The sequence below is a fragment of the Pseudomonas sp. KBS0707 genome, from assembly GCF_005937945.2.
In the GTDB taxonomy this organism is placed as follows: Bacteria; Pseudomonadota; Gammaproteobacteria; order Pseudomonadales; family Pseudomonadaceae; genus Aquipseudomonas; species Aquipseudomonas amygdali.
This window is the reverse complement of the sequence record NZ_CP041754.1, coordinates 5,867,058-5,923,061: the sequence shown is the minus strand read 5'-3', so window position 1 is coordinate 5,923,061 and position 56,004 is coordinate 5,867,058. Positions and strand designations below refer to the sequence as shown.

Genomic DNA, 56,004 nt, shown 5'->3' with positions numbered 1-56,004 from the left:
CGCCGCACACTCAAGAGCGGACGCAGAGCGTTCAGAACGGCATGCGACGCGGAGCGTCGCACGATAGTTGAATGGTCGTTCCTCAGGCTAAAGGAATGCCTTGGTTGTATTCAGCGCCCGGCCAGCAGTTCCTGACCGCGGACCACGGCGGCGCGGACCTGTTCGGGTGCGGTGCCGCCGATGTGGTTACGGGCGTTGACCGAGCCTTCCAGGGTCAGCACGGCAAACACGTCCTGCTCAATCTGGTTACTGAACTGACGCAGTTCTTCCAGACTCATTTCTGCCAGGTCCTTGCCGGTTTCCACGCCATATTTCACGGCATGACCGACGATCTCGTGGCAGTCACGGAACGGCAGACCACGGCGCACCAGATAGTCGGCCAGATCGGTCGCGGTCGAGAACCCGCGCAGCGCGGCTTCACGCATGATCGCGTGCCTGGGTTTGATTGCCGGGATCATGTCGGCAAACGCACGCAGCGAATCACGCAGAGTGTCGGCAGCGTCAAACAGCGGTTCCTTGTCTTCCTGATTGTCCTTGTTGTAGGCCAGAGGCTGGCCTTTCATCAGGGTCAGCAGGCCCATCAGGGCACCGAACACACGGCCGCTCTTGCCACGTACCAGTTCAGGCACATCAGGGTTTTTCTTCTGCGGCATGATCGAGCTGCCAGTACAGAAGCGATCCGGCAGATCAATGAACTGGAACTGCGCACTGGTCCAGAGCACCAGCTCTTCGGAGAAGCGCGACAAGTGCATCATCGCGATGGACGCGGCCGAGCAGAATTCGATGGCGAAGTCGCGATCCGATACGCCGTCCAGCGAATTACCGCCCACGACATCGAAACCCAGCAGTTTGCAGGTCAGTTCGCGGTCGATCGGGTAGGTGGTGCCTGCCAGCGCAGCGCTGCCCAGAGGCATGCGGTTGAGACGCTTGCGGCAGTCGACCAGACGCTCGTAGTCGCGGCTGAGCATTTCGAACCAGGCCAGCATATGATGACCGAATGTAACGGGCTGGGCAGTCTGCAAATGGGTGAAACCGGGCATGATGGTTTCAGCTTCGCGCTCGGCCTGGCCCAGCAGGCCTTGCTGCAGACGCGTGATTTCGCTCAGGATCAGGTCGATTTCGTCGCGCAGCCACAGACGGATATCGGTCGCGACCTGATCGTTGCGGCTGCGACCGGTGTGCAGCTTCTTGCCGGTGATACCAATGCGATCGGTCAGGCGTGCTTCAATGTTCATGTGCACATCTTCCAGATCGACGCGCCACTCGAAATTGCCGGCCTCGATCTCGGCCTGGATGGTGTTCAGGCCGTCAACGATGGTGTCACGCTCGGCGTCCGTCAGAACGCCCACCTTGGCCAGCATCGTGGCGTGGGCGATGGAGCCCATGATGTCGTGGCGATACAGACGTTGATCGAAGGTGACGGAGGCAGTGAAACGCGCGACAAACGCGTCGACGGGTTCACTGAAGCGGCCGCCCCAGGACTGATTGGTCTTGTCGGTGCTCATGGATTCGCTCGTTGCTAACAGAAAGTGGCGTGCCCGTTACCTGGCACAAGGGCGATTGCGATGATAACAGGGTTGATGCATTTTTATCCCCGGACAGCTTGCCGCTGACGAGGCCAGGGCAGAGACTGGAGGCATGCGAATCGAACCTGTGAAACACGAAGCCCGGCCTGTGCCCGGCAAAGACTTTTTCCTCCCCGAACCGTGCCTGCCGCAGGCATTGCTGGTGCTTGTCGTTCTGGCGGAGCTGCTGGTGCTGGTTCTGGTGCTGGTAGAACCGATGCGTACCGGCTTCGACTGGGTACGTCTGGCGCTGATGTCGCTGTTCGTGCAATGGATCGTGCTGCTGTCCGCAGCGCTGCTGTGTGGTTTGCGACCCTGGCTGGCGCGCCTGACGCCGGGGCTGGCTGGCATGCTCAGTTGCCTGCTGGTGGTCGGCCTGACGTTGCTGTGCACAGCCGTCACCGATGTCTGTCAGCTCACCGGACGGATTTCAATCGGCGGGATGGTCGAGCGCTACCTGCGCTACTCGACAATTGCGTTGATCATGTCCGCACTGATGCTGCGCTATTTCTATTTGCAGAGTCAGTGGCGCAAGCAGCAACAAGGCGAGCTGCGCGCGAGGATCGAATCGCTGCAGGCGCGAATCCGTCCGCACTTTCTGTTCAATACCCTCAACAGCATTGCCAGCCTGGTTGCCAGCAACCCGGTCAAGGCAGAGCAGGCGGTACTCGACCTTTCAGACCTGTTTCGCGCCAGTCTGGCCAAGCCCGGCAGCCTGGTAACGTGGGGCGAAGAGCTGGCATTGGCAAAACGATATTTATCGATTGAGCAATATCGTCTTGGCGAGCGTCTACAGTTGGACTGGAGGGTGAGTGCAATTCCCGATGACTTGCCGATTCCCCAGCTAACCTTGCAGCCATTACTTGAAAACGCTTTGATTTATGGCATTGCTCCGCGAGTCGAGGGGGGCGTTGTAACGGTCGAAGCGAACTATGAAGGGGGAGAGTTCATATTGAGCGTCAATAATCCCTATGAAGAAGTTGCCAATCGGCAGACTTCCAACGGTACTCAGCAGGCTCTGACGAATATAGGCGCACGTATTGCGGCACTTTTTGGCCCGCACGCCAGTCTGAGCGTGGAGCGCCGTGACGGTCGTCACTACACCTGTCTACGCTATCCTTGTGCGAGACTCACGCAGGAAGCCAGAGCTATATGAATGTCCTGATCGTTGATGACGAACCCCTGGCCCGCGAGCGATTGAGCCGCATGGTCAATGAGATTGAAGGTTATCGAGTACTGGAACCCAGCGCCTCCAATGGTGAAGAAGCCTTGGCGCTGATTGAAACTCACAAACCAGACGTGGTGCTGCTCGATATCCGCATGCCGGGTCTCGATGGCCTGCAGGTTGCAGCGCGACTGTGCGAGCGGGAAGCGCCGCCTGCGGTGGTGTTTTGCACTGCCCACGATGAATTCGCCCTGGAAGCTTTCCAGGTCAGTGCAGTGGGCTATCTGGTCAAGCCTGTGCGTTCCGAGCACCTCGTCGAAGCATTGAGGAAAGCCGAGCGGCCAAACCGCGTGCAACTGGCGGCGTTGACCCGTCCGGCTGCCGAAAGCGGATCGGGCCCACGCAGCCATATCAGCGCGCGGACTCGCAAGGGTATCGAACTGATTCCACTCGATCAGGTGATCTACTTCATCGCCGATCATAAATACGTGACCTTGCGTCATGAGGGTGGCGAAGTGCTGCTGGACGAGCCGCTCAAGGCGCTGGAAGACGAATTCGGCGACCGTTTCGTGCGTATTCACCGCAATGCACTGGTGGCCCGCGAGCGAATAGAACGGTTGCAGCGCACGCCGCTGGGGCATTTCCAGCTGTTTCTCAGAGGGCTTAATGGCGATGCGTTGATCGTCAGTCGCCGCCATGTAGCCGGTGTACGCAAGATGATGCAGCAGCTCTAGCGCCTCGCCGCTTTGGAGCCTCTGGGCCCAGACCGAGTCATGGAACGGGAGAGAATTCCGGCTACATGTGCTTTTCGGCTGGCCTGCGCGCAGCCTTTCCCATGCGCCCCTCAGCCACTGCCGATTGATTGATCGGCTCAGTGTCTGACGCAAGTTTCAATCAGCGCCGAAGCCGCCCTGACCGGGATTGAGCTGTTATTATCCGTCGCATTCACTCAGTACGGATTGTTCAATGTCCTCTCGCGAAATCCGCATCGCCACGCGCAAAAGTGCGCTGGCACTCTGGCAGGCAGAATACGTAAAGGCCCGTCTCGAACAGGCTCATCCCGGCCTGCTCGTGACGCTGGTGCCCATGGTCAGTCGTGGTGACAAGCTGCTCGACTCCCCACTGTCGAAAATCGGCGGCAAAGGCTTGTTCGTCAAGGAGCTGGAAACAGCGCTTCTGGAAGACAACGCCGATATCGCCGTGCATTCGATGAAAGACGTGCCGATGGACTTTCCACAAGGCCTGGGCCTGTTCTGCATCTGCGAGCGCGAAGACCCACGCGATGCGTTCGTGTCCAACACCTTTGCCAGCCTGGACGAACTGCCAGCTGGCAGCATCGTCGGCACCTCCAGCTTGCGCCGTCAGGCGCAATTGCTGGCGCGCCGCCCCGATCTGCAGATCCGCTTCCTGCGTGGCAACGTCAATACGCGCCTGGCCAAGCTCGATGCCGGCGAGTACGACGCCATCATTCTTGCCGCTGCGGGCCTGATCCGCCTGGGCTTTGAAAATCGTATCACCTCGGCAATCAGCGTCGACGACAGCCTGCCTGCGGGCGGGCAGGGCGCGGTGGGTATCGAATGCCGCAGCGTCGATGCAGAAATTCATGCCTTGCTTGCACCTCTGCATCACGAAGACACCGCCGTGCGCGTGATTGCCGAACGCTCGCTGAACAAGCACCTCAACGGTGGCTGCCAGGTGCCTATCGCCTGTTACGCCGTGCTGGAAGGCGATGACGTCTGGTTGCGCGGGCTGGTGGGCGACCCGGCCGGGAGTGTATTGCTGCACGCCGAAGCCCGCGCGCCACAGACATCCGCCCAGGCGCTGGGTGTGCAGGTGGCCGAAGCACTGCTGGCGCAGGGTGCCGCCGACATTCTGAAAGCGGTGTATGGCGAGGCCAACAACGAATGAGCACCTGGCGCCTGTTGCTGACCCGCCCGGCCGAAGAATCGGCAGCGCTGGCAAAAGTGCTGGCCGAGGCCGGTATCTTCAGCAGCAGCCTGCCTTTGCTCGAGACCGAGCCATTGCCCTTGACGCCTGCACAGCGTTCGATCATTTTCGAGCTGCTCAATTATTGTGCAGTGATCGTGGTCAGCAAACCTGCGGCGCGGCTGGCTATCGAGCTGATCGACGAAGTGTGGCCACAGCCACCCATGCAACCCTGGTTCAGTGTGGGTTCAGCAACCGGGCAGATACTGCTTGATTACGGGCTCGATGCGAGCTGGCCGGAGCAGGGCGATGACAGCGAAGCCTTGCTCGAGTTGCCGCGCTTGAAACAGGCGATTGCCGTACCGGGAAGCCGTGTGCTGATCATGCGCGGCGACGAAGGACGCGAACTGTTGGCCGAGCAATTGCGCGCGTTGGGGGTGGGAGTTGACTACCTGCCGTTGTATCGTCGCTACCTGCCGGAGCATGCCCCCGACGCCGTGCCGCAACGTGTTGCGGTGGAACGCTTGAACGGGCTGGTGGTCAGCAGTGGGCAGGGTTTTGAACATTTGCTTCAGCTGGCGGGTGATTCTTGGCCAGACCTGGCCGATTTGCCACTGTTCGTACCAAGCCCCCGGGTGGCCAGCATTGCGCAGGCAGCTGGAGCCCGGACCGTTATTGATTGTCGTGGCGCCAGCGCCACGGCATTGCTGGCAGCGTTGCGGGATCAACCTCAGCCTGCCGTCAAGGCGTAATGATCGACACTTGTCGTTTACGCTATTACGCCAAAATGCAAAGGATGGGATACGTGAGCGAAACAGCCTTGCCTAAAGACGAAGAATCGGTGTTGAAAACGCCTGCACCCAAGCCTGACCCAGTACGTGCCGAGCGCACCGGCAGCCGCAGCAGTGGCTTGGTATTCCTGGCCTTGCTGCTCGGTATCGCTGGTGTCGCGGTCGCAGGCTGGGGAGTCTGGCAACTGCGCATGCTGCAAGCCGGCCACCAACAGCAGCGCGGCCAGGTTGAAGACATCGCCGAGCAGACGCTGGTACTGGCTCAGAATGATCAGCAGCTGAGCGCACGCCTTGCGCAATTCCCGCCTGCCGATCAGTTGGCAGACAGCAGACGGCTGGTCGCGCAATTGCAGGGCGATCAGCAGCGTCTCAGCCAGCGACTCGAAACCGTGCTGGGCGCGAGCCGCAAGGACTGGCGCCTGGCCGAGGCCGAGCATTTGCTGCGTCTGGCCAGCCTGCGTCTTTCAGCGCTGCAGGACATCAACAGTGCTCAGGCGCTGGTTCAGGGTGCCGACGAAATTCTACGTGAGCAGGACGATCCCGGCTCCTTTGCCGCCCGCGAGCAACTGGCCAAGAGCCTTGCCGCCTTGCGCAGCGTTGAGCAGCCAGACCGCACCGGACTGTTCCTGCAACTGGCCGCCCTACGCGAACAGGCTGAGCAGCTCAATAAGCTGGCACCTGAATACGAAGACAAGGGCGAGTCTCTTCTGGGCCTGACCGCCGACAAGACTGAACAAAGCCGGTGGACGCAGTGGTGGGACGAAATTTCCCACTACTTCCGTATCGATTTCAACGCCGACAAGGATATACGCCCGGTATTGGCAGGCCAGAGCCTTTCCCAAGTGCGCCTTGCCCTGAGCCTGGCGCTGGAGCAAGCGCAATGGGCGGCGCTCAACGGCGAGCCGCAGGTCTATACCAAGGCCATCACCGAAGCACAGAGCGTTTTGAAGGCCAACTTCGATCAGGACGACCCACAGAGCAAAGTGCTCGCCCAAGGGCTTGAGGCGCTGGCCAATCAGCCTGTGTCGGTCAAGACCCCTGATCTTGCGCAGAGCCTGAGCTCGGTGCAGGCCTACCTTGAACGCCGTCATGCCGCGGGCCAGCCAGCCGAGGCGCAACAGGGGACCAGCCGATGAAGCGCTTTTATGTGCTGTTATTCATCGCTATCGCCGCTGCGGCGCTGATTGGTGTCGCCATCGCCGAGCATTCCGGCTACGTGCTGATCGCCTATCAGAACTTCCGCTATGAATCGAGTCTATGGGCAACGCTGGCATTGCTGGTCGCAGTTCTGCTGGTAATCGCCCTTCTCAGGCTGGTCATCACGCTGCTGACGACGTCAGGCCGCGTGGTCAACCCATGGTCGCGTCGTAACCGCCGTCGCCGTGTGCAACTGGCTATCGAGCATGGCCAGATGGACCTTGCCGAAGGACGCTGGGCCAGTGCACAACGTCATCTGCAACGGGCGGCCGAAGCCGATGCCCATCCATTGCTTTACTACATTGGCGCCGCCCGCGCGGCTAATGAGCAGGGGCGTTACGAAGACTGCGATGCCTTGCTGGAGCGTGCGCTGGAGCGTCAGCCGCAAGCCGAGCTGGCAATTGCCCTGAATCACGCTCAACTGCAACAGGATCGTGGCGACACCGAAGGTGCGCTCACCACGCTGCTGGCAATGAAAGAGCGTCATCCACATAACCCTCAGGTGCTTCGCCAGTTGCAGCGGCTCTATCAGCAACGTGGCGACTGGTCCGATGTTGTCCGTCTGATGCCGGAACTGCGCAAGGACAAAGTCCTGCCAGCCAAGGAGCTTGCCGAGCTGGAGCGCCGCGCCTGGGGCGAGAACCTGACCCTGGCGGCCTACCGCGATGGTATCGAGGGCTCACCCACCGGGTTGCCTTCGCTGGAAAGCGCCTGGCAAGGACTCGGCTCCGCACAGCGTCAGGAGCCGCAACTGGTGCTGGCGTATGCCGATCAATTGCGTCGTCTGGGCGCCGAAGCTCAGGCTGAAGAGGTGCTGCGTAGCGCCCTCAAGCGCGAATACAACAGCCATCTGGCGCGTCTGTATGGCCTGGTGCGCGGCAGCGATCCGCTGAAGCAACTGCAAACGGCAGAAGGCTGGCTCAAGCATCATCCTGCCGATCCAAGCCTGTTGCTGAGCCTGGGGCGTATCTGCCTGCAAGGCCGATTGTGGGGCAAGGCGCGGGATTATCTGGAGAGCAGCCTGCGTCTGGAACGCAATCCCGAGACCTGCGCAGAGCTGGCTCGTCTGCTGGCCCAGCTGGGTGAGACGGATCGCAGCAATACGCTGTTTCAGGAAGGCCTGGGCCTGCTCGACGAACGCTTCCTGTCGCGCCCTGTGCCTGTGCTGACCAAAGCATAAAGCTGCCGGAGAGCCCCGTGCGAGGGCTCTCCATGCTGTCTCGAAGACCATCAGAAAATAGTGCGTGAGAATCTTCCTACGCCGATGTGTAAAAGAACCACGCAGTAGTGTGTTTGTTTTCCCAGGTAAACAGCGACGTATCCGCACGCCGCCACCTTGAATGCGCCGTACCCTTTCCTCTACCGTAATCGCCTCGTCCTTTGTTACGGATTTGCCATGTATCTGGCTCGCACACGCTTCCTGTTTTTCCTGGCATCGCTGGCCTGTGCATCAATCATTGGCACCGCCTTTTATCTGCAGCAAACCTTCGGCCTCGACCCTTGCTTCCTTTGCCTGATACAACGCGCGGCAATCATCGCCTGCGGTGTGTTGGCATTGTGCGCTGCCTGCCACGCTCCCGGCCCGACAGGCATGCGGCGCTACAGCCTGGGCTTTCTGCTGATCGCGCTGACAGGGCTTGTTACGGCAGGCGCTCAGGTATGGCTGCAAACCGCCTCGGCAGATCAATTGATACCTTTCATTACCAAACTGGAGCATCTGTTAAGCCTGCTCTCACTGGACATGTGCATTGACCGGCTGCGAAGCGATGCAATGTTTTGCGCAGAAATCACCTGGACCCTGTTCGGTATAAGCCTGCCGGAGTGGAGTCTGCTGGCATTTACCGGCCTTGCGCTGTTACCCCTGTATCCTCTTTTCAGCGAATTCAGCCACTGGCTGGCGACCAAAGATCGGGCCAGGTATTAAACGCTTGTATGAACTTTATCTCCTGCGTACCTTGAAGGCCTTGTCGAGCGGGCATAATCTGGCCCGCACGCGTCACTGGAAATATGCTGTCCTGGCGCATCTATCAGGCCAGGTACAGGCTAACCGCCAGGACCGGCCCAGGACTGCATGCCCCTGAAGGGAAGAGAGAAGACCATGCTGGAAAGTTGTCAGAATGCTCAGGAACGCTGGGGCGGAGTCAATAAGCTGATTGATCGCTGGCTTCAAAGCCGCCTCGAACTGGTCGAAGCCTACGATGCGCTGGGCGACACGCCCCAGGCTCTGGCAGCCGACCGTGAAGGCTTGCAGAACTTCTGTGGAGTTCTTGTCGATTACGTCTCGGCCGGCCACTTTGAGGTCTATGAACAGCTGGGTGATGAAGCCCGCGCGTTCAACGACGAGCGTGGGCTCGAGCTGGCTGACACGATCTACCCGCGCCTGGACGTCATTACCAAGTTTGCGTTGACGTTCAATGATCGTTGCGACAAGGGCGACTGCTCGGACGCTACGGTGGTGGCCAAGGAATTCAACCAGCTGGGGCAACTGCTGCACGAGCGCTTCGAGCTGGAAGACTGCCTGATTGAAGTGCTGCACAACTCCCACAAGGAAGAGATCGCCGCGCAGGTGTGACCGCTCGCGTGCAGAGGCTACAAACCGCCAAGGGTGCTTTTGCACCCTTTCGCGTTTCTGGATTCCGGATTTACATCCGCTTACTGTGAAACGGCAATCAGCTCGATTTCAAATACCAGCGGAGTGAACGGATCGATCAGGTCGCCAGCACCCTCAGCGCCGTAGGCTTGATCCGAAGGAATCACCAGTCGCCATTTCGCGCCGGTCGGCATCGTCTGCAATGCGCTGGTCCAGCCGCTGATCACGCTGTCGAGCCGGAACCATTGCGGCTGGGTGCTCTGATCGAAGATCGTGCCGTCCGGCAAACGACCCACATAGCGCACTTCAACCCTGCCATTGGCATCAGGTTTGGGGCCCGTGCCAGGTGTCAGCTCGGTCATGAGAATCCCGTCCGCCAATACCTTCACACCCGGCTTGGCCTTCTCGCTGTCCATGAACGTGCGCTCTGCCTTCAGGGCTGCTTCGGTAGGCGCGTCTGTGCCTGCGGTCTCGGCCTGCGCGATTGCGGCGTCATGCTCACGCAGGACCTGGTCGATACGCTCCTGCTTGAGTGCCAGCGGCTTGCCCTGATAAGCCTGTTTCAGACCGTCGACAAGTGCCTTGAGATCAAGGTCAGGGACTTCCTGATGCAAGCGTTCACCCAGGCTTGCACCCAGGCTGTAGGCGAGATCATGACCATCATCGGCCGCCGCAGGTGGTGCTTCGGCAGCTTGAGCCAGGGGTAGCAAGAGGAACAACGACGTTAACAGGTAGCGCGACATTAATGCTCTCCGGCCTGGGAAGGCAGCGATTATGCCAGCGCCAGCGCGTGTAGTGACGAGTCTTGCCAAGTGAATTTCACAATGCCTGTGCATCGTGTCAGGCAATCATTTTTTGCAGTATGCAACAGCGCCCCCTGGATGCTGTCAAGATGCGCTAGCGGCGATGCGCGCAGAAGCCTAGTATGAGCCGCAATTTCGTCACCCAGGAGGTAAGTCATGTCGGCCAAAAAGAAGCCAGTAAATACTCCGTTGCATTTGCTTCAACAATTATCGGGCAGCTTGCTTGAACATCTGGAAGACGCCTGTTCCCAAGCCTTGGCTGATGCCGAGAAACTGCTCGCCAAGCTTGAGAAACAACGCGGCAAGGCGCAGGAAAAACTGCACAACTCCCGCATCAAACTGCAGGACGCTGCCACCGCCGGAAAATCCAAGGCACAGGCCAAGGCCAAAGACGCCGTTTCCGAGCTGGAAGAGTTGCTCGATGCTCTCAAGGATCGCCAGACCGAAACCCGCACCTACATTCTGCACCTCAAGCGCGATGCCCAAGAGAGCCTGAAGCTGGCCCAGGGTATCGGTCGCGTGAAAGAGGCGGTCGGCAAGATCCTCACCACTCGCAATGCCAAGCCTGCTGCCCCTAAAGCCGCCGCCAAAGCAGGGACTGCCGCTACAGCAAAAGCACCTGCAAAAACCGCAGTGAAAGCGGCCGCTGCCAAGCCAGTCGCCAAAACTGCTGCCAAGCCTTCGTCGGTCGCCAAGCCTGCAGCCAAACCTGCGGCAACCAAGGCCCCGGTCAAAGCTGCCGCCAAACCTGCCACCCGGGCAGCGGCAGCAGCCAAGCCTGCCGCGGCAAAAACAGCCGCCGCCAAGCCAGTTACGGCTAAACCTGCCGCCACCCGGCCGGCTGCCAAAGCGGCTGCGGCCAAGGCACCTGTCGCCAAAACGACGGCAAGCAGCGCTGCCAAACCAGCAGCAGCAAAAACCCCGGTAGCTAAACCAGCGGCCAAAGCCCCGGTAAAAGCGCCCGCGAAGGCCGCGACCAAAGCACCAGTCAAGGCACCTGTGAAAGCAGCAGCCAAGCCTGTCGCAAAACCTGCGGCCAAGCCAGCAGCGAAGCCGACCGCCGCCAAACCGGCTACGCCAGCGCCTGCTGCCGCTGCCAAGCCGACGACGCCTGCACCTGCCGCGCCATCTGCTGCACCGGCAACACCTGCCAACGGCGCAACGCCAACCAGCGCTTCCTAAGTCTGGTCGACGGCAAGATCAACCGCGATGCGCAGCACCTGCAGCGCATCGCGGTTTTTTTCTGCCTCTCCGTCAGCGAGCTCGATCAGCCATTCCTCTGCACTTCTCGCCTCACCCGCTGGCCAGTCTCCAGCCAGTGCCTCAAGCTTCAGCATCAGACTCTGTTCGGCCTCCAGCTCCAGCGCCTTGACCTTCATTCGCAACGTCATCAGCACCGCGTCCTCAAGCGCTGCATTGCGCCATTGGTTACGCAAATCCCGCAGCGGACGCACCACTTCATCGTGCCAGGGTGTCGCCAATTGCCTTATTTGCGTTAATCGCTGCGCATTGCACTCCACTTCGCGCGTGCCGAGCCAGACCCCGCAAAGCACCATGCACACGTTGGCCCCGTTGGCTTGCAGCGTCAGACAAGCCTGCTCTACACCCGGACGGGCGTAGAAATCGAGGGTGAAACTCCAGAGCGCTGAAGGCATAGTGATCCACCTGTTCAGGACGAAGCTGGTAGACTCCGCCGCCATTATGATTCGACTTCAAAGCCTTACCTTACAGCGTGGTCCGCAACGTCTGCTAGAAGACGCCGAGCTGACCCTGCACGCCGGCCATAAAGCCGGCCTGATCGGTGCCAATGGCGCCGGTAAATCCAGCCTGTTCGCCTTGCTGCGTGGCGAGCTGACGCCCGATGCGGGTGACTGCCTGCTGCCCGCCGACTGGCGTATCGCGCATATGCGTCAGGAGGTCGACACCCTTGAGCGCCTGGGCGTGGACTACGTACTCGACGGCGACGAGCGCCTGCGCGAGGTTCAGCGTCTGCTGGCCGAGGCGGAAGCCGCGCAGGACGGCGCTGCTCAGGCGCGTCTGCATTCGGAGCTCGACAGCGCCGACGGTTACACCGCAGATGCGCGGGCACGCAAGCTGCTGGCAGGGTTGGGCTTCACCAACGAACAGATGGAACGTCAGGTCGGCAGTTTCTCCGGCGGCTGGCGTATGCGCCTGAACCTCGCGCAAGCGCTGATGTGCCCATCGGACCTGTTGCTGCTCGACGAACCGACCAACCACTTGGACCTGGACGCCATTCTTTGGCTTGAAGACTGGCTCAAAAGCTACCCTGGCACCTTGCTGCTGATTTCCCACGACCGGGATTTTCTGGACGCTGTGGTCGATCACATCGCCCATGTCGAGCAACGCAAGATCACGCTTTACCGTGGCGGCTACAGCGCTTTCGAGCGCGCTCGTGCCGAACGTCTGGCCCAGCAGCAACAGGCCTACGAGAAGCAGCAGGCGCAACGCGCGCACATGGAAAAATACATCGCGCGCTTCAAGGCCCAGGCCACCAAGGCCCGTCAGGCCCAGAGCCGGATCAAGGCACTGGAGCGCATGGAAGAGCTGTCCGCCGCGCACGTCGATTCGCCGTTCAACTTCGTTTTCCGTGAGTCCGACAAGATCTCCAGCCCGTTGCTGGATCTGTCAGACGCGCGTCTGGGTTACGGCGACAAGACCATCCTGGAGAAGGTCAAGCTGCAACTCACGCCGGGCGCGCGCATCGGCCTGCTGGGCCCCAACGGCGCGGGCAAGTCGACGTTGATCAAAAATCTGGCTGGCGAGCTTGAGCCGCAGAGCGGTCGACTGGTTCGAGGCGAAAACCTCACCGTGGGCTACTTTGCCCAGCATCAGCTTGACTCACTGGACGCCAAGGCGACCCCGTTGCTGCACTTGCAGCGTCTGGCACCGACTGAGCGTGAACAGACGCTGCGCGACTTCCTCGGCGGCTTCGATTTCCGTGGCGCACGTCTGGATGAGCCCGTGCTGAATTTCTCCGGTGGCGAGAAAGCCCGCTTGGCGCTGGCACTGATCGCCTGGGAAAAGCCCAACCTGTTGCTGCTCGATGAACCGACCAACCACCTCGACCTGGAGATGCGCCTGGCGCTGACCATGGCCTTGCAGGAGTTCGGTGGTGCGGTACTGGTGGTGTCTCACGATCGGCACTTGCTCAAGAGCACCACCGATGACTTCCTGCTGGTGGCTGACGGCCGCGTACAGGAGTTCGACGGCGATCTGGATGACTACACGCGCTGGCTGGCCGATTACCGCCTGCGCAACGCGCCGGTCAGCGCCACGCCAGTCAACGCCGACAAGACTGACAAGAAAGCCCAACGTCAGCAGGCAGCGGCCTTGCGTCAGCAACTGGCGCCACACAAGCGTGAAGCCGACAAGCTGGAGCGTGACCTTGGGCTGGTGAATGAAAAACTCGCCAAGGTCGAGGAAGCGCTGGCGGACAGCACCAACTACGAGGCGGCCAACAAGGACAAACTGCGCGACCTGCTGGCCGAGCAGGCCAAGCTGAAAGTGCGTGAGTCCGAGCTGGAAGACGCCTGGATGCAGGCGCTGGAACTGCTGGAGTCCATGCAGGCCGAACTGGAAGCATTGTCGTGAGCGAGGCAGGGAAGTGATGGACATGTTGGGCCTGCCGGTATCCGCGTACTGGCTTGAACCGCTGCTGGTGGGTGCGCAGATTCTGCTGATCCTGTTGGCCGGTTACGTATTGCAACGCATCGTGGGCGGTTTTCTGACCGGTCTGGGCGAGCGCTATCCATTGCCGCCAGAGCTGCTGGTGCCGGTGCGTGGCGGCTTACGCTGGTTGATCATGGGCAGCGCGTTTGTTCTCGTCCTCGGCCGCCTCGGAGTTTCGGCCACGGTGCTGTGGACGGCACTGTCCGGCTTTGTAGCCGTCGCGGCGGTGGCGTTCTTCGCCATGTGGAGCGTGCTGTCGAACCTGCTCTGCGCCATTTTGATCTTCACCATCGGCCCGTTCCGCATCGGTGACATGGTCGAGCTGGTCGATACGCTGGACAAGCCCGGGGTAAAAGGTCGCGTGGTCGCTATCAATCTGATGTTCACCACCCTGATCGAGACCCCGGAAGCCGGTGGCGCGTTGGTTCAGGTGCCCAACAGCCAGTTCTTCCAGAAGTCGGTCCGGCGCTGGCGCGGCAGTGATCTGTTTCCACAGATGGTGGTTGCGAAGCAGCCTGACGAGCAGGATTAAAAATAGTTAGCCTTCCAAAGCGTTAACCACTAATTTATCGGGCATTCGACTTTGCTTGAGGTGTGTGATGGCGCTTGAAACGTGGCTGGGCTTCTTTGCAGCCTGCTGGATTATCAGCCTTTCCCCTGGCGCAGGCGCTATCGCCTCCATGTCCTGCGGCCTGCAATACGGTTTCCTGCGCGGCTACTGGAATGCCCTGGGGCTGCAAATTGCGTTGGTGGCGCAGATCGCGATTGTTGCTGCCGGGCTCGGCGCGGTATTGGCAGCTTCCGAGATGGCCTTCACGTTGATCAAGTGGTTCGGCGTGGCGTACCTGGTCTATCTGTGCATCAAGCAATGGCGCGCATTGCCTGCTGACCTTGGCGACGAGTCTGCCGTGCGCCCTGTCGGCAAACCGATGACGCTGGTGATCCGCGGTTTTCTGGTCAATATCAGCAACCCCAAGGCCCTGATCTTCATGCTGGCGATTTTGCCGCAATTCATCGAACCGGCTGCTCCGCTGCTCATCCAGTACGTCATTATCGCGGCGACCATGGTCGTGGTCGATCTGATCGTGATGGCCGGCTACACCGGGCTGGCGTCGAAGGTGCTGCGCATGTTGAAGACACCTCGCCAGCAGCGTCGCCTGAATCGTACGTTTGCCAGTCTGTTCGTAGGGGCCGCGGGGTTTCTGGCCACGCTGCATCGCGGTACGGCGTAAATCTGCCAACCTCTTCAAGCCTTTGAACGGGCAAACGTCCTGTTCAAAGGTTATCTGAAAGCCGAATGTAAGATTCAGTAACAAAAATAGACCTCGACTCTTGAGTAGTGCTCTTGCGGCGTTAACAATGCACCGCATCGCATTCCTGTCGAGATTCTGCAATGCCCCTCCGTTTTCGTTTCCTTGCCTGGCTGCTGATACCGCTACTGGCGCTGTGCAGCGGCGTCACGCTGGCCGATCCTGTCGAGGGCGCAGCCCAGGCGTTGCATCTGCTGGATTATCTGGGTGCCGACTATCCGGCCACTGTGGCGGATGGCAAGGTCGTGAATAGCGCCGAGTATCAACAGCAGGTCGACAACCTGGCCGCGCTGCAAAGCCTCGTCGTGGCCCTGCCGCAACGCGCAGAGCGTGCTGACCTGGAACGGGCCGTGACGCAGCTGAAAAGCGCCGTAGCGGGTCGACAGGACGGTGCGCAGGTCGCTCGTCAGGCGCGGCAGTTGAGTGCGAAGCTCGCACTTGCCTATGAAGTCAGCCAGGCCCCTGCCATTACTCCGGACCCGGCCCGTGGTGCGCCCCTTTACGCTCAGCATTGCTCGGTCTGTCATGGCGATAGCGGCGCAGGTGATGGCCCGGCAGGCATCGGCCTGGAACCGCCTCCCTCAAACCTGCGTGACACGGCACGGCTGGATCGCCTGAGTCTTTATGATCTCTACAACGCGACCGGGCTGGGCATCGCCGGTACCGATATGCCCGCATTTGCCGACCAGCTGGACGACCGCCAGCGCTGGGACATCGCGACCTATATCGCCAGCTTCAGTGCGCAACCGGTTGCCAACCCTGCCAAGACCTTCAACATCGCCGACCTGGCTCGTCAGACACCTGCCGAAGTTCAGGCAGCCGAGGGTGCGGATGCCAGCGCAATCTTCCGTGTCCAGCGCGCGCAGCCGCCACAGGTGCAGCGCGGCCCGGCGCAACTGCTGGATTACACCAGTGTAACGCTGGACAAGAGCCTGGCAGCCTACAAGGCCGGTGATCGCGAGCAGGCCTATGATTTGTCGGTCGCGGCGTATCTGGAGGGTTTCGAACTGGTCGAAAGCTCGCTGGATAACGTAGACGCCAATGTGCGCAAGGACACTGAAAAGAGCCTGATGGCTTACCGGCAGTCCTTGCAGGACAGCATGCCGCTACCTCAGGTCGCGCAGAAGCTGGAAGCAGCCAAAGGAAAGCTCAAGGAGTCGGCGGACCTGTTGGGCAGCGATGGTCTGAGCCTGTCGCTGAGCTACGTTTCGGGCCTGTTGATTCTGCTGCGTGAAGGACTGGAAGCGATTCTGGTGCTGGCGGCGATTCTGGCGTTTCTGCGCAATACCGGCCAGCAGTCTGCGGTGCGCAGCGTCAACATCGGCTGGGGTCTGGCGCTGCTGGCAGGGCTGGGTACCTGGGCGCTGGCGGCCTACGTCATCGACGTCAGCGGCGCACAGCGTGAATTGCTGGAAGGTGCCACCGCGCTGTTTGCCAGCGTGATGGTGCTCTGGCTTGGTGTGTGGATGCACGACCGTCGTCATGCCGCCGCATGGCAGGACTATGTCAAAAGCAGTCTGGTCGGCGGTGGTGGTCGTTTCGGTTTCGCTGTGCTGGCGTTCTTCTCGGTGTATCGCGAGCTGTTCGAAGTCATCCTGTTCTATGAAACCCTGTGGTTGCAGGCAGGACCCGCCGGGCACGATGCCGTGCTGGCGGGTGGTGCCACGGCGCTGGTGCTGCTCGTGGGCCTGGCATGGGTCATCCTGCGCGGTTCGGCGAAGCTGCCGCTGTCGCTGTTCTTCGGTATCAACGCTGCGCTGCTGTGCGCGCTGTCAGTGGTGTTTGCCGGTCACGGCGTCAAGGCGCTACAGGAAGCGGGCATATTCGGTACCAGGCCCGTGCCGTTCTTCGAGTTCGACTGGCTGGGTATCCACGCCGACCTGTACTCGCTGAGCGCACAGGCCATTGCCCTGATCGCCATTGCGGTGCTGTACGGCAGAAGCCGTCTGGCAGAGAAACGCAGGCTTCAGGCAGCAGGCTGAGACATCGCCTTCTTCATGGGCAAGCGGTGCGCGCCGCTTGCCTGCATGAACGAGTCGATACCGTTCCAGCCTGTTACTCGCGTGTTTTAACTTCCTGTACAAACAACCACCTGCCATTTCTGTCAGTAGACGCATTTTTAGTCGCGCACTACTGTAGGGAAACGCCAACTCGGCTGCCGGGTAATGGCGCATTTACCTGAGAACGAGGTGGGTGATGGCAAAGTATGAGATACGGTTGTGGGCTGAAGATATCGAGCAACATAACCATCCTGTAATAGCCATCCAGTTTTATGAGGACGACGACCTGCAAGAACAAGCCTGGGTCAGGCTGCACCCACACGGAAATCACAAGATTTTCGGCGAGCTGGGCAGGGATGAGGAAGTGCTGACGGTTCTGGCGCTAGCTTTCAGGAAGAAGGTGGCTGAATTGGCCGATTGGTAATTTCTGTCGCTGATAACCTGAGGCGGCGAGCTATAAAAAAGGTTCGTTCAGACGAACGAACCTTTCATTTTGACCCGACCGATCACGTCACTCAGGATCCACCGGCTTCTTCAACTTCGGATTCGGAAAAAACTGCACACCCTGCACCTTCGGGTCTGCCGGTTTGACCACCACCTTGTTGACCCGCGTACCCAGCTCCTTCGGTATCGAAATACCTTGTTCGTTGAGCGTATCGCTGTAGCAGCAACCCACGCATTCGCGATGTGGCACGTCGTTTTCGCTCCACATCATGAGCTTGTCAGGCTCGCTGCACGCCGGGCAAACAGCCCCGGCGATGAAGCGTTTCTTGGTAATGATTACCGGTGTATCGGTCATGCTGCCGCATCCTCACTCAAGCCACTGTGACGCAAGAGTGCGTCAATCGACGGCTCGCGTCCGCGGAAGTCGACGAACAGCACCATCGGTGCCTGTGAACCGCCACGGGCCAGAATGGCTTCGCGGAAGGCGCGACCGGTTTCGGCGTTGAGCACACCGTCTTCCTCGAATTTCGAGAACGCATCGGCAGACAGCACTTCGGCCCACTTGTAGCTGTAATAACCGGCGGCATAACCACCTGCGAAGATGTGCGCGAAGCTGTTCGGGAAACGGTTGTAAGCAGGCGGACGCATCACCGACACCTCGTCACGAATGCCTTCCAACACCTCCAGCACGCTGCGGCCGTCGCCGTGGGTGGCGTGCAATTCAAAGTCGAACAGCGAGAACTCCAGCTGACGCACCATCATCAGGCCGGACTGGAAGTTCTTGGCGGCGAGCATTTTCTCCAGCAGGTCCTGCGGCAATGGCTCGCCGGTTTCGTAATGACCGGAGATCAGCGCCAGGCCTTCGGGCTCCCAGCACCAGTTTTCCATGAACTGGCTCGGCAACTCGACTGCGTCCCAGGCCACGCCGTTGATACCGGATACGCCGGCATGATCGATGCGGGTCAGCAGATGATGCAGGCCATGACCGAATTCGTGGAACAACGTGGTGACTTCATCGTGGGTCAGCAGCGCAGGCTTGCCCGCGACCGCAGGCGTGAAGTTGCACACCAGATTGGCCACCGGGCTTTGCAGTGTGCCTTCAGCCGTGCGACGGCGATCACGGGCGCCGTCCATCCAGGCACCGCCACGCTTGTTGGCGCGTGCATACAGATCGAAGAAGAAACGCCCGACGTGCTGGCCGTTTTCCTTGATCTCGAACAGACGAACATCCGGGTGCCAGGTGTCGAAGCCTTTTTGCTCGGCAATCTCGATGCCGTACAGACGCTGGACGATAGCGAACAGACCGCCGAGCACTTTATCGATGGGGAAGTAGGCGCGCAGGATTTCCTGGGAAACGCTATAGCGCTGTTCGCGCAGCTTCTCGCCGTAGAAACCGCTGTCCCAGCTTTGCAGATCCGGGCAACCCTGTTCGGCGGCGTAGGCCTTGAGCTGCTCCAGGTCCTGGGCCGCGAACGGCTTGCTGCGCTTGGCCAGGTCACGCAGGAAGCTCAGCACCTGATCGCTGGACTCGGCCATCTTGGTTGCCAGGCTCAGCTCGGCAAAGTTCGCGTAGCCAAGCAGTTGCGCCAGTTCCTGACGCAGGTCGAGGATCTGCTCCATGACAGGGGTATTGTCGTTCTTGCCCGCATTCGGGCCTTGATCCGACGCGCGAGTGCAGTATGCCGCATAGACTTCTTCACGCAGTGCGCGGTCTTCGGCGTAGGTCATCACCGCGTAGTAGCTCGGGAATTCCAGCGTGATCAGGTAGCCTTCCAGATCCTTGGCCTTGGCGGCGGCAGCCATCTGCTGTTTGGCAGAATCGGTCAGGCCGGCGAGGGCGGACTCATCGGCAACCAGCTTGGTCCAGGCCTGAGTGGCATCGAGCAACTGGTTGGAAAACTGGCTGCCCAGCTCCGACAGTTTGCTCTGCACTTCAGCGTAACGCTTCTGCTGTTCAGGCGGCAGATCGATGCCGGACAGGCGGAAATCGCGCAGCGATTGCTCCAGAATGGTCTTCTGACCGACGTCGAAGGTGGCGGCTTCAGGACCGTTGGCCAGCGCTTCATAGGCCTGAAACAGTGCGCGATTCTGGCCCATCTCGGTGGAGTAGGCGCTCAACGCCGGCAGGCAGGACTCATACGCTTCGCGCAGCTCGGCGCTGTTGCACACGGCGTTCAGGTGGCTGACCGGGCTCCAGGCAGCGCCCAGGCGGTCATTCAATTCGTCCATCGTCAGGACCAGCCCGGCCCAGGTCGGTGTCGACCCCTGTTTAGCGAGGATGTCGGCAATCGCGGCACGGTTGTCCGCCAGGATTTTTTCAACAGCAGGTTTGACATGTTCGGCACGAATCGCCGAAAAGGGTGGCAGGTCGTACGATTGCAGAAGAGGGTTGTTCGCGCTCACGGTTTTGCACCTTGGCTGGAAGAAACACCCAACCATCTTAATTACAATCGACGCCGACCGCAGCAACCAAACCCGCTCTGCACGCCTATCACTGCCAAAGAAGGAGCCTATCGTGGCCATTCGCAAGTTTCAGGACCACACCCCAGCCCTCGGCGAACGGGCCTTTGTCGACCATTCAGCGGTGGTTATCGGCGATGTTGAAATCGGAGCCGACAGCTCCGTCTGGCCGCTGACGGTGGTGCGCGGCGACATGCACCGCATCCGCATCGGTGCCCGCACCAGTGTGCAGGACGGCAGCGTGCTGCACATCACCAACGCAGGCCCCTTCAACCCGGACGGTTTCCCGCTGCTGATCGGCGACGAAGTGACCATCGGCCACAAGGCCATGCTGCATGGCTGCACAATCGGCAACCGCATCCTGGTCGGCATGGGCACCACCATCATGGACGGCGCGGTTGTCGAAGACGAGGTCATCATCGGCGCAGGCAGCCTGGTGCCACCGGGCAAAGTGCTGGAAAGCGGGTTTCTGTACGTTGGTCGTCCGGTCAAACAGGTACGTGCATTAACCGACAAGGAAATCGCCTTTTTTCCGTACAGCGCCACTAACTACGTGAAGCTCAAGGATCAGCATCTGGCGGAGGGGTTTGATAAGGCCTGACTATCGTTCCTGCGCTCCAGCGTAGGAGACTGTCAGAAATTTTGTGTTCGGGCATAACATGTAGCTAGAGGTGCATGTATGCCGACCAAAAAGAAGTCCGCCAATGCAACAGCGAGGGAGTTGCCCTCGATTCCCCAAGAGCTGATCGAGCAGTTTGTTAAAGGCCCGATGAGCGCCGAAGCCATTCAAGACGCGTCCATGGCGTTCAAGAAGGCTCTGATCGAGCGTGCGCTAGGCGCCGAGCTGGGTCACCACCTTGGTTATCCTCAGGGCGCGGAGCGCCCTAAGGAGTCGACCAATCAGCGCAATGGCAAAAGCAGCAAGACGGTTCTGACCGACGACGGGCCGCTTCGCCTGGATATCCCCAGAGACCGCGATGGTAGCTTCGCCCCGATCCTGATTCCCAAGCACGAACGACGTTTTACAGGCTTCGACGACAAGATAATTGCCATGTACGCCCGGGGCATGACGGTGCGTGAGATCCGCGCTTTTCTATCTGAGCAGTATGGAACTGACGTGTCCCATGACTTCATCAGCTCAGTCACCGATGCGGTCATGGAAGAGGTGGGCGCTTGGCAGCAACGACCCTTGGAACCGATGTATCCGGTGATCTTCTTCGATGCGTTACGGGTCAAAATCCGGGACGAGGGGTTAGTGTGCAACAAGGCTATTTATCTGGCGCTGGGGGTATTACCTGATGGCACGCGCGACATTCTGGGTATATGGATCGAGAGCACCGAGGGTGCCAAGTTTTGGATGAAGGTGTTCAACGACCTCAAGACTCGTGGCGTTGAAGATGTTCTGATCGCCGTCACGGATGGCCTCAAAGGAATACCGGAGGCGTTGGGGGCGGTTTTTCCTGCCACGACGCTGCAAACCTGCATCGTGCATCTGATCCGCAACAGCTTGGACTATGCCGCTTGGGATAAACGTCGGGCACTGGCCAAAGCACTCAAGCCGATCTACCAGGCGATCAATGCCGATGTGGCTGAGCAAGAGCTTAACGCCTTTGAAGCGGGCCCCTGGGGCAAGCAGTATCCGACTGTAGTTGCTGCATGGCGTCGCGCCTGGGATCGGGTTATACCGTTTTTTGTTTTTCCGGCGGGCATTCGCAAAGTGGTTTACACGACCAATGCCATCGAGAGCATCAATGCCCAGTTACGCAAGATCATCAAGACTCGAGGGCACTTCCCGACCGATGAGGCTGCGACGAAACTGATATGGCTTGGGTTGCGCAACATCACCGCCAACTGGGGTCATGCGGCACACGACTGGAAAGTGGCAATGAATCAATTTGCGATCCTGTACGGAGACCGATTTACCAGACCGAGCTGGTAAAACAAGGGCCTGCCTGACGGCAGGCCCTAACCAGCCCGAACACAAAAAAACTGATACTCCCCAGCGTAGGAATGCATCCCGTGACGCTCTGCGTCACAAATCTGCACAGCGCCGCTCACTCGAGGCCGGACGCAGAGCGTCCAGAAAGGCATTACCACGCGCAGCGTAGTAACAATAATCGTACTCAGGGCATCAACCGCTGCAACGCCGCCTTGCGCGCCTCGACCGGCAGCCCTCCCAGCTTTTCCACGGCATTGAAAAACGCCACCCAATCGCCATTCACCTGCCTGAACAACGCTGCAAACGCTGGCACCCACTGATCATAAAGACCAAATGGCAGCAGCTTGGCGTTGTTCATCGGGCTGTTGATCCAGGCATCAAAACGCTTGTCGCCTGCCCATTGTTCATCGCGTAACGTGCGGTAGTCACTGCGCAACCGCTCGAACTCTTCAGCCTTGCGCGCGCGCATCACCTCAGCCGACAACGGCTGACGATACAACGCCTTGAGCCGCTCCCGAGTGTCGAGCACCAACCGGATAAACTGGTCACGCCGTGCGGACTGCGAAACACTCTCCGGCGGCAAACCCCGCGCCGCACGCCACTGCCGTGTACCTTCCTGTTCGACGAAGCTGGCGTAGGACTCGTTGAACTCGGTGTCGTCTTTCACATAAAACCGCTGATGCGCCAACTCATGAAAAATCAGCGTCGCCAAACGCTCATCTCCCCAGCCCATCATCGAACTGAGAATCGGGTCATTGAACCAGCCCAGTGTCGAATAGGCTTCCACACCGCTCAAATACACATCCTTGCCCGCCTGACGCTGCAACGCCGCCTCACCACGCGCCCCGCCAGGGCTGTAATAACCGCGATACGCCACACACCCAGCGATTGGAAAACAGTGCGTGACCGGCTCCAGCGAGAACTCATCCGTCGCGAACACATTCCACACCACATAAGGCCGCCCCAGATCCGCATACAGGCGGTAACTCTTGTTATCCGGCAGATGCAAATGCTCACTGGCAAACGTCCGCGCCAACTGCGACCGGGCCAGATGCTGGCGCAAACCTGCATCCCGAGTCGGGTCAGCCACGATCTTCTCCACCGGCTCACGTGCCTGCAGCAACTGCCACTGCCCCTGAGCCAACTGCCCGTAGTAAGAAACGCTGGAGCAGCCGGCAAGCAGCGTGACGACCGTCAGCGCTGGCAGGTGTCGAAGGCGTGGCAGGGAGAATGTGGCCATGAAGGAAGTGCTTTGGTGGCTTGGGTACGGTGATGTTATGCAGGAGGGGAGTGGGGATGTGCAACTGTTATGAGGATTGAAGGTTACAGAGACTCAAACCACGGACGAGCTGGAACGCACCAAGCTGTGCGCCCGTGTAAAAAGCTATTTTCATTAGACACAAACAGAAAACCCACCGTGCAGGTGGGCTTTGGGTATTGCTATATCATCTGTCCGTGGGGGGAGGCATAAGCCAGCTAGGCCCTCGGCAAGTGGGCAGACTATAGGGAGATTTGCAGTTGTCGTCAATGTCAGCTTTAGAGGTCGCAAAGGCAATCAGATTGTCCATTTCCTCTGCCCGGATTTCGACGTATGAGAACGCAGCGCGCGCTGTGGGCCGGGGTCTTGATGAGGCCATCACTTTGTATGCCTGGAACGCCCTCGTCTCTGCAGCGTTCCTTACACCGCTACACCTGTGCGAGGTGATTGTTCGTAACGGTGTTGCAGACGCAATCGCTTCGGTTTACGGCCCCGAGTGGCCTTGGAGTCCCGGCTTCGAGCAAAGCTTGCCCAATGTTACAGGTCCGGTTTTCAAGCCAAAACAAGAGCTTGCAAGAGCCAGACAGAAATGTGGAACAACCGGGGCCGTTATTGCGGAGTTGAAATTCGTTTTTTGGGGGAGTATCAGTTTTTTTGTGTTCGGGCTGGTTAGGGCCTGCCGTCAGGCAGGCCCTTGTTTTACCAGCTCGGTCTGGTAAATCGGTCTCCGTACAGGATCGCAAATTGATTCATTGCCACTTTCCAGTCGTGTGCCGCATGACCCCAGTTGGCGGTGATGTTGCGCAACCCAAGCCATATCAGTTTCGTCGCAGCCTCATCGGTCGGGAAGTGCCCTCGAGTCTTGATGATCTTGCGTAACTGGGCATTGATGCTCTCGATGGCATTGGTCGTGTAAACCACTTTGCGAATGCCCGCCGGAAAAACAAAAAACGGTATAACCCGATCCCAGGCGCGACGCCATGCAGCAACTACAGTCGGATACTGCTTGCCCCAGGGGCCCGCTTCAAAGGCGTTAAGCTCTTGCTCAGCCACATCGGCATTGATCGCCTGGTAGATCGGCTTGAGTGCTTTGGCCAGTGCCCGACGTTTATCCCAAGCGGCATAGTCCAAGCTGTTGCGGATCAGATGCACGATGCAGGTTTGCAGCGTCGTGGCAGGAAAAACCGCCCCCAACGCCTCCGGTATTCCTTTGAGGCCATCCGTGACGGCGATCAGAACATCTTCAACGCCACGAGTCTTGAGGTCGTTGAACACCTTCATCCAAAACTTGGCACCCTCGGTGCTCTCGATCCATATACCCAGAATGTCGCGCGTGCCATCAGGTAATACCCCCAGCGCCAGATAAATAGCCTTGTTGCACACTAACCCCTCGTCCCGGATTTTGACCCGTAACGCATCGAAGAAGATCACCGGATACATCGGTTCCAAGGGTCGTTGCTGCCAAGCGCCCACCTCTTCCATGACCGCATCGGTGACTGAGCTGATGAAGTCATGGGACACGTCAGTTCCATACTGCTCAGACAGAAAAGCGCGGATCTCACGCACCGTCATGCCCCGGGCGTACATGGCAATTATCTTGTCGTCGAAGCCTGTAAAACGTCGTTCGTGCTTGGGAATCAGGATCGGGGCGAAGCTACCATCGCGGTCTCTGGGGATATCCAGGCGAAGCGGCCCGTCGTCGGTCAGAACCGTCTTGCTGCTTTTGCCATTGCGCTGATTGGTCGACTCCTTAGGGCGCTCCGCGCCCTGAGGATAACCAAGGTGGTGACCCAGCTCGGCGCCTAGCGCACGCTCGATCAGAGCCTTCTTGAACGCCATGGACGCGTCTTGAATGGCTTCGGCGCTCATCGGGCCTTTAACAAACTGCTCGATCCGCTCTTGGGGAATCGAGGGCAACTCCCTCGCTGTTGCATTGGCGGACTTCTTTTTGGTCGGCATACATGCACCTCTAGCTACATGTTATGTCCGAACACAAAATTTCTGACAGTCTCTCTTTTGGGAAAAAATGTTCACAAAACGGTTTGAAGGCCGTATCTGGACTCCTTATCTATACCGCTTTTTTCCAAACCTCGAAAAGTGCTTCACTGTATCTGCCCACCGAGCAAAGATCGCGGCTGATCTCGAACAAATCCGATTGCTTCGAAATCGAATTGCTCATCATGAACCAATCTTTTCACGAAACCTGAGAAGCGATTTTGCCGTTATCCAACGCTTGACCGAAACACGCTGCGCAGTTTCTGCAGACTGGATGAATGGCCAACAGCAGGTCATGTCAACGGTTGCCACTAAACCTTTTTAAACAGAGGTACACCTCGGTGCCAAACCGTCTTCTGATACTGATAACCGCACTCACTCTAGCCACCCTCGCCGGATGCGCCGGCCCCTTGCCCACCGTCAATCCGGACATGGCGTGGGTCGAGATGCGCACCGTCACCGGCCAGTTGATCATGGGCGACAAGCTGGATGGCGAGAACACCTACGACGGGCGCTATTTTCAGGTGACGCCGGGCAGCCATGAGTTACAGGTGCGTTATGACTATGAGTACCGGTCGGGCGGCATGGGGATGATCGGCGACGAGTACACCGAGATCACGTGTTACGTCAGTGTTCGTTACGACCACTTCGCTGCCGGGCAGCGTTATGTGCTGGAGGTACGCTCACTGGCGAACAGTGTCGACGCCTGGCTTTACGATGCAGAGCGCAAGATGGTGGCGGAGGAGGAAGAAGAGGGCGGGGTGCACTGCATCTGATCAGCGACCGTTGAGCTGGTAGATGATTTTTTTCGTACCGTTGTCGCAGCTGCCGACGATCATGCTGGGATCGGAAGCCTCTTCGTTGCTAACAATTTCCAGCGTGTAGGACGTGACGTTGTTGGCCTGGATCTTGGCTTCGATTTCATCCTTGAGTTCTTCACAGGATTTCGGTGCCGCCAGGGCGCTGGTTGCCAGCAGGGTGCAGGTTACTGCCAGAATAAAACGTTTCATGCTCGACTCCTGATCAAAATCAAACCATGCGCCAATGAACGCATGACCGATGAAGCAAGCCAGCTTTATACAGAAGATGAAGGAGCGCACAAGGCGCTCCCGCAAAGCTCGCTGTGGATCAGCTCAACAACGTAGCATCCAGAGTGATCTTGGCGTTCAGCACCTTGGAAACCGGGCAGCCTTCTTTGGCTTGCTTGGTCAGTTCGTCGAACTTCTCCTGCGTTGCGCCTGGCACTTTGGCCTTTAGGGTCAAATGCACAGCGCTGATTTCAAAACCGCCTTCAATCTGGTTAAGCGTCACGTCAGCCTGAGTGTCGATGCTCTCAGCAGTCAGGCCTGCACCGCCCAGAATCATGGACAATGCCATCGAGAAGCAGCCTGCGTGGGCCGCGCCGATCAATTCTTCAGGGTTGGTGCCTTTACCGCCTTCAAAACGAGCCTTGAAGCCGTAAGGCGCTTCTTTCAACACGCCGGTTTCCGTGGAAATGCTGCCGATACCGTTTTTCAGATCACCTTCCCAGTGGGCGGATGCTTTCTTGACGATGCTCATGGTGGCTCCTTCTTGAGATGAATTTGGATCAATGCTGTTACAAGGTTCTGAGGATAGACGGCTCTGGAAAGTTCAACCGTCGGAAAGACCAAGCGTTTAAGTAGGTTTTTATCCGCCTGCCATTGAAAAGCCAGACTTGCGCCCGCACTGCTGTTTCATCGTGGGCAGCTCTAGCAGCCAGCCAATCACAATTCGAGGAGCTACCCCGGCCTATGAAACGTCTGGCAGATGTAAAAATTTCCACCCTTGATCTGGTGCCGGTGCGCCACGACAAAGGGCCCGCCGATTCCCTGCGCAACTCGCTCAACCTTGCCCAGCATGTTGAAAAGCTGGGTTACAACCGCTTCTGGGTGGCCGAGCACCACAACATGGACGGCATCGCCAGTTCAGCGACCTCGGTGCTGCTCGCCTACCTGGCAGGCGGCACGTCGACCATTCGTGTCGGGGCTGGCGGAATCATGCTGCCCAACCATGCACCACTGGTGGTTGCCGAGCAGTTCGGCACGCTGGCCAGCCTGTATCCCGGTCGGATTGATCTGGGGCTGGGTCGCGCGCCGGGTTCCGATCAGATGACCGCTCGCGCCTTGCGCCGCGAACGCTCCGGCAGCGCCGAAGATTTTCCGGATGACGTCACCGAGCTGATGGAATATCTGGGGCCGCGTACGCCTGATCAAAAAGTGATCGCTGTTCCTGGCTCAGACACCAACGTGCCGATCTGGCTACTGGGCTCGAGCCTGTTCAGTGCTCAACTGGCAGGCATGCGCGGTTTGCCGTATGCCTTCGCGTCGCATTTTGCGCCGCGTTATATGCATGAGGCGATTCGCGTGTACCGCAATCACTTCCAGCCATCGGCCGTGCTCGACAAACCCTACGTGATGCTCGGCGTTCCGCTATCCGCAGCAGACACCGACGAGCACGCCGAATACCTCGCGACATCTGTTTACCAGCGCATCCTGGCGCTGATGCGCGGGCACAGTCTGATGCAGCGCCCACCGGTCGAATCCATGGACGGCCTGTGGCTGCCGCATGAACGTGAAGCGGTGGCGAGCTTCCTGGGGCTGGCGATGGTTGGCGGCCCGGACAAGATCCGCGCCAAACTGGATGTGCTGCTTGAACAGACCGATGCCGATGAACTGATCTTCACGTGCGACATGTATGAGCACGAGGACAGGCTGCGTTCCTACGAGATTCTGGCGCAGGTCGCACAAGGCTGATAGCAACCTTTCGGGTCACAACGCGGGCTTCAAAAACAGCATCGCCCCGGACTGGATGACAGTCCGGGGCGATGCTGTTCGTGAAACCTGCAAACGGGATTAGCCGGCGAACCGACCTGAGTCAGGCCCGGCTGGCAATCAACCGCGCTGGTAAACGACTTCCTTGGTGCCGCCTTCGCAGGTGCCGACGACTTGCTTGTCGGACGCGCTGCCTTTCTCGACCACTTCCAGCGTGTAGGACGTTACGCCCTTCGCCTGGAGTCTGGCGTCGATTTCACTTTTCAACTCTTCACATGGCTTGCCTGCCGCGAGGGCAGTACCTGCAATGCTCAGCAAGCCTACAGCCAACAAAAACTTCTTCATGGGTAATCCCTCTCGTCCGGCCAAATGAAGACGCCATCGGAACAGGCGCCCATTGAAAACCCCCACGCCCACACATCAACCGTGTGGTCATATCAGTGTGTGTAGCGCAGGTTATGGCAATCGGCCAGCCGAAAGGTTCAGCAGGGCATCAGCTATTGGTAATGCGGAAGCCGACTTTCAAGGTGACCTGGAAATGCGCGACTTTGCCGTTTTCGATATGGCCGCGGGTTTCGGTCACCTCAAACCATTCCATCAGGTCGAGGCTTTTGCTGGCTTCGGCCAGGGCGTTGTTGATGGCGTCTTCGATAGTGGTAGTGGAAGAGCCTACGATTTCAACTTTTTTGTACGTGTGATGATCGGTCATGGCAGTTCTCCTGAAGGTCTGGAAAAGACGCGATATAGACCGCGCTCCCTGCTTCTGTCAGGAGAACGCGCGCAAAAGTTCAGCGCTTTGCAAAAATCCCATCGCACTTTCCAAAAAGCCCGGAGTCGGAAACAACACGCCCACTCATCATTGCAGGAGAAACACCATGGCTACTACGTCACTTCGCAAAGCCTCGTTGCAGAGTATGGAAGCTGAGATCGAGAGCCTCCTGAAGTCCCTCGAGGGCCTGAAAGCCGACGCTACCGACGAGTCGCGCAAGACACTGAAAAATCTGAAAGCCAACGCTGAAAGCGCACTGAGCCATTCGCGCAGCCTGCTCAGCGATGTCTACGAAGACGTTAAAGAGAAAACCCGCGAAAACGCACTGGCAACCCGCGACTACGCTCAGGAACACCCTTGGACCACCGCCGGCGTTGCAGTAGGTGCCATCGGCCTGATCGCTGCCTACATGCTGTTCAAGCGCGGTAACTGATCAGTTTTTGATCGGTTCCCCGGACCGCTTCAGCTCATTTTTTAACCACTGAGCAAGCTGCTGCGCCCGTCCATCGGCCGCACGTCTGGGTACCCAAAGCGCCAGCTGCGCCGGGGTTTCACTGAACCCCCAAGGCGCAGCCAGGCGACCGGCCTTCAGGTCATCGATGACCAGAGGCTCGGGCGCAATTGCAATGCCAAGGCCCGCCACGGCCGCCTCCAGCAAATAATACAAATGCTCGAAACCCTGCCCGTAACGCAATGACTGCGGATCGATGCCGTTCTGCTGCGCCCAGCTCGGCCACGCCTGCGGACGCGATGTGGTTTGCAGCAACGATTCTTCCAGCAACGTCTCGGCAGGTGCATCGCACAGACGCTCGAATCGCGCGAAACGTGGGCTCAACACCGGTCCGATCCGCTCGCTTGCCAGTTCGAATACCTGCATGTCTGCCGGCCACGGCGGCTCGGCAAATATCAGCAGGGCATCAAGACCTGGCCGACGCGGGTCAAGATCACCTTCACCTGCCGACAGGTGCAGACGCAGGTCTGGCAACTCGGCATTAAGACGGCTCAAACGCGGTATGAACCAGCGCGCCAGCAGGCTGCCGGAACATCCCAACACGAATGGCGCGTCTGCGCTGCCCTTGCTCAGTTCGACACACACGCCGCGCAATCGATCGAATGCTTCGCCACTCACATCGCGTAACCGAATGCCTGCATCTGTGAGTTTCAAGCCTCGTCCATCCTTGCTGAACAGGCTTACACCCAAGTGTTCTTCAAGCACTTTCAATTGGCGACTGACAGCACCGTGTGTCACGTTCAGCTGTTCGGCGGCCTGACTGACGCTGCCAAGTCGGGCGGTGCTTTCGAAGGCACGCAGGGCGTTGAGGGGAGGAAGGTCGCGGCTCATGATCTGTGAGTTTTCCTGACAGGTTGCAGCGATCTTATCGGTTTTCATCCAGCCGTGCGCTGGTTAAAGTGGACCCATTGCCGATCCGGCTCAATTCATTCGCCCAATACTGCAACTGGAGCACTTCATGACCCAGACCAACTTCCGCAGCGGCCCCGACGTCAACGGCCTGTTCGGCTCATTCGGCGGCCGCTACGTGGCTGAAACTCTGATGCCGCTGGTGCTAGACCTCAACCGCGAGTACGAAGCCGCCAAGGCCGACCCGGAGTTCGCCAAGGAAATGGCCTACTTCCAGCGCGATTACGTGGGCCGTCCAAACCCGCTGTACTTCGCCGAGCGCCTGACCGAATTCTGTGACGGCGCGAAGATCTACTTCAAGCGCGAAGAGCTGAACCACACCGGCGCGCACAAGATCAACAACTGCATCGGCCAGGTATTGCTGGCCAAGCGCATGGGCAAAAAACGCCTGATTGCGGAAACCGGCGCGGGCATGCACGGCGTTGCTACCGCTACCGTCGCGGCGCGCTTTGGCTTGCCTTGCGTGATCTACATGGGCGCGACCGACATCGAACGTCAGCAGGCCAACGTGTTCCGCATGAAGCTGCTGGGCGCCGAAATCGTGCCGGTCACTTCCGGCACCGGCACCCTGAAAGATGCGATGAACGAAGCCCTGCGTGACTGGGTGACCAACGTCGACGACACCTTTTACCTGATCGGCACTGTGGCAGGTCCGCATCCGTATCCGGCGATGGTGCGTGATTTCCAGGCCATCATCGGCAAGGAAACCAAAGAGCAGATGCAGGAGAAGGAAGGTCGTCTGCCGGACAGCCTGATCGCCTGCGTGGGCGGCGGCTCCAACGCCATGGGCCTGTTCCATCCGTTCCTCGATGACGCCAGCGTAGAAATCATCGGCGTTGAAGCGGGCGGTCACGGCGTGGATACCGACAAGCACGCGGCCAGCCTCAATGGCGGCGTACCGGGCGTGCTGCACGGCAACCGTACCTACCTGCTCCAGGATGGCGACGGGCAGATCACAGACGCGCACTCGATCTCTGCTGGCCTGGACTATCCGGGTATCGGCCCGGAGCACGCCTTCCTGCACGAAGTGAAACGCGTCGAGTACGTCAGCATCACCGATGACGAAGCGCTGGATGCCTTCCATCAATGCTGCCTGCTCGAAGGCATCATCCCGGCACTGGAAACCGCTCATGCACTGGCCGAAGCCATGAAGCGGGCAACCAACCTGCGCGACGACCACCTGATGGTCGTGTGCCTGTCCGGGCGCGGTGACAAAGACATGCAAACCGTCATGAACCATATGGCAGCCGCCGAAAAAACTCAGGAGAAGCTGGTATGAGCCGTCTCGAACAACGTTTCGCCCAGCTGAAAACCGAAGGTCGTGCGGCGCTGGTCACTTTCATCACCGCCGGCGACCCAGGCTACGACACCTCGCTGCAAGTCCTGAAGGGCTTGCCTGCTGCGGGTGCTGACGTGATCGAGTTGGGCATGCCGTTCACTGATCCGATGGCAGACGGTGTGGCGATTCAGCTCGCTACGCTACGCGCTCTGGACGCGGGCCAGACCCTGCAAAAAACCCTGCAGATGGTCAGCGAATTCCGTGTCGACGATCAGACCACGCCGATTGTGCTGATGGGTTACTACAACCCGATCCACCGCTTTGGCGTCGAAGCCTTCGTGGCGCAGGCAAAAGAAGCGGGCGTCGACGGTCTGATCATCGTTGACCTGCCTCCTGAGCACGACGCCGAACTGGCAACGCCTGCACAGGCATCCGGTATCGACTTCATCCGTCTGACCACGCCAACCACCGACGATGCGCGCTTGCCGCGTGTGTTGGAGCGCAGCTCCGGGTTTGTCTACTACGTTTCGGTTGCCGGTGTAACTGGTGCTGGCTCGGCGACCACCGAGCACGTTACTGAAGCCATCGCACGCCTGCGTCGCCACACCAGCCTGCCGATCAGCGTCGGTTTCGGTATCCGCACACCCGAGCAGGCAGCGGCCATTGCTCGTCTGGCAGACGGCGTTGTAGTGGGCTCGGCGTTCGTCGATAAGATCGCCACTGCCGAGTCGCCTGAAAAGGCAATCGATGGCGTGTTGACTCTGTGCGCCGCATTGGCCGAAGGTGTACGTAACGCACGCATCGGCTGAGGGTAAAGTTTCTGATACAGAGGAATCAAAGCGCTATCAGCGGTTCTATGTAGCACGACACAAGGGGTTCATGACCAATGTCATGAACCCCTTTTTGCTGCATTGAGTGAAGCTGAGGAAGCACCATGAAACTGCCAAACCGTTTTATCACCGGGCTGGGTATCTTGATGATCAGCGCCAGCCCGCTACTGCAAGCGGCGCCGCCTGACCAGCGCGGTGATGGCCCGGACGACAACCGCGGCGGCCAGCAGCAGGGACCGCAGAACAACGGCGGCCATAACGAGCGTGGCAATGACCGTGGCCCTGGCAATGACAATGGCCGAGGTCCGGATAAAGGCCCGGCCAGTCAGCCAGGCAGACAGGCCCATCAGGACAACCGTGGCGGCAACCGCCCACCGCAGGATTTCGGCCCGGTACGCGAGACCTTCCAGCAGCACCGCGACGTCATCGGCCGAGGCCAGCCGCTGCCACCTGGCGTACACATCGCCAAGGGCCGTCCGTTGCCACCTGGTTACGGTAAACGCCTGGACAGCCGCTCGCTGCAATACCTGCCACATTATGACGGCTACGAATGGCGACGCCTGGGCACCGACGTCGTACTGATCGCCGTGGGTTCGGGAATTGTTTACGCGATTCTGGATGGTGTTTTGAATTGATGGTCTGCTGACGCCCTTGAATACGCGGTGACACACAGACTTGTGACGCGGAGCGTCACGAACGGCATTCCCACGCTGGAGCGTGCGGAACGATCATCCAACTATCGTGCGACGCTCCGCGTCGCATGCCGTTCTGGACGCTCCGCGTCCGATCTAGAGGGCCCAGCGTAGAAACCAGCCCGCCTCAACCCTGCTGCTGATTAACCCGCGCCAAAAACGTCATCAGCGCCCCTGACACAAAATCCGGGTTTTCCAGATTGGCGATATGACCCGCTTCAGGCACCAGCACGTAAGGGCAGCCAATCAGGCTGGCCATCTCACGGGTTTCTTCAGGCGGGCGCGGGATGTCTGCATCGCCACACATTACCAGCGTGGTGTCGGCATTCAGTTGTTCAAGCAACCCAAGCCAGTCATCGCGACCAAAGATCATTCGCCCCAGAGGCACTACAGTCTGGCGCAACTGCTCTGCATTCATACCCGCCAATGCGGAGCGGAACGCCTGATACACCGGCGACTGCGGGTCAATGCCAGGCCGGAAGAAGATCGGCACCACAATGTCCAACAGCGGCTCAGGAAAGGCACCGGCCTGTTCCAGCTTGTCGAGCAACGAGAAATAGTAGGCTTTCTTGGCTTCCGACTCTTTGCCCAGATAAGTGTCCATCAGCACCAGCCCGGTAATGCGCTCTGGCGCGAGCAGCGCAGCAATCGCACCCCACATGCCGCCCACCGACAGCCCGACGATACTGCAACGCTCAATATTCAAATGATCCAGCAGCGCCAGCGCATGACGGGCCAGATCATCGAGATTGCGGGTGCCTTCCGGAAAACCGCTGGAATCTCCATGCCCCCAAAGGTCCGGCACAATCACCCGATACCGGCTGGCCAGCGTGTCGATCTGCGCACTCCACATCGCCTTGTCCCAAAGGTAACTGTGACCGAGCAAGACAACCGGCCCGGTGCCTTGGTCAGCGTAGTGAAGGGTCTTACCGTCGATGAGTAGATCCGGCATTTCTGATGATCCTCTGTCTGGTCTTTCAGCATTCATTTCAGGCAGCCCGTGAAAGGCGGCTTATCGATGTTGACGCGTATGTATGACCGTTTTGTTGAAATTTGCGCTGCAACGGACCGAGTGGTCATTTTTCAGCGGAGCTATCTTACACCGATCTTTTCGACGAGGAATGCGCTTGTAATTGCTGAATGAAAACGGCCGAGAAGCTGGCTATCAGCCACTTAGAGCGCCCAGATTCAAAGGCCGAACCGCGCCCATCCAGATGGCATGGTCGGTATGGTCGCGCAGCTCATCGCCCGTCAACGGATGCAGAAAAACCACCAATCCATCGCGATTAAGCGCGAGCCATAAAGTGACGTCAGCCAACTGCTCATGCCCGAACGCCAACTGGCAACTCCAGTCCGGATGCGGCCCAACCAGCTTTTGGTGAACGCGGCCCATCTGCACGGCAAATTTCTCGGTCGCGGCTTCGCACAGGGCTCGGGCCTGGTCCAGGGTCTGGGCGTTGAAATAGATATGGGCGTGGTAGCCGTGGGTGTCTTGCATGTATGAGTCCTTCCTGACCAAAAAATGAACGCCTGCTTACACCGCAATCGACGGCAACGGCCTGCCCGCCAGCGAAACCCCGCTCAACGCCTGCTCACTCGCCAGCCAGTCCATGAACTGCTGGACGATCTGCACGCGCCGTTTGCGCTGGGGCAAAACCACGTAATAGCCCTGGCCGGAAATGGCGGCTCCGGCGATGGGGCGGCAGAGCAGGCCTTGGTCGAGGAGGTCGTCGACCAGGTGTTTCCAGCCGATGGCGATGCCTTGTCCGCCAATCGCAGCCTGGATGAGCAGGGTGTAGTTGTCGAAACGCAGCTGGCCGGGGGTAGGGGCCTGGGGGATGTCGAGGGCGCGGAATACGCCCGCCCAGTCGAACCAGTTGTTGCTGCTTTCGCCGCGCAGGTGCAAGAGCGGAAAGTCGCGCAGTGCCTCGTTGGGCAGCGGCGTCTGGCGACCCGTGATCAGTTGCGGGCTGCACACTGGAAAGACTTCTTCGCTGAACAGCCAATGGCTTTCGCCTTGCTTGAAGCGTCCGTCGCCGAACAGTACGGCAACGTCGATATCTGCGCGTAACATGCTGTGGGTACGCTCGCTGGTGACCAGGCTGACATCCACGTCCGGGTTGACCTTGTGGAAACGGTGCAGACGCGGCATCAGCCAGTAGGCGGCGAAGGCAAAGTCGGTCGCCACTTGAAGCACTTCGTGCTGGTGCTGTTCGGTGATCGCTATCAGTCCGCTGTCGATGGATTGCAGGCCAGCCTGTACATGGCTGAACAATATTTCGCCGGCTTCGGTAAGCTCGATGCCGCGATAGATCCGGTCAAACAGGCGGGTGGCCAGCTGTTCTTCAAGGCGCTTGATCTGCTGGCTGACGGCAGGCTGAGTAGTGCCCAGTTCGATAGCCGCCGCAGTGAAGCTGCGCAAGCGAGCCGCGACTTCAAAGGCACGCAGCAGGTCGAGGGACATGTCGCCAAAAGCTTCAAACATAAGCGGTGCTTATCCTAGGCATTGCTGCGCATGGGCTTTACCATCAAACACGACGACTTCATCCTCATACCCAACACTTTCGCATAACTTTTCACAATGGGATGCAGCGATTACATGAAGCGCAAAAATATTCTGTTCATCATGGCCGATCAAATGGCCGCGCCAATGTTGCCGTTTTACTCCCGGTCTCCAATCCTGATGCCGAATCTGAGCCGCCTTGCTGCCGACGGCGTGGTGTTCGATTCAGCGTATTGCAACAGCCCTCTGTGCGCACCATCGCGTTTCACACTGGTCAGCGGCCAGCTGCCAAGCAAGATCGGCGCGTACGACAACGCAGCCGACTTCCCCGCTGATATTCCAACCTACGCTCACTATCTGCGTGCGCTGGGCTACAAGACCGCTCTGGCAGGCAAGATGCATTTCTGTGGGCCGGATCAACTGCACGGTTACGAAGAGCGCCTGACCAGTGACATTTACCCGGCCGACTATGGCTGGTCGGTCAACTGGGACGAGCCGGACGTGCGTCCGAGCTGGTATCACAACATGTCCTCAGTGTTGCAGGCCGGCCCGTGCATTCGTACCAACCAGCTGGATTTCGATGAAGAAGTGCTGTTCAAGTCCCAGCAGTATCTGTACGACTACGTACGCCAGGACGGTGATGCGCCTTTCTGCCTGACCGTTTCCATGACTCATCCTCATGATCCGTACACCATTCCCAAGCCGTTCTGGGACCTGTACGCCGACGAAGAGATCCCGATGCCGCCGCCGCACGCCAATCAGGCCGCGCTGGACCCGCATTCGCAACGGCTGCTCAAGGTCTATGACCTGTGGGACAAGCCCATGCCGACCGACAAGATTCGTGATGCGCGCCGCGCCTACTTTGGCGCGTGCAGCTACATCGACCTCAACGTCGGCAAGCTGATGCAGACGCTGGATGAAGTCGGGCTGGCGGAAGACACCATCGTGGTGTTCTCCGGCGATCACGGCGACATGCTGGGCGAGAAGGGCCTCTGGTACAAAATGCACTGGTTCGAAATGGCCGCCCGCGTGCCGTTGGTGGTGTATTCGCCGGGCCAGTTCAAGCCAGGGCGGGTCAGTGCGTCGGTGTCGACTGCCGACTTGCTGCCGACCTTTGTCGAAATGGCCAACGGCAAACTGGACGCAGGGTTGCCACTGGACGGACGCTCTCTGATGCCGCACCTGAAACGCAAGGGCGGGCACGATGAGGTGTTCGGCGAGTACATGGCCGAAGGCACGACCAGCCCGTTGATGATGATCCGTCGCGGCGCTTACAAATTCATCTATTCGGAGCAGGACCCGTGCCTGCTCTTCGATGTGAAGAAGGACCCGAAAGAGCAGAAGGATCTGAGCCAGTCACCCGCCCATGAAAAGCTGTTCAATGACTTCCTGGCTGAAGCTCGAGCCAAGTGGGATATACCGGCGATACACCAACAGGTGCTCGCCAGCCAGCGCAGAAGGCGCTTCGTCGCCAAATCGCTGGCAACCGGCAAGCTGAAGAGTTGGGATCACCAGCCACTGGTCGACGCCAGTCAGCAGTACATGCGCAACCACATTGATCTGGACGATCTGGAGCGTAAGGCACGTTTTCCGCAACCTTGACCCTGCCCACACCAAAAAAATCAAAAGGGGTACATCAATGAAGAAGTTATCCACAGCCGTTGCGGTCGCGGTCATGACGTTCGGCAGCCTTGCGGCGCAGGCAGAGGACGCAAGTTGCAGCACCGTGAAAATGGCCGATCCGGGCTGGAGTGACATTGGGGCCACCAATGCTATCGCCAGCGTGGTGCTTGAAGGTCTGGGCTACAAGGCCAAGGTCGACACCCTGGCCGTGCCGATTGCCTATGGCGGCCTGAAAGACGGCAAGCTGGATGTTTTTCTGGGTAACTGGATGCCGGCTCAGCAGGGCTTTTACGACAAGTTCGTGGCGACCGGCGATGTAACGCAATTGGCCAGGAATCTTGAAGGCACCGAGTTCACCCTGGCGGTGCCGGATTACGTCTGGGATGCGGGTGTGCATGATTTTGCCGACCTGAATAAATTCGCTGACAAGTTCGACCAGAAGATCTACGGCATTGGCTCTGGCGCACCTGCCAACCTGTCGCTGCAGGAGATCATCAAGAAGAATGAATTCGATCTGGGCAAATGGAAGCTGGTCGAGTCGAGCGAGACCGCGATGCTCGCCGAGGTCAATCGCAATGTGAAGAAGAAGGCGTTTGTGGTCTTCCTCGGCTGGACCCCGCATCCGATGAACGTGCAGATCAAAGGTATGCATTACCTCAAGGGCGGCGAGAAATACTTTGGCGATACCGGCTCGGTCTTCACCCTGACTCGCAAGGGTTATGCGCAAGCCTGTCCGAACGTCGGCAAGCTGCTGACCAATCTGAGCTTCACCCTGGACATGGAAAACAGCATCATGGCTGAAGTGGCGAACAAGAAGGTCAGCAATAGCGCAGCGGCAAAGGCCTGGATCAAAGCCAATCCCGCAGTGCTGGACACGTGGCTGGAGGGCGTGAAGACGTTTGATGGCAAGGATGGGCTGACGGCGGTGAAAGCCAGGTTGTAGGCGTAAGGTCTTGAGCACGCGGCGTGGCGCAGATCTGTGACGCGGGGCGTCACCCAAGGCATCTCCACGCTGGAGCGTGAGGAACGATAGGTGTCCGACTATCGTGCCCATGCTCCGCGTGGGTATGCGGTTCCGGACGCTCTGCGTCCTCTACGTTCAATTCACTCGAGGGACCGATGCGCTGGCTCAATCGCCATAAATTCCTACCCTTTCTCGCCTGGCTGCCGCAGCAGAATCGCGCCAGCGTCGGGCGTGATGCGCTGGTGGGCTTGAGCGGTGCGATTCTGGCCCTGCCGCAGTCCATCGCTTACGCACTGATCGCCGGGCTGCCTCCGGAGTACGGTCTGTACGCCGCCATTGTTCCCGTTCTGATCGCATGTCTGTGGGGCTCGTCCTGGCACCTCATCTGTGGGCCGACCGCGGCTATTTCCATCGTGCTGTATGCCAGTGTCAGTCCGCTCGCCGTGCCGGCCAGTCAGGATTACATCATGTTGATCCTGTTGCTGACGTTCATCGCCGGTGTATTCCAGCTATTGCTGGGGATGATGCGCTTCGGTGCGCTGGTGAATTTCGTTTCGCACTCGGTGGTGCTCGGCTTCACACTGGGCGCTGCAATAGTCATTGCACTCGGGCAGATGCCCAATCTGCTGGGCATTGACCTGCCGAGTCAGACCACCGCCCTTAGAAGCCTGACCGCCGTGTTAGAACATCGTGGAGAGGTCGATCTACCTTCACTGACACTGGGCCTGTTGACACTGGCGCTGGGCATCGGGCTCAAACTCCTGGTGCCTCGCTGGCCAACCTTATTGATTGCATTGGTATCGAGCAGCCTGTTGGTGTGGCTGTGGCCGGCGATGTTCGGCCATGTCCGTGTAGTCCGCGCCTTCGTTGGCCATCTACCGCCTTTCAGCCCGCTACCGCTGGACCTTGAGCTGATCCTCAAGCTGCTGCCGACAGCAGTGGCGGTGGGCATGCTCGGGCTGGTCAACAGCCTGTCGATTGCCCGCTCGCTGTCGGCACGTTCGCAGCAGATGCTCAACGCCAATCAGGAAGTCCGTGCGCAAGGTCTGTCGAATATGGTCGGCTCGCTGTTCTCCGGCTACCTGTCAGCGGGCTCGTTCACCCGTGCGGCGCTGAGTTACGAGGCGGGTGCGCGTTCGCCGTTGGCCGGCGTTTTTTCGGCGCTATGGGTGGCATTGTTCGCGGTCGCCGGAGCCTCGTTGATCTCGCACATTCCAATCCCGGCCATGGCCGCCTCGATCCTGCTGATCTGCTGGGGCCTGGTGGATCGTCGTGGCATTCGCGCACTGTTCCGTGTCAGCCGCGCCGAGTTTTTCGTGATGGCGCTGACCTGTCTGGCCACCCTGCTGCTGGAGCTGCAAACCGCGATTTATGCCGGTGTGCTGGCCTCGCTGTTCTTCTACCTCAAACGCACTTCACAACCGTGCGTGCAGCAATGGCGCGAAGGCGATGAGGATGTGCTGCGGGTCGGCGGCTCGATCTTCTTCGGTGCCAGCCATTACCTGCAAACTCGCCTGCAACGCACTGAAGGGCTGCGTGTAGTGATTGATGCGCAGCAGATCAACTTTATCGATTACTCAGGCGTGGAAATGCTTCATCAGGAAGCCAGGCGCTTGGGTCAGCAGGGGCGGGTGCTGGTAATGCGAAATGCCAGACCGCAAGTGATCGAGGAATTGCACAAGCTGGAAGGGCCGCAGAACTGCCCGATTCTGTTTGAGGATTGAGCCATAACTCATCGTCCCGACGCCCTGCGTCGCAAGAGGACGCGGAGCGTCCAGAACGGCATGCCAACGCGGAGCATTGGCACGATAGTCTCTCAGTCAACCAGCCGCCAGCAGCCTGCGCAACTCGGCCAGTACCGGAGCCGAATCCGGCCGCACGCCGCGCCATAGCAGGAAGGCTTCTGCTGCCTGTTCCACCAGCATGCCCAAGCCATCAACCGACTGTGCCGCACCATGCTCAGTAGCCCAACGGCAAAAGGCGGTGGGCTCTTTGCTGTACATCATGTCGTAGCAGAAGGTCGCACCGGGCTGGATAAGGCTCGGGGAAATCGGTGGCAGCTCTCCGGCCAGGCTGGCAGAGGTGGCATTGATGATCACATCCACCGGTTCTTCAAGCCAGTCGAAGCTGCTGGCAAACACAGGACCCAGATCCGCAAATTCCTGAGCCAGTCGTTCGGCTTTTTCAACGGTGCGATTGGCAATCACCAGCACTGCGGGTTGCTCCGCCAGCAACGGCTCCAGCGCGCCACGAACAGCACCACCCGCACCCAGCAACAGAATGCGCTGACCACGCAGGCTGCGCCCGCAATTGACTGTCAGGTCGCGCACCAGCCCGGCACCGTCGGTGTTGTCACCCAGCAGCTTACCGTCATCGAGCTTGCTCAAAGTGTTCACGGCTCCCGCACGCTGCCCGCGCTCGGTCAGGCTATGAGCGAGGCGATAGGCTTCTTCCTTGAACGGCACAGTCACGTTGGCACCACGTCCGGTCTGGAAAAACGCCTGGGCAAATGCGGTGAAATCATCCAAAGGTGCCAGCGACGTCTGGTAATCCAGCGCCTGCCCGGTTTGCTCGGCAAACAGGCGATGAATCAACGGCGACTTGCTGTGGCCAATGGGGTTACCGAAGACGACGTACCGGTCCATCAGTTGTCCGCCAGCCAGTCGCGATCAGTCAGGAAGTATTCGGTCAGACGCGCCTCTTCACTGCCCGGAGCGGCTTTCCAGTCATAACCCCAGCGCACTTGCGGCGGCAGCGACATGAGGATCGATTCGGTACGGCCACCCGATTGCAGACCGAACAGCGTGCCGCGGTCGTACACCAGGTTGAACTCGACGTAGCGCCCCCGACGGAATTCCTGAAACTCGCGCTGCTGCGCCGTATAGGCCGCAGCCTTGCGACGACGCACGATCGGCAGGTAGGCATTGATAAACGCATCACCGATGGCGCGGATGAAGGCAAAGCTGGTATCGAAATCCCACTGGTTCACGTCATCGAAAAACAGACCACCGATACCGCGTGGCTCATCACGATGCTTGAGGTGGAAGTAACTGTCGCACCATGCCTTGTAGCGCGGGTAGACATCGTCGCCGAACGGCGCACAGGCGCGTTCGGCCACCCGGTGCCAGTGTACGCAGTCTTCCTCGACGCCATAGTAGGGCGTCAAATCGAAACCACCACCAAACCACCAGACCGGCTCCTCGCCTTCTTTCTCGGCAATGAAGAACCGCACATTGGCGTGGGACGTCGGCACATGCGGGTTGTGCGGGTGAATCACCAGCGACACGCCCAGCGCCTCGAAACCACGCCCGGCCAGCTCAGGCCGATGGGCACTGGCCGACGGCGGCAGGTTGCTGCCGAACACGTGGGAAAAATTGACACCACCTTTCTCGATGACCGCACCATTCTCGATCACCCGCGTGCGACCACCGCCGCCCGCCGGACGCGTCCAGGCATCTTCCACAAAGTGTGCGTTGCCATCTTCCTGCTCGAGCGCGGTGCAGATCCGGTCTTGCAGGTCGAGCAGGTAGGCTTTTACGGCCTCGGTACGGGTACTCATGAGGATCCCTTACGGCTGACGTCAAACGGCTGAGCCCCCGCAGCAAAAGAGGCGCAGGCAAATTGGCGCGTAGCATACCATCGGCAGCGCGGGCTGGCAGTTGACGAAGGCCGGGGGAAGGAGTCCGATAGGTGCTTTCGGAACTTGTTTTAACCATCAAGGAGAGAGCACATGGCAAAGCGTATCCAGTTCAGCACTGTCGGAGGACCCGAGGTTCTTGAATATGTCGATTTCGAGCCAGAGGCTCCGGGGCCGCAAGCGGTGGTTGTGCGCAACAAGGCCATTGGCCTGAATTTCATTGATACCTATTATCGTAGCGGGCTGTATCCAGCGCCTGAGTTGCCTTCAGGGCTCGGTGCTGAAGGGGCAGGCGTGGTCGAGGCGGTGGGTGATGAGGTGACGCGCTTCAAGGTCGGTGATCGTGTCGCCTATGGCACCGGGCCTCTGGGTGCGTACAGCGAGGTGCATGTGCTGCCTGAGGCGAATCTGGTGAAGCTGGCGGACTCGGTCAGTTTCGAGCAGGCCGCTGCGTTGATGCTCAAGGGCCTGACCGTGCAATACCTGTTGCGCCAGACCTATCAGGTGAAGCCGGGCGAGATCATTCTGTTTCATGCGGCGGCGGGTGGTGTCGGCTCGTTGGCCTGTCAGTGGGCCAAGGCATTGGGCGCGAAGCTGATCGGCACGGTCAGTTCACCGGAAAAGGCCGCTCACGCCAAGGCGCTGGGTGCCTGGGAAACCATCGACTACAGCCACGAAGACGTCGCCAAACGTGTGCTGGAACTCACCGACGGCAAGAAGTGCCCGGTGGTCTTCGACGGCGTGGGGCAGGACACCTGGCTGACATCGCTCGACAGCGTGGCACCGCGTGGGCTGGTGGTGAGCTTCGGCAATGCGTCCGGACCGGTCTCAGGTGTGAATCTGGGGATTCTGGCGCAAAAAGGCTCGGTGTATGTCACCCGCCCGACGCTGGGCACCTACGCAAACAATGCGCAGAACCTGCAAGCCATGGCTGACGAGCTGTTCGACATGCTCGCCAGCGGCAAACTCAAGGTCGACAACATTCAGCAGTACGCCTTGAAGGACGCCGCCAAGGCGCAAACCGAGCTGTCCGCTCGGCGCACCACTGGCTCGACCATTCTGATTCCCTGAGCCTGCACTCCCGCCAGCGTCAGCCAGCGCGCATGACCTGGCCGGTCGCGATATCACGGATCACGCTGGGGTTTCGGCGGCCGCCCAGGCTGCCGCCCAGCACACCGTCGATCTGACCCCGGAAGTACTGCTCGACGCGCAATCGCGAACGGGCAGCCGGGCGACCTGCCGGGTTGGCCGATGTGGAAATCAACGGGCCGACCAGCGCGCACAGTTCGCGCACCGTAGGGTGGTCGGTGACGCGCAGCGCCACGGTTTCATGAATGCCGGTGATCCACTCGGGCAGCAGGTTCTGATGCGGCACCAGCCAGGTATTGGGCCCTGGCCAGGTGCTGGCCATGCGGTCGAGCCACAATTGGGGGAAGTCTTCGAACAGAAAGTCGAACTGGCGAATGTTGTCGGCGATCAGGATCAGGCCTTTTTCCACTGGCCGTGACTTGATCGCCAGCAAACGATAAACCGCTTCTTCATCCCATGGATCACAGCCCAGGCCCCAGACTGCCTCGGTCGGGTAAGCAATCACCGCACCGGCTCGAATATCCTGAGCGGCTTGTTGCACACGCCAACTGCTGACCATTGTTTGTCTCTCCGCTAAATCCTGACGGCAGTTTAACCTCAGGGCGCTCTGGCGAACCATCGTCCCGCTTCACAGCTTATTCTGCCGTCCAGTTCCAGCTCGGTCAGGCCCGCCAGTACCTTGGGCAACGGCCAGCCGCTGGAGACCGATAACCCCTCGCTGGTATGCGGCGCAGCGTGCAGCAGCGCCAGAAGTGGATGGTCGCAAGGCACCGGTTTGGCAGGTGTCTCGGGCGGTGCAGCGGGCGCAACGCTCTTCCAGTGCTGCAAGCCTTCAAGAATGTGCTCAACGGTCTCGACCAGCGTTGCGCCATCGCGTATCAACTGGTGGCAACCCTTGGCACCCGGATGGTGAATCGAACCCGGTATCGCATAAACCTCTCGCCCTTGCTCAGCGGCCAGGCGTGCGGTAATCAAAGAGCCACTGGCAACACTGGCCTCGACCACCAGTACGCCGAGCGACAGGCCGCTGATGATTCGGTTGCGCCGCGGGAAGTTACTGGGCTGTGGTTCAGCGTCCAGCGGGAACTCGGAAATCACCGCGCCACCTTGTGCCGCCATCTGCGCGGCGAGCGCACGATGCTGCTGTGGATAAAGTTTTTCAAGCCTGGTGCCCAGCACACCGATTGTATGCCCACCGACATCCAGTGCGCCCTGATGCGCGGCTCCGTCAATGCCGCGCGCCAGACCGCTGGTGATCACAAAACCGGCACCCGCCAGGCTGCGCGCAAAAGCTCTGGCGGTGTCCAGCCCGGGTCTGGAAGCGCGACGACTGCCGACCATTCCCAACTGCGGACGCTCGAGGATTGAAGGGTCGCCGGCAATGAAGATCAGCGGCGGAGGGTCGGCGATTTCGGCCAGCAGAGCGGGATAGCAAGGGTCGTCCCACATCAGCAAATGCTGGGCCGGACACTCCAACCAGGCCAATGCAGCACTCGCACCGTCCCTGACGGAAGGGGCTCGACGCGCCTCGGCGCAGGCACCTGGAATACCCAGCGCACGCCACGCACTGGCCGGTGCGCTCAGCGCAGACGACGCAGAACCGAAGGCTTCGATCAGCCTGGAAAAGCGTTTCGGTCCGATCTCGGGCAAGCGATGCATGCGCAGACGGGCTTCCAGCTCTGCTGGCGAAGAGAGGGCATTTTCGAACAGTGGCATGAGATCGTCCCTGATCCATTGTGCATCTCAGACGATGCACAAACCTGTGGATAACTCTGTTGACAACAATTTGATAAGTGTTTGGCTCGTCACACAAATCCGTAGCAGAACTGAAACATACGTTTAAGGATTCCGAACCTTGTCCATGATGGCCAAAGATCGGTTGGCTTGCAGGACCAAGGCGTAACTAAGCTTGTCGTACGTACGGAAAACCATGAGCAGGCCAGACCGTTCGTCAGGGATTTTTACCTGTTCACCGGTGATTCGGTCGCGCACTGTCTCGCTGGTTTTGTAGATCGCCAGCACATTCCCCTCGGCCAGGCCGTCACGTTTGCCTTTGTTGAGAGTGACCACATCCAGCACGCTGACCTGGGTTACGCCGCGTGGCACATCCAGAATCAAACCTTCTATCGGCGTTTGCGGGGCGCTGGGCAGGAAAGTCGAGTTGATCGCTCGCTCTTCGCTGCTGAACAATCGGTCGCCCAGGCGCACTTCCTGCGTAGAGCGCTGCAGAACCAGAGTCGAGACGTCGCCCTCGGAGGCAACCACCTCAGCGCTGCCGATGTCATCCGCGTTGATCCCCAGCACTTCCTTGGTCTGTGGGTCGGTGTAGGTCTTGCCCTGTCGGAAAATGCCGTAAACAGTGTGCGCCGGGTCCAGCGTGCCTCGTGCATAGGCCCGGTCACCGCTGCCGCTGAGCACGCGCTCGGCATTGCCCGCGACGATGTAGGGGGCCTTTTCGAACTGCTCGGCATTGTCGACGATGCGATTGCTGATCAGGAAAGCGTTGATTGCGCCCAGCGGAATACTTGGAATGGCCTCGACCATCGGCGTACTGCGCACACGCGGTGACAATTTGATGGTCCCGCGCGACTCGCCCCGATTGAGCGTCACGCGCGGCTGACCATCGACCCAGGTCAGCGCGAGGGTGTCACCGGGGTAGATCAGGTCAGGATCATGGACTTGCGGATTGGCCCGCCATATCTCGCGCCATTTCCACGGTTCACGCAAAAACTTGCCGGAAATGTCCCAGAGTGTGTCCCCGGCGACAACGGTGTAGCTCTGCGGATAGCCTTCCCTGAGTTGCACTTGCGCCTGAGCAAGACCGCTGGCGGTCAACAGCAGCAGGGCGAGTAGTGATTTCCTCATGCGGTGAATCCCTTTATCATGTTGCCTCACGCGAACCCTAGAGTCCTGTCCTGGGCTGCCTGCCTTGAACTCCCGGGCCCGGCACCCAACATTGACTTTACCTTAACAGTGCAGCTCTTACGTATATGGCCATTCTAAACATCCTCGAATTTCCCGATTCGCGCCTGCGCACCATCGCCAAACCTGTGGCGATGGTAGACGAAGGCATTCGCCAGTTGGTCGACGACATGTTTGAAACCATGTACGAAGCGCCCGGCATCGGGCTGGCTGCCACGCAGGTCAATGTCCACAAGCGTGTGGTTGTCATGGACCTGAGCGAAGACCGCAGCGAACCGATGGTCTTCATCAACCCTGAAATCGAAAAACTGACCGATGAAATGGATCAGTATCAGGAAGGCTGCCTGTCGGTACCCGGTTTCTACGAGAACGTCGACCGCCCGCAAAAGGTCCGCGTCAAGGCGCTGGACCGTAACGGCAAGCCTTACGAACTGGTTGCCGAAGGCCTGCTCGCCATCTGCATCCAGCATGAGTGCGATCACCTGAACGGCAAGCTGTTCGTTGATTACCTCTCTAACCTCAAGCGCGACCGGATCAAGAAAAAACTCGAGAAACAGCACAAGCTGAACGCTTGATCCTTCGTCCCTTCAAAAGGCCTGCACAAGGCCTTTTTGTTTTTTAGAACGAGAAGCCCATGACTGAGCCACTGCGCATCGTCTTCGCCGGCACCCCGGAATTTGCCGCCGAACACCTCAAGGCCCTGCTCGACAGCCCTTACCAGATCGTCGCCGTGTACACCCAGCCTGATCGCCCGGCCGGTCGTGGACAAAAGCTGATGCCCAGCCCGGTCAAGCAACTGGCACTGCAGCATGAAATCCCGGTCATGCAGCCGCCCACGCTGCGCGCCCCTGAGGCGCAGGCAGAACTGGCTGCGCTCAAGCCTGATTTGATGGTGGTGGTCGCCTACGGCTTGATTCTGCCGCAGGTGGTGCTGGATATCCCGCGTCTGGGCTGCATCAACAGCCATGCGTCGCTGCTGCCACGCTGGCGCGGTGCTGCGCCGATTCAGCGCGCGGTGCAGGCCGGTGATGCCGAGAGCGGTGTGACCGTGATGCAAATGGAAGCAGGTCTGGACACCGGGCCGATGCTGCTCAAGGCCGTCACTCCGATCACCGCACAGGACACCGGTGGCACGCTGCATGACCGTCTGGCCGAACTCGGCCCACCAGCGGTGTTGCAGGCCATTGCAGGGCTGGCGGATGGTTCGCTGGTCGGCGAGGTTCAGGACGACAGCCTGGCCAATTACGCTCATAAATTGAACAAGGATGAGGCGCGTCTCGACTGGACACGTCCGGCCGATGAGCTGGAACGTCTGATCCGCGCCTTCAACCCGTGGCCGATCTGCCACAGCACGCTGAACGAAGAAACCCTGAAAGTGCTGGCTGCCGATCTGGCCGAAGGGCAGGGCGTACCGGGAACTGTACTCAGCGCCAGCAAGGACGGCCTGATCGTCGCCTGCGGCCAGAACGCCCTGCGCCTGACCCGTCTGCAACTGCCGGGCGGCAAGCCGCTGAATTTTGCTGATCTGTTCAACAGCCGTCGCGAGAAATTCGCCATCGGCACGGTGCTGGGCCAATGAACCCGCGTCTGGCCGCCGCCAAGGCACTGGCTGCCGTGCTCAGCGGCAAGGCGTCGCTGAACAGTTCGCTGCCCACTCAACTGGACAAGGTCGAGGTGCGTGATCGCGGCCTGACTCAGGATCTGGCGTTCGGCACCGCACGCTGGCAGCCACGCCTGTCGGCACTGGCGGCCAAACTGTTGCAAAAACCCTTCAAGGCCGCCGATGCCGACGTCGAGGCGTTGCTGCTGGTAGGTCTTTACCAGCTGTTTTACAGCCGAATTCCTGCGCATGCGGCCATTGGTGAAACCGTTGGCTGCGCTCACAAGCTGAAAAAACCGTGGGCCAAAGGCTTGCTCAACGCCGTACTACGCAACGCGCAACGCGATGGCGAAGCGCTGTTGATTGAGCTGGAACACGACCCGGTGGTGCGCACCGCCCACCCGCGCTGGTTGCAAAAAGCCCTGAAAGCGGCGTGGCCGGAGCAATGGGAAGCGATCTGCGCAGCCAACAATGCGCATCCGCCGATGATTTTGCGGGTCAACCGTCGGCATAACAGCCGCGACCAGTACCTTGAGCTGCTGAACACTGCCGGGCTGCAAGCCAGCGCGTGCACCTTCAGTCAGGACGGCATCGTACTTGCCGAGCCCTGCGACGTGCGCTCGCTGCCGGGCTTTGCCGAAGGCTGGATCAGCGTTCAGGACGAAGCCGCGCAACTGGCCGCCGACCTGCTGGAGCTCGCACCCGGGCAACGCGTGCTCGACGCGTGCTGCGCGCCAGGTGGCAAGACCTGCCATTTGCTGGAAGTGCAGCCGCAATTGAGCGGCGTAGTGGCGGTGGACCTCGAAGCCAAGCGCCTGGTGCGCGTGCGTGAAAACCTTGATCGTCTGGGGCTGGACGCCGAGCTGATCGCTGCCGACGCCCGCGAAACGGCGCAGTGGTGGGACGGCAAGCCTTTCCAGCGCATCCTGCTCGACGCACCGTGCTCGGCGACAGGTGTAATCCGTCGCCACCCGGACATCAAGCTGACCCGCCAACTGGATGACATCGCCGCGCTCGCCAGCCTGCAGGGCGAACTGCTCGACGCGTTGTGGCCTACGCTGCAGGTAGGCGGCATGCTGGTGTACGCGACCTGCTCGACACTGCCGACCGAAAATACCGACGTCATCGAGGCGTTTCTGGCCCGCACCTCCGGGGCCAGAGAACTGGATATCGCCGGGCAGGCCGGACAGCCACCCGCAGGTATCAAGCAAGCCCATGGTCGCCAGCTGCTTGCCCAGCAAGGCGGCCACGACGGTTTCTACTACGCCAAACTGATCAAGATCGCGGATCAAGGTCGAGGCGGCGCGGGAGTAAGCAGGTGAAGATCATCATTCTGGGTGCAGGTCAGGTAGGCGGTACGCTGGCCGAGCATCTGGCGGGCGAAGCCAACGACATTACCGTGGTCGACACCGATGGCGACCGGTTACGCGATCTGGGCGACCGCCTGGATATCCGTACCGTGCAGGGCAAGGGCTCCTATCCCGCAGTCCTGCGCCAGGCGGGCGCGGACGACGCCGACATGCTGGTCGCGGTGACCAGCAGCGACGAAGCCAATATGATCGCCTGCCAGGTGGCCCACACGCTGTTCCACACGCCGACCAAGATCGCGCGCATCCGCGAAGCGGCGTACCTGACACGCGCGGGCCTGTTCGATAAAAACGCGATTCCGGTCGACGTGTTGATCAGCCCGGAACAGGTGGTTACCAATTACATCAAGCGTCTGATCGAGTACCCCGGCGCGCTACAGGTCATCGATTTCGCCGAAGGCAAGGCACAACTGGTCGCGGTCAAAGCCTATTACGGCGGTGCCTTGGTGGGCCAGCAGCTGCGCCAGTTACGTGCGCACATGCCCAATGTCGACACCCGTATCGCGGCGATCTATCGGCGCGACCGGGCGATCCTGCCCCACGGCGATACGGTCATCGAAGCCGACGACGAGGTGTTCTTCATCGCCGCCAAGGCCGATATTCGTGCGGTGATGGGTGAGCTGAGGCGTCTGGACGAGAACTACAAGCGCATCGTCATCGCAGGCGGTGGCAACATCGGCGAGCGTCTGGCTGAAGCCATTGAAAGCCGCTATCAGGTAAAGATCATCGAAGTGAACCCGGCGCGCTGCCGCTATCTGTCGGAGCATCTGAACAGTACGGTGGTGCTACAGGGCAGCTCATCGGACCGTGATTTGCTGATGGAAGAAAACATCAACAATACCGACCTGTTCCTGGCGCTGACCAACGACGATGAAGCCAACATCATGTCGTCGCTGCTGGCCAAACGGCTGGGCGCACGCAAGGTGATGACCCTGATCAACAACCCCGCCTACGTCGATCTGGTCCAGGGCGGTGAGATTGATGTGGCGGTCAGCCCGCAACTGGCAACCATCGGCACGCTGCTGGCTCATGTGCGACGGGGCGATATCGTCAGCGTGCACTCGTTACGGCGCGGTGCAGCCGAAGCCATCGAGATCGTCGCGCACGGCGACCCGAAATCCAGCAAAGTGGTCGGTCGCGCCATCAAGGACATCAACCTGCCGACCGGCACGGCAATCGGTGCGATCATCCGCGACGAACAAGTGCTTATCGCCCATGACATCACCGTGATCGAATCCGGTGACCATGTGATCATGTTCCTTGTGGATAAAAAATGCATCCGCGAGGTTGAGCGGCTGTTTCAGGTCGGCCTGAGCTTTTTCTGAACCGCTCCTGAACAGGGTATGACCCTGACTGAACCTCTTGCCGACGCGCCCTGTCGGCAACGCTCGTCGACTCGGGCGAATTCTCTCTGAGCCCGTGCATCTCAGACACACGAGCTTCATGCCTGCACGGGCTTTATGAGAGAGAACGCACCCCATGTCCGAATCGGAAAATTCCCCGGCCCCGCTTCAAGGATCACAGACCGACGGCACACCTGCGGGCGGCTGGCCTGCGCTCAGTGCGGTCAACAAGCACCTGTTGCACCAGCATGTGCTGATCAAGGGCAACCGCACGCTGCTGTCCATGAACAAGCCTGGCGGCTTCGATTGCCCCAGTTGCTCCTGGCCGGACCCAAAGAAACCGCACACGTTTGAATACTGTGAGAACGGTGCAAAAGCGCTGGCCTGGGAATCGACCAAAAAACGCGTGACGCCTGAGTTTTTCGCCCGGCATACGGTCAGCGAACTGGCGACCTGGAGCGATCACGAGCTGGAAGCAAAAGGCCGTATCACCGAGCCGATGCGCTACGACGCAGCCACTGACAAATACCTGCCCGTCACCTGGGACGAGGCGTTCGCCGAGATCGGCGCAGAGCTGCGCGGCCTGAGCGATCCGTGGAAGCTGGAGCTGTACACCTCCGGGCGCACGTCGAACGAAGCCGCCTTTCTGTATCAGCTGTTCGGTCGGCTGTACGGCATGGCCAACTTCCCTGACTGCTCGAACATGTGCCATGAAACCACCACTGCGGCGCTGCCCGAGTCGATCGGGGTCGGCAAGGGCACCACGACGCTGGAAGATTTCGAGAACGCCGACGCGATTTTCATCATTGGTCAGAACCCCGGAAGCAACAGCCCGCGCATGATGTCCGAGCTGCATGCGGCCGCAAAACGGGGTGCCAGCATCATCTCGTTCAACCCGCTGCGGGAAAGGGCGCTGGTATGCTTTGCGGCGCCGCAGGACCCGCGCGACATGCTCAGCCTTCATGGCGTAGAGATCAGCTCGCAGTACCATCAGGTGAGAATCGGCGGCGACATGATCGCCCTGCAAGGCGTTTGCAAGGCCGTGATCGAAGCCGACGACGTGGCCCACCGTGAAAACCTGCCGCGCGTCCTCGATGTGGCGTTCATTGAAGAACACACCCATGGTTTTGAGCAGTACGCCGATTATTGCCGACAGTTGCCCTGGGACACCATCGAGCGCCATTCGGGCCTGACGCGCCAGGCCATCGAAGAGGTGGCTGCGGTTTATAAGCGCTCGAAGGGGGTCATCTGCTGCTGGGGGATGGGCATCACTCAGCACAAGCGTGGCGGTGATGCCATGCAGCAGATCATCAACCTGCTGCTGTTGCGCGGCAACATCGGCAAGCTCGGTGCGGGGGCTTGCCCGGTGCGTGGGCATTCCAACGTACAGGGCGACAGGACGATGGGCATCTATGAAAAGGCCGGCGAACCGTTTCTGGCCAGCATGAGCAAGGTGTTCGGTTTCGAAGCGTCCAGAAAAAAAGGCCATGCCGTGGCCCAGACCTGCGAAGCCCTGTTGCGTGGCGAGGTGGAAGCACTCATTTCCATGGGCGGTAATTTATTCCGCGCCATCCCGGACACCGATGTGATCTGCCCGACCGTCAGCCGTTTGAAAATGACGGTGCTGGTCAACACCAAACTCAACCGCAGCGCGACGGTGCATGGTCAGAAGGCCTTTCTGCTGCCATGCGTGGCGCGTTCGGAACGCGACCTGCAGAACAGGGCAGCCTGCGGCTGCAAATCGCCCGTTCTTACGATCGCGTAGCAGCAGAAACATCGATTTGAGCTTTGCCATGAGGCCCGTTATTGACCATCATGAAGCCTGCTTACCCACCGCTGCTGCTTCAGATGAGTCCTGCCTACACACCTCGACCGCTCAAAAACCTCTTCACCGCTAACCAGTGCTGGGCACACCTCCTCGAGGAGGGCGGCTTACGCGACATCGAAGTCGAGTCCGTCACCAAAATGCTCGCCTGCGGCACCTCGATACTGGGCGTCAAACACTACACCTGCGGCAACCACAGCTGCCCGCACGTCAAATACCTGTGCAACACCTGCCATTGCCGGGCCTGTCCCTCCTGCGGCAAAAAGGCCACCGACCAGTGGATCACCGTGCAAAACAACCGTCTGCCCGACTGCCCCTGGCAGCATCTGGTGTTCACGCTGCCCGACACGCTATGGCCCCTGTTCTTCTACAACCGCTGGCTGCTCGATGCGCTGTTTCGGCTGGCGGCCGATAACCTGATCTACGCCGCCAAGCGGCGCGGTTTGCGCGTCGGGATTTAAGGGGCGCTGCACACCTATGGCCGGCGGCTCAACTGGCATCCCCACGTCCACCTGTCGGTGACCGCGGGCGGCCTGGATGAGCAGGGCGTCTGGAAAAATCTGTCGTTCCACAAAGAGGCCCTGCGGCGGCGCTGGATGTGGCTGGTGCGCGATTACCTGCTGGGACAGCCGCTTTCGCAACTGACGATGCCGCCGCCGCTGGCCCACATCCTCTGTGAAAGCGACTGGCGCCGTTTGATACTGACCGCTGGTGGCCAGCACTGGCACATCCACTTGTCGAAGAAGACGAAAAACGGCCGAAAGACCGTCAATTACCTGGGCCGCTACCTGAAAAAACCGCCCATCTCGGGCAGTCGTCTGGCGCATTACACCAACGGGGCCACGTTGAGCTTCACCTACCTGGATCACCGCACACAGACCTATCAGCAGGAAACGCTGAGCCAGGCCGACATGCTTTTCCGGGTGGTGCAGCACATCCCGGAGAAGCACTTTCGGATGATCCGGTATTTTGGATTTCTGGCCAATCGGGTCTGCAGGCAGTACCTGCCAAAGGTCTATGAAGCACTGAAGATGGCGACGCCAGGACCGACACCGAAGCTGTATTTTGTGCAGATGGCCAAAGCCTTTCTAAACGTCGATCCGTTCCGCTGCGTGCTGTGTGGCGCGCGGATGGTATACACGGCGGCAATCAGCGGGCTGACGGTGCAGGGACTGAACCTCAACGCTCAGGCGATTGCGCAGATGAGGTACGTGAAGCCCTGACAGGGCCTAGGTGCGTCCGCACCTAGGCTTCGCGGTGAAATAACCTGCATTAATACTTGTTGATAGGGATTTTCACTGCATAAGTAACGCATCAGCGTCTTCCTACCCATCGCTTTGAAGGCATGACGCCTCCGTCATAGCGTCAGCCTGATGCATAGGCATTTTGAAATTCCTATGCATGAACCTGGTGCGGATGAGTTCGGAGGGGACGCAAGTGGCACTGGAACGGCGCGGGTTGATTGCGGCGGCCAGTTGAGGGAAACACTATCGTGCGGCGCTCCGCGTCCGATCTTGAATGCGCGGCGCGGCGCAGATCTGTGACGCGGAGCGTCACGCACGGCATTCCCACGCTGGAGCGTGCGGAACGATAACCTGACTATCGTGCGGCGCTCCGCGTCGCATGCAGTTCTGGACGCTCCGCGTCCGATCTTGAATGCGCGGCGCGGCGCAGATCTGTGACGCGGAGCGTCACGCACGGCATTCCCACGCTGGAGCGTGCGAAACGATAACCTGACTATCGTGCGGCGCTCCGCGTCGCATGCAGTTCTGGACGCTCTGCGTCCGATCTTGAATGCGCGGCGAGGCGCAAATCTGTGACGCGGAGCGTCACTCACGGCATTCCCACGCTGGAGCGTGCGGAACGATAACCTGACTATCGTGCGGCGCTCCGCGTCGCATGCAGTTCTGGACGCTCTGCGTCCGATCTTGAATGCGCGGCGAGGCGCAGATCTGTGACGCGGAGCGTCACGCACGGCATTCCCACGCTGAAGCGTGCGGAACGATAATCTCGACTATCGTGTGGCGCTCCGCGTCCGATCTTTCCTAGTACCAGCGCGCTTCGCCTGCCGGGCGTTTCTTGAAGCGTTTCATGGTCCACATGTACTGGCTCGGGTAGGCCCGCACGTATTTCTCGACCACTTTGCTCATCGCCGCTGCCGAGGTTTCGGTGTCGGTGCTGTACATGGCTTCAGGGGCCGCTTCGAGTACCACTTTGTAACCCGAGCCGTCCGGCAAGCGCATGGCGTGCAGGAATACACCGACCGCCTTGCCGCCCGCCAGCATGTTCGGCACAAACTTGCTGGTCAGGGCCTGGGTGCCGCAAAAGGGTACGAAGATACCCGCAGACTCAGCCGGCTCCGGATCGGCCGGAATACCTACAGAACCGCCTTTGCGCACTTCCTTGATGACACTGAGAATGCCTTCCTTGGTCGACGCCGCCACCCGGTTGCCCAACTGCACACGCTGCTTGCGCAAAAGGTCGTCGACCGCCTTCAGCTTCGGTGGACGATAGAAAATGATCGGCTTGCACTGGCTGCAATAGAAGTGATTAAGCACTTCCCAGTTGCCCAGGTGGCTGGTGATGCCAACCACGCCCTTGCCGGACGCCAGCGCGTCCTTGAGCACATCAAGCCCTTCGACTTCACGCACCAGGTTGATCGATTTCTGCGCAGGCCAGATCCACGCACAAGCGCTTTCGGTCAAGGTCTTGCCGATGTCCATGAGGCTGCGGCCAACGAGCTTTTCCAGCTCGGGCTCGCTCAACTCGGGGAAGCACTTGGACAGGTTGATCCGTGCCACTTCGCGCGAGCGGTTGGGCAGCTTCCACATCAGCCAGCCAATCGCAGTGCCTGCCCATTGCACCGCGCGCCACGGCAACAGCGCAAACAATCGCAACGCTCCGACCATTACGGCGCCTTTGAACTTATCCACAGATGACTCCCAGATTCTCGAGGCGGGTAGTGTAACCGTCAGCGGCTCAGGATCGCATACCGATCACAATCTACAGTGTGATCCATGACCATACCGCTGGCCTGCATATACGCATAACAGATGGTCGGGCCGACAAACGTGAAGCCGGCCTTTTTCAGCGCCTTGCTCATCGCTTCGGCCTCGGCGGTAATCGCCGGCACTTCGCTGCGATCCTTGAAATGGTTGATCTTCGGCTCGCCACCAACAAACGACCAGAGCAGACCGGCCGGGTCTTGCAGCGCCAGCCAGGCCCGCGCATTGGTGCGCACGGCCTTGAGCTTGAGGCGATTGCGGATAATGCTCGGATCGAGCATCAGCGCCTCTATTTCGGCATCGCTCAGCTGCGCCAGGCGCACGACGTCAAAGCCGTGCAGCACTTCGCGATAACGCGCCCGCCGCTTGAGAATCGTGATCCACGACAGCCCGGCCTGGAACCCTTCGAGCAAAAGCAACTCGAAGAGCTTCTGCGCATCGCGCAGCGGCACTCCCCACTCCTGATCGTGATAAGCGATGTACAGGGGGTCTTCGTTGCACCAAAAGCAGCGTGTCATAGGGCTCCCAAGGAGTGGACGTGCGGCCGAATCGGGTATACTCCCGCTCTTTGAATCGCAGCCCAGCACAGGTGAAATTTGTGAGCCAGCCTACGCCAGCCGTGCGTACCTTCCAAGACTTGATCCTCGCCCTCCAGCAATACTGGGCAGAACAAGGTTGCGTGGTACTTCAGCCCTACGATATGGAAGTAGGCGCCGGCACGTTCCACACTGCCACGTTTCTGCGCGCCGTAGGCCCGGAAACCTGGAACGCCGCTTACGTACAGCCAAGCCGTCGCCCGACTGACGGCCGCTACGGCGAAAACCCGAACCGCCTGCAGCATTACTATCAGTTCCAGGTGATTCTCAAGCCCAACCCGGACAACTTCCAGGAACTGTACCTGGGTTCGCTTAAGCACATCGGCCTCGATCCGCTGGTGCACGACGTGCGTTTCGTCGAAGACAACTGGGAATCGCCGACGCTGGGCGCCTGGGGTCTGGGCTGGGAGATCTGGCTCAACGGTATGGAAGTCTCGCAGTTCACCTACTTCCAGCAGGTCGGCGGCCTTGAGTGCTACCCGGTTACCGGCGAAATCACTTACGGCCTTGAGCGTCTGGCCATGTACCAGCAGGGCGTGGACTCGGTCTACGATCTGGTCTGGGCTGACGGCCCGTTCGGCAAAGTGACTTACGGCGACGTGTTCCATCAAAACG

General features: G+C 59.7%; 53 protein-coding genes and 4 pseudogenes (1 of these 57 cut by a window edge). 35 read left to right on the top strand and 22 right to left on the bottom strand.

Annotated features, from left to right (window positions below):
- Positions 1–110: 110 nt before the first annotated feature.
- Positions 111–1,505 carry an argininosuccinate lyase gene (gene argH, locus FFH21_RS28625; protein ID WP_002551376.1) on the bottom strand — a complete coding sequence of 465 codons (1,395 nt, stop codon included), beginning with the start codon at positions 1,503–1,505 and terminating at the stop codon, positions 111–113.
- Positions 1,506–1,638: 133 nt separating this feature from the next.
- Between argH and FFH21_RS28620 the strand changes: the two genes are divergently transcribed.
- From FFH21_RS28620 to FFH21_RS28580, 8 genes are all read left to right on the top strand, one after another.
- Entirely contained in the window at positions 1,639–2,721 is a 1,083-nt protein-coding gene (locus FFH21_RS28620) for a sensor histidine kinase (RefSeq protein WP_011167313.1), read from the top strand.
- On the top strand, positions 2,718–3,464 hold the full coding sequence (locus FFH21_RS28615) for a LytTR family DNA-binding domain-containing protein (RefSeq protein ID WP_002551374.1): 747 nt from the start codon (positions 2,718–2,720) through the stop codon (positions 3,462–3,464). Before FFH21_RS28620 ends, FFH21_RS28615 begins: the two co-directional genes overlap by 4 nt.
- Before the next feature lie 232 nt (positions 3,465–3,696).
- On the top strand, positions 3,697–4,638 hold the full coding sequence (gene hemC / locus FFH21_RS28610; protein WP_002551373.1) for a hydroxymethylbilane synthase: 942 nt from the start codon (positions 3,697–3,699) through the stop codon (positions 4,636–4,638).
- Positions 4,635–5,408, top strand: a complete 774-nt coding sequence (locus FFH21_RS28605; protein ID WP_011167310.1) for a uroporphyrinogen-III synthase — start codon at positions 4,635–4,637, stop codon at positions 5,406–5,408. Before hemC ends, FFH21_RS28605 begins: the two co-directional genes overlap by 4 nt.
- Before the next feature lie 53 nt (positions 5,409–5,461).
- Positions 5,462–6,583, top strand: coding sequence for a uroporphyrinogen-III C-methyltransferase (locus FFH21_RS28600; protein ID WP_004662896.1), 1,122 nt, complete (start codon positions 5,462–5,464; stop codon positions 6,581–6,583).
- On the top strand, positions 6,580–7,824 hold the full coding sequence (locus tag FFH21_RS28595; RefSeq protein ID WP_004667181.1) for a heme biosynthesis protein HemY: 1,245 nt from the start codon (positions 6,580–6,582) through the stop codon (positions 7,822–7,824). Before FFH21_RS28600 ends, FFH21_RS28595 begins: the two co-directional genes overlap by 4 nt.
- Positions 7,825–8,040: 216 nt before the next feature.
- Positions 8,041–8,568: a disulfide bond formation protein B gene (locus FFH21_RS28590; RefSeq protein ID WP_004662892.1), complete on the top strand. Its 528-nt coding sequence runs from the start codon at positions 8,041–8,043 to the stop codon at positions 8,566–8,568.
- Positions 8,569–8,742: 174 nt separating this feature from the next.
- Positions 8,743–9,216 carry an Rsd/AlgQ family anti-sigma factor gene (locus FFH21_RS28580; RefSeq protein WP_002551368.1) on the top strand — a complete coding sequence of 158 codons (474 nt, stop codon included), beginning with the start codon at positions 8,743–8,745 and terminating at the stop codon, positions 9,214–9,216.
- Positions 9,217–9,296: 80 nt separating this feature from the next.
- Here FFH21_RS28580 and FFH21_RS28575 read toward each other — a convergent pair whose 3' ends face one another.
- Complete coding sequence (locus tag FFH21_RS28575; protein WP_002551367.1) at positions 9,297–9,977, bottom strand: FKBP-type peptidyl-prolyl cis-trans isomerase; 681 nt, start codon at positions 9,975–9,977, stop codon at positions 9,297–9,299.
- A 216-nt stretch (positions 9,978–10,193) separates the two neighbouring features.
- On the opposite strand from FFH21_RS28575, the gene FFH21_RS28565 reads away from it, so the two are divergent.
- Positions 10,194–11,219, top strand: a complete 1,026-nt coding sequence (locus tag FFH21_RS28565) for an AlgP family protein (protein ID WP_011167306.1) — start codon at positions 10,194–10,196, stop codon at positions 11,217–11,219.
- On the opposite strand, the gene FFH21_RS28560 is transcribed toward FFH21_RS28565, so the two are convergent.
- A complete protein-coding gene (locus FFH21_RS28560) occupies positions 11,216–11,692 on the bottom strand; it encodes a TIGR02444 family protein (protein WP_004660062.1) in 477 nt (158 codons plus the stop codon). The genes FFH21_RS28565 and FFH21_RS28560 overlap by 4 nt on opposite strands.
- 46 nt (positions 11,693–11,738) lie before the next feature.
- Between FFH21_RS28560 and FFH21_RS28555 the strand changes: the two genes are divergently transcribed.
- From FFH21_RS28555 to FFH21_RS28535, 5 genes are all read left to right on the top strand, one after another.
- On the top strand, positions 11,739–13,649 hold the full coding sequence (locus FFH21_RS28555; protein WP_004660064.1) for an ATP-binding cassette domain-containing protein: 1,911 nt from the start codon (positions 11,739–11,741) through the stop codon (positions 13,647–13,649).
- A 16-nt stretch (positions 13,650–13,665) separates the two neighbouring features.
- Positions 13,666–14,259 (top strand): mechanosensitive ion channel family protein, encoded by a 594-nt coding sequence (locus FFH21_RS28550; protein WP_002551363.1) that lies wholly within the window; start codon positions 13,666–13,668, stop codon positions 14,257–14,259.
- Between the two features lie 67 nt (positions 14,260–14,326).
- Positions 14,327–14,959, top strand: coding sequence for a LysE family transporter (locus tag FFH21_RS28545; protein WP_011167304.1), 633 nt, complete (start codon positions 14,327–14,329; stop codon positions 14,957–14,959).
- Positions 14,960–15,120: 161 nt separating this feature from the next.
- Positions 15,121–17,019 carry a cytochrome c/FTR1 family iron permease gene (locus FFH21_RS28540; protein WP_011167303.1) on the top strand — a complete coding sequence of 633 codons (1,899 nt, stop codon included), beginning with the start codon at positions 15,121–15,123 and terminating at the stop codon, positions 17,017–17,019.
- Positions 17,020–17,233: 214 nt separating this feature from the next.
- Positions 17,234–17,461, top strand: coding sequence for a hypothetical protein (locus FFH21_RS28535; protein ID WP_002551360.1), 228 nt, complete (start codon positions 17,234–17,236; stop codon positions 17,459–17,461).
- An 87-nt stretch (positions 17,462–17,548) separates the two neighbouring features.
- Here the strand turns inward: FFH21_RS28535 and FFH21_RS28530 are convergent, their stop codons facing one another.
- Together FFH21_RS28530 and prlC are read right to left on the bottom strand one after the other, a co-directional pair.
- Entirely contained in the window at positions 17,549–17,836 is a 288-nt protein-coding gene (locus FFH21_RS28530) for a YheV family putative zinc ribbon protein (protein ID WP_004662882.1), read from the bottom strand.
- The gene (gene prlC, locus FFH21_RS28525) at positions 17,833–19,920 is read right to left on the bottom strand and encodes an oligopeptidase A (protein WP_011167302.1); all 2,088 of its coding nucleotides are present in this window, start codon (positions 19,918–19,920) and stop codon (positions 17,833–17,835) included. Before prlC ends, FFH21_RS28530 begins: the two co-directional genes overlap by 4 nt.
- Before the next feature lie 76 nt (positions 19,921–19,996).
- On the opposite strand from prlC, the gene FFH21_RS28520 reads away from it, so the two are divergent.
- Together FFH21_RS28520 and FFH21_RS28515 are read left to right on the top strand one after the other, a co-directional pair.
- On the top strand, positions 19,997–20,542 hold the full coding sequence (locus tag FFH21_RS28520; protein ID WP_011167301.1) for a gamma carbonic anhydrase family protein: 546 nt from the start codon (positions 19,997–19,999) through the stop codon (positions 20,540–20,542).
- 78 nt (positions 20,543–20,620) lie between these two features.
- Complete coding sequence (locus tag FFH21_RS28515; RefSeq protein WP_004667385.1) at positions 20,621–21,880, top strand: IS256-like element ISPsy17 family transposase; 1,260 nt, start codon at positions 20,621–20,623, stop codon at positions 21,878–21,880.
- Between the two features lie 184 nt (positions 21,881–22,064).
- Here FFH21_RS28515 and FFH21_RS28505 read toward each other — a convergent pair whose 3' ends face one another.
- Positions 22,065–23,120 carry an aminopeptidase gene (locus tag FFH21_RS28505; RefSeq protein WP_011167300.1) on the bottom strand — a complete coding sequence of 352 codons (1,056 nt, stop codon included), beginning with the start codon at positions 23,118–23,120 and terminating at the stop codon, positions 22,065–22,067.
- A 287-nt stretch (positions 23,121–23,407) separates the two neighbouring features.
- Here FFH21_RS28505 and FFH21_RS30915 point away from each other — a divergent pair.
- Positions 23,408–23,776: pseudogene (locus tag FFH21_RS30915) on the top strand (hypothetical protein); the annotation flags it as partial.
- A gap of 61 nt (positions 23,777–23,837) precedes the next feature.
- On the opposite strand, the gene FFH21_RS28490 reads toward FFH21_RS30915, so the two are convergent.
- Positions 23,838–25,097 (bottom strand): IS256-like element ISPsy17 family transposase, encoded by a 1,260-nt coding sequence (locus FFH21_RS28490; protein ID WP_004662877.1) that lies wholly within the window; start codon positions 25,095–25,097, stop codon positions 23,838–23,840.
- Positions 25,098–25,149: 52 nt separating this feature from the next.
- Here FFH21_RS28490 and FFH21_RS30910 point away from each other — a divergent pair.
- Positions 25,150–25,458, top strand: a pseudogene (locus FFH21_RS30910) (hypothetical protein); the annotation flags it as partial.
- Between the two features lie 85 nt (positions 25,459–25,543).
- The gene (locus FFH21_RS28480) at positions 25,544–25,909 is read left to right on the top strand and encodes a hypothetical protein (RefSeq protein ID WP_162885674.1); all 366 of its coding nucleotides are present in this window, start codon (positions 25,544–25,546) and stop codon (positions 25,907–25,909) included.
- On the opposite strand, the gene FFH21_RS28475 is transcribed toward FFH21_RS28480, so the two are convergent.
- Together FFH21_RS28475 and FFH21_RS28470 are read right to left on the bottom strand one after the other, a co-directional pair.
- Positions 25,910–26,143: a DUF1161 domain-containing protein gene (locus tag FFH21_RS28475; RefSeq protein WP_011167298.1), complete on the bottom strand. Its 234-nt coding sequence runs from the start codon at positions 26,141–26,143 to the stop codon at positions 25,910–25,912.
- 118 nt (positions 26,144–26,261) lie between these two features.
- Positions 26,262–26,693, bottom strand: coding sequence for an OsmC family protein (locus tag FFH21_RS28470; RefSeq protein WP_002551353.1), 432 nt, complete (start codon positions 26,691–26,693; stop codon positions 26,262–26,264).
- Between the two features lie 212 nt (positions 26,694–26,905).
- Here FFH21_RS28470 and FFH21_RS28465 point away from each other — a divergent pair, with 212 nt between their 5' ends.
- A complete protein-coding gene (locus FFH21_RS28465) occupies positions 26,906–27,907 on the top strand; it encodes an LLM class flavin-dependent oxidoreductase (RefSeq protein ID WP_004660365.1) in 1,002 nt (333 codons plus the stop codon).
- Between the two features lie 138 nt (positions 27,908–28,045).
- On the opposite strand, the gene FFH21_RS28460 is transcribed toward FFH21_RS28465, so the two are convergent.
- Together FFH21_RS28460 and FFH21_RS28455 are read right to left on the bottom strand one after the other, a co-directional pair.
- Entirely contained in the window at positions 28,046–28,270 is a 225-nt protein-coding gene (locus FFH21_RS28460) for a DUF1161 domain-containing protein (protein ID WP_002551351.1), read from the bottom strand.
- 148 nt (positions 28,271–28,418) lie between these two features.
- Positions 28,419–28,634, bottom strand: a complete 216-nt coding sequence (locus tag FFH21_RS28455; protein WP_002551350.1) for a dodecin — start codon at positions 28,632–28,634, stop codon at positions 28,419–28,421.
- A gap of 166 nt (positions 28,635–28,800) precedes the next feature.
- On the opposite strand from FFH21_RS28455, the gene FFH21_RS28450 reads away from it, so the two are divergent.
- Positions 28,801–29,127 carry a YqjD family protein gene (locus FFH21_RS28450; protein ID WP_003318456.1) on the top strand — a complete coding sequence of 109 codons (327 nt, stop codon included), beginning with the start codon at positions 28,801–28,803 and terminating at the stop codon, positions 29,125–29,127.
- Here FFH21_RS28450 and FFH21_RS28445 read toward each other — a convergent pair whose 3' ends face one another.
- Positions 29,128–30,084, bottom strand: a complete 957-nt coding sequence (locus FFH21_RS28445; RefSeq protein ID WP_004660362.1) for a LysR family transcriptional regulator — start codon at positions 30,082–30,084, stop codon at positions 29,128–29,130.
- Between the two features lie 79 nt (positions 30,085–30,163).
- Here FFH21_RS28445 and trpB point away from each other — a divergent pair, with 79 nt between their 5' ends.
- From trpB to FFH21_RS28430, 3 genes are all read left to right on the top strand, one after another.
- Complete coding sequence (gene trpB / locus FFH21_RS28440) at positions 30,164–31,393, top strand: tryptophan synthase subunit beta (protein ID WP_011167295.1); 1,230 nt, start codon at positions 30,164–30,166, stop codon at positions 31,391–31,393.
- On the top strand, positions 31,390–32,202 hold the full coding sequence (gene trpA / locus FFH21_RS28435; RefSeq protein WP_004660359.1) for a tryptophan synthase subunit alpha: 813 nt from the start codon (positions 31,390–31,392) through the stop codon (positions 32,200–32,202). Before trpB ends, trpA begins: the two co-directional genes overlap by 4 nt.
- Before the next feature lie 125 nt (positions 32,203–32,327).
- Positions 32,328–32,858 carry an anti-virulence regulator CigR family protein gene (locus FFH21_RS28430; protein WP_004662871.1) on the top strand — a complete coding sequence of 177 codons (531 nt, stop codon included), beginning with the start codon at positions 32,328–32,330 and terminating at the stop codon, positions 32,856–32,858.
- A 184-nt stretch (positions 32,859–33,042) separates the two neighbouring features.
- Here FFH21_RS28430 and FFH21_RS28420 read toward each other — a convergent pair whose 3' ends face one another.
- The 3 genes from FFH21_RS28420 to FFH21_RS28410 form a co-directional block, all read right to left on the bottom strand.
- Positions 33,043–33,867: an alpha/beta fold hydrolase gene (locus FFH21_RS28420; protein WP_011167294.1), complete on the bottom strand. Its 825-nt coding sequence runs from the start codon at positions 33,865–33,867 to the stop codon at positions 33,043–33,045.
- Positions 33,868–34,080: 213 nt separating this feature from the next.
- Positions 34,081–34,413, bottom strand: a complete 333-nt coding sequence (locus tag FFH21_RS28415; RefSeq protein WP_004660355.1) for a DOPA 4,5-dioxygenase family protein — start codon at positions 34,411–34,413, stop codon at positions 34,081–34,083.
- Between the two features lie 36 nt (positions 34,414–34,449).
- Positions 34,450–35,400: a LysR family transcriptional regulator gene (locus tag FFH21_RS28410; protein WP_002551343.1), complete on the bottom strand. Its 951-nt coding sequence runs from the start codon at positions 35,398–35,400 to the stop codon at positions 34,450–34,452.
- A 114-nt stretch (positions 35,401–35,514) separates the two neighbouring features.
- Between FFH21_RS28410 and betC the strand changes: the two genes are divergently transcribed.
- The 3 genes from betC to FFH21_RS28390 all read left to right on the top strand — a co-directional run bounded on the left by betC (position 35,515) and on the right by FFH21_RS28390 (position 39,729).
- The gene (betC, locus tag FFH21_RS28405; RefSeq protein WP_011167293.1) at positions 35,515–37,020 is read left to right on the top strand and encodes a choline-sulfatase; all 1,506 of its coding nucleotides are present in this window, start codon (positions 35,515–35,517) and stop codon (positions 37,018–37,020) included.
- Between the two features lie 37 nt (positions 37,021–37,057).
- Entirely contained in the window at positions 37,058–37,984 is a 927-nt protein-coding gene (locus tag FFH21_RS28400) for a choline ABC transporter substrate-binding protein (RefSeq protein ID WP_004660350.1), read from the top strand.
- Positions 37,985–38,160: 176 nt separating this feature from the next.
- On the top strand, positions 38,161–39,729 hold the full coding sequence (locus tag FFH21_RS28390) for a SulP family inorganic anion transporter (protein WP_011167292.1): 1,569 nt from the start codon (positions 38,161–38,163) through the stop codon (positions 39,727–39,729).
- A gap of 96 nt (positions 39,730–39,825) precedes the next feature.
- Here FFH21_RS28390 and aroE read toward each other — a convergent pair whose 3' ends face one another.
- Together aroE and hemF are read right to left on the bottom strand one after the other, a co-directional pair.
- Entirely contained in the window at positions 39,826–40,650 is an 825-nt protein-coding gene (gene aroE / locus FFH21_RS28385; RefSeq protein WP_004643629.1) for a shikimate dehydrogenase, read from the bottom strand.
- Entirely contained in the window at positions 40,650–41,564 is a 915-nt protein-coding gene (gene hemF, locus FFH21_RS28380) for an oxygen-dependent coproporphyrinogen oxidase (RefSeq protein WP_011167291.1), read from the bottom strand. The genes aroE and hemF overlap by 1 nt, the downstream gene beginning before the upstream one ends.
- 171 nt (positions 41,565–41,735) lie before the next feature.
- Here hemF and FFH21_RS28375 point away from each other — a divergent pair, with 171 nt between their 5' ends.
- The gene (locus tag FFH21_RS28375; protein ID WP_011167290.1) at positions 41,736–42,713 is read left to right on the top strand and encodes an NADPH:quinone reductase; all 978 of its coding nucleotides are present in this window, start codon (positions 41,736–41,738) and stop codon (positions 42,711–42,713) included.
- 19 nt (positions 42,714–42,732) lie between these two features.
- On the opposite strand, the gene FFH21_RS28370 is transcribed toward FFH21_RS28375, so the two are convergent.
- The 3 genes from FFH21_RS28370 to FFH21_RS28360 form a co-directional block, all read right to left on the bottom strand.
- The gene (locus FFH21_RS28370; protein WP_004662860.1) at positions 42,733–43,290 is read right to left on the bottom strand and encodes an L-threonylcarbamoyladenylate synthase; all 558 of its coding nucleotides are present in this window, start codon (positions 43,288–43,290) and stop codon (positions 42,733–42,735) included.
- A 38-nt stretch (positions 43,291–43,328) separates the two neighbouring features.
- Positions 43,329–44,447: a DNA-processing protein DprA gene (gene dprA, locus FFH21_RS28365; protein WP_011167289.1), complete on the bottom strand. Its 1,119-nt coding sequence runs from the start codon at positions 44,445–44,447 to the stop codon at positions 43,329–43,331.
- A 123-nt stretch (positions 44,448–44,570) separates the two neighbouring features.
- On the bottom strand, positions 44,571–45,596 hold the full coding sequence (locus tag FFH21_RS28360; RefSeq protein ID WP_002551334.1) for a LysM peptidoglycan-binding domain-containing protein: 1,026 nt from the start codon (positions 45,594–45,596) through the stop codon (positions 44,571–44,573).
- A 125-nt stretch (positions 45,597–45,721) separates the two neighbouring features.
- On the opposite strand from FFH21_RS28360, the gene def reads away from it, so the two are divergent.
- The 6 genes and pseudogenes from def (at position 45,722) to FFH21_RS28330 (ending at position 53,011) form a co-directional block, all read left to right on the top strand.
- Positions 45,722–46,228 carry a peptide deformylase gene (gene def, locus FFH21_RS28355; protein ID WP_004662856.1) on the top strand — a complete coding sequence of 169 codons (507 nt, stop codon included), beginning with the start codon at positions 45,722–45,724 and terminating at the stop codon, positions 46,226–46,228.
- Between the two features lie 59 nt (positions 46,229–46,287).
- Positions 46,288–47,232, top strand: coding sequence for a methionyl-tRNA formyltransferase (gene fmt / locus FFH21_RS28350; RefSeq protein ID WP_004660331.1), 945 nt, complete (start codon positions 46,288–46,290; stop codon positions 47,230–47,232).
- A complete protein-coding gene (gene rsmB / locus FFH21_RS28345; protein WP_004660329.1) occupies positions 47,229–48,575 on the top strand; it encodes a 16S rRNA (cytosine(967)-C(5))-methyltransferase RsmB in 1,347 nt (448 codons plus the stop codon). The genes fmt and rsmB overlap by 4 nt, the downstream gene beginning before the upstream one ends.
- Positions 48,572–49,945 carry a Trk system potassium transporter TrkA gene (gene trkA, locus FFH21_RS28340; RefSeq protein WP_004660327.1) on the top strand — a complete coding sequence of 458 codons (1,374 nt, stop codon included), beginning with the start codon at positions 48,572–48,574 and terminating at the stop codon, positions 49,943–49,945. The genes rsmB and trkA overlap by 4 nt, the downstream gene beginning before the upstream one ends.
- 154 nt (positions 49,946–50,099) lie before the next feature.
- Positions 50,100–51,692 (top strand): annotated as a pseudogene (locus FFH21_RS28335) (FdhF/YdeP family oxidoreductase); the annotation flags it as partial.
- A gap of 86 nt (positions 51,693–51,778) precedes the next feature.
- Positions 51,779–53,011 (top strand): annotated as a pseudogene (locus FFH21_RS28330) (IS91-like element IS801 family transposase).
- Between the two features lie 822 nt (positions 53,012–53,833).
- Here the strand turns inward: FFH21_RS28330 and FFH21_RS28310 are convergent.
- Positions 53,834–54,721: a lysophospholipid acyltransferase gene (locus tag FFH21_RS28310; protein WP_004660326.1), complete on the bottom strand. Its 888-nt coding sequence runs from the start codon at positions 54,719–54,721 to the stop codon at positions 53,834–53,836.
- A gap of 38 nt (positions 54,722–54,759) precedes the next feature.
- The gene (locus FFH21_RS28305; protein WP_011167286.1) at positions 54,760–55,311 is read right to left on the bottom strand and encodes a DNA-3-methyladenine glycosylase I; all 552 of its coding nucleotides are present in this window, start codon (positions 55,309–55,311) and stop codon (positions 54,760–54,762) included.
- A gap of 80 nt (positions 55,312–55,391) precedes the next feature.
- Between FFH21_RS28305 and glyQ the strand changes: the two genes are divergently transcribed.
- Positions 55,392–56,004: the 5' portion of a glycine--tRNA ligase subunit alpha gene (gene glyQ, locus FFH21_RS28300; protein WP_002551326.1), read on the top strand. The gene runs 335 nt beyond the window's last position; 613 of the gene's 948 nt are visible here — the first part of the coding sequence; the start codon lies at positions 55,392–55,394; its stop codon lies beyond the right edge, outside the window.

Excerpts from the sequence above, each read along its gene's own strand:
- FFH21_RS28535 (WP_002551360.1), top strand. The coding sequence starts at position 17,234 with ATGGCAAAGTATGAGATACGGTTGTGGGCTGAAGATATCGAGCAACAT.
- FFH21_RS28605 (WP_011167310.1), top strand. The coding sequence starts at position 4,635 with ATGAGCACCTGGCGCCTGTTGCTGACCCGCCCGGCCGAAGAATCGGCA.
- FFH21_RS28550 (WP_002551363.1), top strand. The coding sequence starts at position 13,666 with ATGGACATGTTGGGCCTGCCGGTATCCGCGTACTGGCTTGAACCGCTG.
- FFH21_RS28565 (WP_011167306.1), top strand. The coding sequence starts at position 10,194 with ATGTCGGCCAAAAAGAAGCCAGTAAATACTCCGTTGCATTTGCTTCAA.
- FFH21_RS28545 (WP_011167304.1), top strand. The coding sequence starts at position 14,327 with ATGGCGCTTGAAACGTGGCTGGGCTTCTTTGCAGCCTGCTGGATTATC.
- FFH21_RS28305 (WP_011167286.1), bottom strand. The coding sequence starts at position 55,311 with ATGACACGCTGCTTTTGGTGCAACGAAGACCCCCTGTACATCGCTTAT.
- aroE (WP_004643629.1), bottom strand. The coding sequence starts at position 40,650 with ATGGACCGGTACGTCGTCTTCGGTAACCCCATTGGCCACAGCAAGTCG.
- FFH21_RS28390 (WP_011167292.1), top strand. The coding sequence starts at position 38,161 with ATGCGCTGGCTCAATCGCCATAAATTCCTACCCTTTCTCGCCTGGCTG.
- FFH21_RS28455 (WP_002551350.1), bottom strand. The coding sequence starts at position 28,634 with ATGACCGATCATCACACGTACAAAAAAGTTGAAATCGTAGGCTCTTCC.
- FFH21_RS28560 (WP_004660062.1), bottom strand. The coding sequence starts at position 11,692 with ATGCCTTCAGCGCTCTGGAGTTTCACCCTCGATTTCTACGCCCGTCCG.
- rsmB (WP_004660329.1), top strand. The coding sequence starts at position 47,229 with ATGAACCCGCGTCTGGCCGCCGCCAAGGCACTGGCTGCCGTGCTCAGC.
- FFH21_RS28400 (WP_004660350.1), top strand. The coding sequence starts at position 37,058 with ATGAAGAAGTTATCCACAGCCGTTGCGGTCGCGGTCATGACGTTCGGC.
- FFH21_RS28515 (WP_004667385.1), top strand. The coding sequence starts at position 20,621 with ATGCCGACCAAAAAGAAGTCCGCCAATGCAACAGCGAGGGAGTTGCCC.
- FFH21_RS28615 (WP_002551374.1), top strand. The coding sequence starts at position 2,718 with ATGAATGTCCTGATCGTTGATGACGAACCCCTGGCCCGCGAGCGATTG.
- def (WP_004662856.1), top strand. The coding sequence starts at position 45,722 with ATGGCCATTCTAAACATCCTCGAATTTCCCGATTCGCGCCTGCGCACC.
- FFH21_RS28410 (WP_002551343.1), bottom strand. The coding sequence starts at position 35,400 with ATGTTTGAAGCTTTTGGCGACATGTCCCTCGACCTGCTGCGTGCCTTT.
- FFH21_RS28475 (WP_011167298.1), bottom strand. The coding sequence starts at position 26,143 with ATGAAACGTTTTATTCTGGCAGTAACCTGCACCCTGCTGGCAACCAGC.
- FFH21_RS28420 (WP_011167294.1), bottom strand. The coding sequence starts at position 33,867 with ATGCCGGATCTACTCATCGACGGTAAGACCCTTCACTACGCTGACCAA.
- FFH21_RS28445 (WP_004660362.1), bottom strand. The coding sequence starts at position 30,084 with ATGAAAACCGATAAGATCGCTGCAACCTGTCAGGAAAACTCACAGATC.
- FFH21_RS28465 (WP_004660365.1), top strand. The coding sequence starts at position 26,906 with ATGAAACGTCTGGCAGATGTAAAAATTTCCACCCTTGATCTGGTGCCG.
- FFH21_RS28590 (WP_004662892.1), top strand. The coding sequence starts at position 8,041 with ATGTATCTGGCTCGCACACGCTTCCTGTTTTTCCTGGCATCGCTGGCC.
- FFH21_RS28575 (WP_002551367.1), bottom strand. The coding sequence starts at position 9,977 with ATGTCGCGCTACCTGTTAACGTCGTTGTTCCTCTTGCTACCCCTGGCT.
- dprA (WP_011167289.1), bottom strand. The coding sequence starts at position 44,447 with ATGCCACTGTTCGAAAATGCCCTCTCTTCGCCAGCAGAGCTGGAAGCC.
- FFH21_RS28555 (WP_004660064.1), top strand. The coding sequence starts at position 11,739 with ATGATTCGACTTCAAAGCCTTACCTTACAGCGTGGTCCGCAACGTCTG.
- trpB (WP_011167295.1), top strand. The coding sequence starts at position 30,164 with ATGACCCAGACCAACTTCCGCAGCGGCCCCGACGTCAACGGCCTGTTC.
- hemC (WP_002551373.1), top strand. The coding sequence starts at position 3,697 with ATGTCCTCTCGCGAAATCCGCATCGCCACGCGCAAAAGTGCGCTGGCA.
- FFH21_RS28530 (WP_004662882.1), bottom strand. The coding sequence starts at position 17,836 with ATGACCGATACACCGGTAATCATTACCAAGAAACGCTTCATCGCCGGG.
- trpA (WP_004660359.1), top strand. The coding sequence starts at position 31,390 with ATGAGCCGTCTCGAACAACGTTTCGCCCAGCTGAAAACCGAAGGTCGT.
- argH (WP_002551376.1), bottom strand. The coding sequence starts at position 1,505 with ATGAGCACCGACAAGACCAATCAGTCCTGGGGCGGCCGCTTCAGTGAA.
- FFH21_RS28360 (WP_002551334.1), bottom strand. The coding sequence starts at position 45,596 with ATGAGGAAATCACTACTCGCCCTGCTGCTGTTGACCGCCAGCGGTCTT.
- FFH21_RS28595 (WP_004667181.1), top strand. The coding sequence starts at position 6,580 with ATGAAGCGCTTTTATGTGCTGTTATTCATCGCTATCGCCGCTGCGGCG.
- fmt (WP_004660331.1), top strand. The coding sequence starts at position 46,288 with ATGACTGAGCCACTGCGCATCGTCTTCGCCGGCACCCCGGAATTTGCC.
- FFH21_RS28540 (WP_011167303.1), top strand. The coding sequence starts at position 15,121 with ATGCCCCTCCGTTTTCGTTTCCTTGCCTGGCTGCTGATACCGCTACTG.
- FFH21_RS28460 (WP_002551351.1), bottom strand. The coding sequence starts at position 28,270 with ATGAAGAAGTTTTTGTTGGCTGTAGGCTTGCTGAGCATTGCAGGTACT.
- hemF (WP_011167291.1), bottom strand. The coding sequence starts at position 41,564 with ATGAGTACCCGTACCGAGGCCGTAAAAGCCTACCTGCTCGACCTGCAA.
- FFH21_RS28490 (WP_004662877.1), bottom strand. The coding sequence starts at position 25,097 with ATGCCGACCAAAAAGAAGTCCGCCAATGCAACAGCGAGGGAGTTGCCC.
- FFH21_RS28370 (WP_004662860.1), bottom strand. The coding sequence starts at position 43,290 with ATGGTCAGCAGTTGGCGTGTGCAACAAGCCGCTCAGGATATTCGAGCC.
- FFH21_RS28620 (WP_011167313.1), top strand. The coding sequence starts at position 1,639 with ATGCGAATCGAACCTGTGAAACACGAAGCCCGGCCTGTGCCCGGCAAA.
- FFH21_RS28415 (WP_004660355.1), bottom strand. The coding sequence starts at position 34,413 with ATGCAAGACACCCACGGCTACCACGCCCATATCTATTTCAACGCCCAG.
- FFH21_RS28470 (WP_002551353.1), bottom strand. The coding sequence starts at position 26,693 with ATGAGCATCGTCAAGAAAGCATCCGCCCACTGGGAAGGTGATCTGAAA.
- FFH21_RS28505 (WP_011167300.1), bottom strand. The coding sequence starts at position 23,120 with ATGGCCACATTCTCCCTGCCACGCCTTCGACACCTGCCAGCGCTGACG.
- prlC (WP_011167302.1), bottom strand. The coding sequence starts at position 19,920 with ATGGTTGGGTGTTTCTTCCAGCCAAGGTGCAAAACCGTGAGCGCGAAC.
- betC (WP_011167293.1), top strand. The coding sequence starts at position 35,515 with ATGAAGCGCAAAAATATTCTGTTCATCATGGCCGATCAAATGGCCGCG.
- FFH21_RS28580 (WP_002551368.1), top strand. The coding sequence starts at position 8,743 with ATGCTGGAAAGTTGTCAGAATGCTCAGGAACGCTGGGGCGGAGTCAAT.
- FFH21_RS28430 (WP_004662871.1), top strand. The coding sequence starts at position 32,328 with ATGAAACTGCCAAACCGTTTTATCACCGGGCTGGGTATCTTGATGATC.
- FFH21_RS28450 (WP_003318456.1), top strand. The coding sequence starts at position 28,801 with ATGGCTACTACGTCACTTCGCAAAGCCTCGTTGCAGAGTATGGAAGCT.
- FFH21_RS28375 (WP_011167290.1), top strand. The coding sequence starts at position 41,736 with ATGGCAAAGCGTATCCAGTTCAGCACTGTCGGAGGACCCGAGGTTCTT.